At 52.8% G+C, this 56,592-nt stretch carries 59 protein-coding genes and 1 other RNA gene (2 of these 60 running past the window's edge); 38 read left to right on the top strand and 22 right to left on the bottom strand.

Annotated elements, in window-relative coordinates:
• From BMY09_RS16445 to BMY09_RS16430, 4 genes are all read right to left on the bottom strand, one after another.
• On the bottom strand, positions 1-480 hold the beginning of the coding sequence (locus BMY09_RS16445; protein ID WP_091360448.1) for a UbiH/UbiF/VisC/COQ6 family ubiquinone biosynthesis hydroxylase. 780 nt of this gene lie to the left of the window's left edge; only the first 480 of its 1,260 coding nucleotides appear in the window; it begins with the start codon at positions 478-480; its stop codon lies off the left edge, out of view.
• Positions 481-525: 45 nt separating this feature from the next.
• The gene (gene ubiH / locus BMY09_RS16440) at positions 526-1,800 is read right to left on the bottom strand and encodes a 2-octaprenyl-6-methoxyphenyl hydroxylase (protein ID WP_091360446.1); all 1,275 of its coding nucleotides are present in this window, start codon (positions 1,798-1,800) and stop codon (positions 526-528) included.
• Between the two features lie 67 nt (positions 1,801-1,867).
• Positions 1,868-3,181 carry a Xaa-Pro aminopeptidase gene (gene pepP / locus BMY09_RS16435; protein WP_091360445.1) on the bottom strand — a complete coding sequence of 438 codons (1,314 nt, stop codon included), beginning with the start codon at positions 3,179-3,181 and terminating at the stop codon, positions 1,868-1,870.
• A gap of 17 nt (positions 3,182-3,198) precedes the next feature.
• Entirely contained in the window at positions 3,199-3,891 is a 693-nt protein-coding gene (locus BMY09_RS16430) for a UPF0149 family protein (RefSeq protein WP_091360443.1), read from the bottom strand.
• 43 nt (positions 3,892-3,934) lie between these two features.
• Between BMY09_RS16430 and BMY09_RS16425 the strand changes: the two genes are divergently transcribed.
• The 4 genes from BMY09_RS16425 to BMY09_RS16410 all read left to right on the top strand — a co-directional run bounded on the left by BMY09_RS16425 (position 3,935) and on the right by BMY09_RS16410 (position 5,381).
• Positions 3,935-4,144 (top strand): hypothetical protein, encoded by a 210-nt coding sequence (locus tag BMY09_RS16425; RefSeq protein ID WP_091360442.1) that lies wholly within the window; start codon positions 3,935-3,937, stop codon positions 4,142-4,144.
• Positions 4,141-4,434 (top strand): cell division protein ZapA, encoded by a 294-nt coding sequence (locus BMY09_RS16420; RefSeq protein WP_091360440.1) that lies wholly within the window; start codon positions 4,141-4,143, stop codon positions 4,432-4,434. Before BMY09_RS16425 ends, BMY09_RS16420 begins: the two co-directional genes overlap by 4 nt.
• A gap of 136 nt (positions 4,435-4,570) precedes the next feature.
• Positions 4,571-4,750: non-coding RNA, 6S RNA (ssrS, locus tag BMY09_RS16415), on the top strand.
• A gap of 25 nt (positions 4,751-4,775) precedes the next feature.
• On the top strand, positions 4,776-5,381 hold the full coding sequence (locus tag BMY09_RS16410) for a 5-formyltetrahydrofolate cyclo-ligase (RefSeq protein ID WP_091360439.1): 606 nt from the start codon (positions 4,776-4,778) through the stop codon (positions 5,379-5,381).
• Between the two features lie 6 nt (positions 5,382-5,387).
• Here BMY09_RS16410 and BMY09_RS22455 read toward each other — a convergent pair whose 3' ends face one another.
• Together BMY09_RS22455 and BMY09_RS16405 are read right to left on the bottom strand one after the other, a co-directional pair.
• A complete protein-coding gene (locus BMY09_RS22455; protein ID WP_261832957.1) occupies positions 5,388-5,513 on the bottom strand; it encodes a hypothetical protein in 126 nt (41 codons plus the stop codon).
• A gap of 187 nt (positions 5,514-5,700) precedes the next feature.
• Positions 5,701-6,621, bottom strand: a complete 921-nt coding sequence (locus tag BMY09_RS16405) for an AEC family transporter (RefSeq protein ID WP_091360437.1) — start codon at positions 6,619-6,621, stop codon at positions 5,701-5,703.
• A gap of 299 nt (positions 6,622-6,920) precedes the next feature.
• Here BMY09_RS16405 and BMY09_RS16400 point away from each other — a divergent pair, with 299 nt between their 5' ends.
• Entirely contained in the window at positions 6,921-7,433 is a 513-nt protein-coding gene (locus BMY09_RS16400; protein WP_091360436.1) for a glycine cleavage system transcriptional repressor, read from the top strand.
• 72 nt (positions 7,434-7,505) lie between these two features.
• On the opposite strand, the gene BMY09_RS16395 is transcribed toward BMY09_RS16400, so the two are convergent.
• The 3 genes from BMY09_RS16395 to argH form a co-directional block, all read right to left on the bottom strand.
• Entirely contained in the window at positions 7,506-9,488 is a 1,983-nt protein-coding gene (locus BMY09_RS16395) for a HAMP domain-containing methyl-accepting chemotaxis protein (RefSeq protein ID WP_091360434.1), read from the bottom strand.
• A gap of 186 nt (positions 9,489-9,674) precedes the next feature.
• On the bottom strand, positions 9,675-11,654 hold the full coding sequence (locus BMY09_RS16390) for a HAMP domain-containing methyl-accepting chemotaxis protein (protein ID WP_091360432.1): 1,980 nt from the start codon (positions 11,652-11,654) through the stop codon (positions 9,675-9,677).
• A 208-nt stretch (positions 11,655-11,862) separates the two neighbouring features.
• Positions 11,863-13,260, bottom strand: coding sequence for an argininosuccinate lyase (argH, locus tag BMY09_RS16385; protein WP_091360430.1), 1,398 nt, complete (start codon positions 13,258-13,260; stop codon positions 11,863-11,865).
• A gap of 185 nt (positions 13,261-13,445) precedes the next feature.
• Between argH and hemC the strand changes: the two genes are divergently transcribed.
• The 4 genes from hemC to BMY09_RS16365 are packed head-to-tail and all read left to right on the top strand — an operon-like array spanning position 13,446 to position 17,710.
• Positions 13,446-14,387 carry a hydroxymethylbilane synthase gene (gene hemC, locus BMY09_RS16380; RefSeq protein WP_091360428.1) on the top strand — a complete coding sequence of 314 codons (942 nt, stop codon included), beginning with the start codon at positions 13,446-13,448 and terminating at the stop codon, positions 14,385-14,387.
• A complete protein-coding gene (locus BMY09_RS16375) occupies positions 14,380-15,162 on the top strand; it encodes a uroporphyrinogen-III synthase (RefSeq protein WP_091360426.1) in 783 nt (260 codons plus the stop codon). The genes hemC and BMY09_RS16375 overlap by 8 nt, the downstream gene beginning before the upstream one ends.
• Positions 15,159-16,454: a uroporphyrinogen-III C-methyltransferase gene (locus BMY09_RS16370; RefSeq protein ID WP_091360424.1), complete on the top strand. Its 1,296-nt coding sequence runs from the start codon at positions 15,159-15,161 to the stop codon at positions 16,452-16,454. The genes BMY09_RS16375 and BMY09_RS16370 overlap by 4 nt, the downstream gene beginning before the upstream one ends.
• Positions 16,454-17,710 (top strand): heme biosynthesis HemY N-terminal domain-containing protein, encoded by a 1,257-nt coding sequence (locus tag BMY09_RS16365; RefSeq protein ID WP_091360422.1) that lies wholly within the window; start codon positions 16,454-16,456, stop codon positions 17,708-17,710. The genes BMY09_RS16370 and BMY09_RS16365 overlap by 1 nt, the downstream gene beginning before the upstream one ends.
• Positions 17,711-18,071: 361 nt before the next feature.
• Here the strand turns inward: BMY09_RS16365 and BMY09_RS16360 are convergent, their stop codons facing one another.
• Positions 18,072-18,680 carry a uracil-DNA glycosylase family protein gene (locus tag BMY09_RS16360; RefSeq protein WP_245756615.1) on the bottom strand — a complete coding sequence of 203 codons (609 nt, stop codon included), beginning with the start codon at positions 18,678-18,680 and terminating at the stop codon, positions 18,072-18,074.
• Positions 18,658-19,881, bottom strand: a complete 1,224-nt coding sequence (locus BMY09_RS16355; RefSeq protein ID WP_091360419.1) for a methyltransferase — start codon at positions 19,879-19,881, stop codon at positions 18,658-18,660. The genes BMY09_RS16360 and BMY09_RS16355 overlap by 23 nt, the downstream gene beginning before the upstream one ends.
• Positions 19,882-20,029: 148 nt before the next feature.
• Between BMY09_RS16355 and BMY09_RS16350 the strand changes: the two genes are divergently transcribed.
• Entirely contained in the window at positions 20,030-20,821 is a 792-nt protein-coding gene (locus BMY09_RS16350; protein ID WP_245756614.1) for a UDP-2,3-diacylglucosamine diphosphatase, read from the top strand.
• Between the two features lie 202 nt (positions 20,822-21,023).
• On the top strand, positions 21,024-21,263 hold the full coding sequence (locus BMY09_RS16345; protein ID WP_091360415.1) for a Rho-binding antiterminator: 240 nt from the start codon (positions 21,024-21,026) through the stop codon (positions 21,261-21,263).
• Here the strand turns inward: BMY09_RS16345 and BMY09_RS16340 are convergent.
• Positions 21,260-22,138: a LysR family transcriptional regulator gene (locus BMY09_RS16340; protein WP_091360413.1), complete on the bottom strand. Its 879-nt coding sequence runs from the start codon at positions 22,136-22,138 to the stop codon at positions 21,260-21,262. The two genes, BMY09_RS16345 and BMY09_RS16340, sit on opposite strands and share 4 nt — an antisense overlap.
• A gap of 238 nt (positions 22,139-22,376) precedes the next feature.
• On the opposite strand from BMY09_RS16340, the gene BMY09_RS16335 reads away from it, so the two are divergent.
• A complete protein-coding gene (locus BMY09_RS16335) occupies positions 22,377-22,826 on the top strand; it encodes an acyl-CoA thioesterase (RefSeq protein WP_175483574.1) in 450 nt (149 codons plus the stop codon).
• A gap of 109 nt (positions 22,827-22,935) precedes the next feature.
• On the opposite strand, the gene BMY09_RS16330 is transcribed toward BMY09_RS16335, so the two are convergent.
• Positions 22,936-23,799, bottom strand: a complete 864-nt coding sequence (locus BMY09_RS16330) for a LysR substrate-binding domain-containing protein (RefSeq protein ID WP_091360410.1) — start codon at positions 23,797-23,799, stop codon at positions 22,936-22,938.
• Positions 23,800-23,922: 123 nt separating this feature from the next.
• On the opposite strand from BMY09_RS16330, the gene BMY09_RS16325 reads away from it, so the two are divergent.
• The 3 genes from BMY09_RS16325 to BMY09_RS16315 all read left to right on the top strand — a co-directional run bounded on the left by BMY09_RS16325 (position 23,923) and on the right by BMY09_RS16315 (position 27,277).
• Positions 23,923-24,564 carry a glutathione S-transferase family protein gene (locus BMY09_RS16325; RefSeq protein WP_091360408.1) on the top strand — a complete coding sequence of 214 codons (642 nt, stop codon included), beginning with the start codon at positions 23,923-23,925 and terminating at the stop codon, positions 24,562-24,564.
• A 115-nt stretch (positions 24,565-24,679) separates the two neighbouring features.
• On the top strand, positions 24,680-26,959 hold the full coding sequence (locus BMY09_RS16320; RefSeq protein ID WP_091360407.1) for a hypothetical protein: 2,280 nt from the start codon (positions 24,680-24,682) through the stop codon (positions 26,957-26,959).
• Between the two features lie 18 nt (positions 26,960-26,977).
• The gene (locus BMY09_RS16315; protein WP_091360405.1) at positions 26,978-27,277 is read left to right on the top strand and encodes a hypothetical protein; all 300 of its coding nucleotides are present in this window, start codon (positions 26,978-26,980) and stop codon (positions 27,275-27,277) included.
• Positions 27,278-27,304: 27 nt separating this feature from the next.
• Here BMY09_RS16315 and BMY09_RS16310 read toward each other — a convergent pair whose 3' ends face one another.
• Positions 27,305-28,351: a formylglycine-generating enzyme family protein gene (locus BMY09_RS16310; protein ID WP_175483573.1), complete on the bottom strand. Its 1,047-nt coding sequence runs from the start codon at positions 28,349-28,351 to the stop codon at positions 27,305-27,307.
• Positions 28,352-28,552: 201 nt separating this feature from the next.
• Complete coding sequence (locus BMY09_RS16305; protein WP_175483572.1) at positions 28,553-29,599, bottom strand: formylglycine-generating enzyme family protein; 1,047 nt, start codon at positions 29,597-29,599, stop codon at positions 28,553-28,555.
• 466 nt (positions 29,600-30,065) lie between these two features.
• Between BMY09_RS16305 and BMY09_RS16300 the strand changes: the two genes are divergently transcribed.
• The 3 genes from BMY09_RS16300 to BMY09_RS16295 are packed head-to-tail and all read left to right on the top strand — an operon-like array spanning position 30,066 to position 32,009.
• Positions 30,066-30,848 (top strand): hypothetical protein, encoded by a 783-nt coding sequence (locus tag BMY09_RS16300; protein WP_091360398.1) that lies wholly within the window; start codon positions 30,066-30,068, stop codon positions 30,846-30,848.
• 18 nt (positions 30,849-30,866) lie between these two features.
• Positions 30,867-31,031 carry a hypothetical protein gene (locus BMY09_RS22230; RefSeq protein WP_175483571.1) on the top strand — a complete coding sequence of 55 codons (165 nt, stop codon included), beginning with the start codon at positions 30,867-30,869 and terminating at the stop codon, positions 31,029-31,031.
• A 27-nt stretch (positions 31,032-31,058) separates the two neighbouring features.
• Complete coding sequence (locus BMY09_RS16295) at positions 31,059-32,009, top strand: TAXI family TRAP transporter solute-binding subunit (RefSeq protein WP_091360397.1); 951 nt, start codon at positions 31,059-31,061, stop codon at positions 32,007-32,009.
• A 63-nt stretch (positions 32,010-32,072) separates the two neighbouring features.
• On the opposite strand, the gene fba is transcribed toward BMY09_RS16295, so the two are convergent.
• The 5 genes from fba to BMY09_RS16270 form a co-directional block, all read right to left on the bottom strand.
• Positions 32,073-33,113: a class II fructose-bisphosphate aldolase gene (fba, locus tag BMY09_RS16290; protein WP_091360395.1), complete on the bottom strand. Its 1,041-nt coding sequence runs from the start codon at positions 33,111-33,113 to the stop codon at positions 32,073-32,075.
• Positions 33,114-33,417: 304 nt separating this feature from the next.
• On the bottom strand, positions 33,418-34,578 hold the full coding sequence (locus BMY09_RS16285) for a phosphoglycerate kinase (RefSeq protein ID WP_091360394.1): 1,161 nt from the start codon (positions 34,576-34,578) through the stop codon (positions 33,418-33,420).
• Positions 34,579-34,654: 76 nt separating this feature from the next.
• Positions 34,655-35,677, bottom strand: a complete 1,023-nt coding sequence (locus tag BMY09_RS16280; protein WP_091360393.1) for a type I glyceraldehyde-3-phosphate dehydrogenase — start codon at positions 35,675-35,677, stop codon at positions 34,655-34,657.
• Between the two features lie 59 nt (positions 35,678-35,736).
• The gene (gene tkt / locus BMY09_RS16275) at positions 35,737-37,731 is read right to left on the bottom strand and encodes a transketolase (protein WP_091360391.1); all 1,995 of its coding nucleotides are present in this window, start codon (positions 37,729-37,731) and stop codon (positions 35,737-35,739) included.
• A 61-nt stretch (positions 37,732-37,792) separates the two neighbouring features.
• Positions 37,793-37,993, bottom strand: coding sequence for a hypothetical protein (locus BMY09_RS16270; RefSeq protein WP_091360389.1), 201 nt, complete (start codon positions 37,991-37,993; stop codon positions 37,793-37,795).
• 65 nt (positions 37,994-38,058) lie between these two features.
• Here BMY09_RS16270 and metK point away from each other — a divergent pair, with 65 nt between their 5' ends.
• The 9 genes from metK to BMY09_RS16225 all read left to right on the top strand — a co-directional run bounded on the left by metK (position 38,059) and on the right by BMY09_RS16225 (position 46,160).
• Entirely contained in the window at positions 38,059-39,249 is a 1,191-nt protein-coding gene (gene metK / locus BMY09_RS16265) for a methionine adenosyltransferase (protein ID WP_091360387.1), read from the top strand.
• Positions 39,250-39,410: 161 nt separating this feature from the next.
• On the top strand, positions 39,411-40,139 hold the full coding sequence (locus BMY09_RS16260) for a 16S rRNA (uracil(1498)-N(3))-methyltransferase (protein ID WP_091360386.1): 729 nt from the start codon (positions 39,411-39,413) through the stop codon (positions 40,137-40,139).
• 94 nt (positions 40,140-40,233) lie between these two features.
• Entirely contained in the window at positions 40,234-41,196 is a 963-nt protein-coding gene (gshB, locus tag BMY09_RS16255) for a glutathione synthase (protein WP_091360384.1), read from the top strand.
• Between the two features lie 36 nt (positions 41,197-41,232).
• On the top strand, positions 41,233-42,183 hold the full coding sequence (locus tag BMY09_RS16250) for an energy transducer TonB (RefSeq protein ID WP_091360383.1): 951 nt from the start codon (positions 41,233-41,235) through the stop codon (positions 42,181-42,183).
• Positions 42,184-42,262: 79 nt separating this feature from the next.
• Positions 42,263-42,844: a YqgE/AlgH family protein gene (locus tag BMY09_RS16245; RefSeq protein ID WP_091360381.1), complete on the top strand. Its 582-nt coding sequence runs from the start codon at positions 42,263-42,265 to the stop codon at positions 42,842-42,844.
• Between the two features lie 37 nt (positions 42,845-42,881).
• Positions 42,882-43,358 carry a Holliday junction resolvase RuvX gene (gene ruvX / locus BMY09_RS16240; protein WP_091360379.1) on the top strand — a complete coding sequence of 159 codons (477 nt, stop codon included), beginning with the start codon at positions 42,882-42,884 and terminating at the stop codon, positions 43,356-43,358.
• On the top strand, positions 43,339-43,854 hold the full coding sequence (gene pyrR, locus BMY09_RS16235) for a bifunctional pyr operon transcriptional regulator/uracil phosphoribosyltransferase PyrR (RefSeq protein ID WP_091360378.1): 516 nt from the start codon (positions 43,339-43,341) through the stop codon (positions 43,852-43,854). The genes ruvX and pyrR overlap by 20 nt, the downstream gene beginning before the upstream one ends.
• 19 nt (positions 43,855-43,873) lie before the next feature.
• Positions 43,874-44,875, top strand: a complete 1,002-nt coding sequence (locus BMY09_RS16230; protein WP_091360376.1) for an aspartate carbamoyltransferase catalytic subunit — start codon at positions 43,874-43,876, stop codon at positions 44,873-44,875.
• Positions 44,876-44,885: 10 nt separating this feature from the next.
• The gene (locus BMY09_RS16225; RefSeq protein ID WP_091360374.1) at positions 44,886-46,160 is read left to right on the top strand and encodes a dihydroorotase; all 1,275 of its coding nucleotides are present in this window, start codon (positions 44,886-44,888) and stop codon (positions 46,158-46,160) included.
• Positions 46,161-46,264: 104 nt separating this feature from the next.
• Here the strand turns inward: BMY09_RS16225 and BMY09_RS16220 are convergent, their stop codons facing one another.
• Together BMY09_RS16220 and BMY09_RS16215 are read right to left on the bottom strand one after the other, a co-directional pair.
• Positions 46,265-47,431 (bottom strand): PilT/PilU family type 4a pilus ATPase, encoded by a 1,167-nt coding sequence (locus tag BMY09_RS16220; RefSeq protein ID WP_091360372.1) that lies wholly within the window; start codon positions 47,429-47,431, stop codon positions 46,265-46,267.
• 14 nt (positions 47,432-47,445) lie between these two features.
• Entirely contained in the window at positions 47,446-48,480 is a 1,035-nt protein-coding gene (locus tag BMY09_RS16215) for a type IV pilus twitching motility protein PilT (RefSeq protein ID WP_091360370.1), read from the bottom strand.
• 336 nt (positions 48,481-48,816) lie between these two features.
• Between BMY09_RS16215 and BMY09_RS16210 the strand changes: the two genes are divergently transcribed.
• The 11 genes from BMY09_RS16210 to BMY09_RS16160 form a co-directional block, all read left to right on the top strand.
• Entirely contained in the window at positions 48,817-49,527 is a 711-nt protein-coding gene (locus BMY09_RS16210) for a YggS family pyridoxal phosphate-dependent enzyme (RefSeq protein WP_091360369.1), read from the top strand.
• 42 nt (positions 49,528-49,569) lie between these two features.
• Positions 49,570-50,394, top strand: a complete 825-nt coding sequence (proC, locus tag BMY09_RS16205) for a pyrroline-5-carboxylate reductase (protein ID WP_091360367.1) — start codon at positions 49,570-49,572, stop codon at positions 50,392-50,394.
• 145 nt (positions 50,395-50,539) lie between these two features.
• Positions 50,540-51,097 (top strand): YggT family protein, encoded by a 558-nt coding sequence (locus BMY09_RS16200; RefSeq protein WP_091360365.1) that lies wholly within the window; start codon positions 50,540-50,542, stop codon positions 51,095-51,097.
• Positions 51,098-51,105: 8 nt separating this feature from the next.
• Positions 51,106-51,399, top strand: coding sequence for a DUF167 family protein (locus BMY09_RS16195; protein ID WP_091360362.1), 294 nt, complete (start codon positions 51,106-51,108; stop codon positions 51,397-51,399).
• A gap of 141 nt (positions 51,400-51,540) precedes the next feature.
• The gene (metX, locus tag BMY09_RS16190) at positions 51,541-52,707 is read left to right on the top strand and encodes a homoserine O-succinyltransferase MetX (protein ID WP_091360361.1); all 1,167 of its coding nucleotides are present in this window, start codon (positions 51,541-51,543) and stop codon (positions 52,705-52,707) included.
• The gene (metW, locus tag BMY09_RS16185; RefSeq protein ID WP_091360359.1) at positions 52,707-53,297 is read left to right on the top strand and encodes a methionine biosynthesis protein MetW; all 591 of its coding nucleotides are present in this window, start codon (positions 52,707-52,709) and stop codon (positions 53,295-53,297) included. The genes metX and metW overlap by 1 nt, the downstream gene beginning before the upstream one ends.
• An 11-nt stretch (positions 53,298-53,308) precedes the next feature.
• Positions 53,309-53,791, top strand: coding sequence for a DUF4426 domain-containing protein (locus BMY09_RS16180; RefSeq protein WP_091360357.1), 483 nt, complete (start codon positions 53,309-53,311; stop codon positions 53,789-53,791).
• Between the two features lie 37 nt (positions 53,792-53,828).
• Positions 53,829-54,428, top strand: coding sequence for an RdgB/HAM1 family non-canonical purine NTP pyrophosphatase (gene rdgB / locus BMY09_RS16175; RefSeq protein WP_091360355.1), 600 nt, complete (start codon positions 53,829-53,831; stop codon positions 54,426-54,428).
• A gap of 11 nt (positions 54,429-54,439) precedes the next feature.
• Complete coding sequence (gene hemW / locus BMY09_RS16170) at positions 54,440-55,582, top strand: radical SAM family heme chaperone HemW (protein WP_091360493.1); 1,143 nt, start codon at positions 54,440-54,442, stop codon at positions 55,580-55,582.
• Between the two features lie 113 nt (positions 55,583-55,695).
• Positions 55,696-56,589, top strand: a complete 894-nt coding sequence (locus BMY09_RS16165; RefSeq protein ID WP_091360353.1) for a DMT family transporter — start codon at positions 55,696-55,698, stop codon at positions 56,587-56,589.
• Positions 56,582-56,592 carry the beginning of a methylated-DNA--[protein]-cysteine S-methyltransferase gene (locus tag BMY09_RS16160; protein WP_091360352.1) on the top strand. Its footprint extends 841 nt past the window's final position, so 11 of the gene's 852 nt are visible here — the first part of the coding sequence; the start codon lies at positions 56,582-56,584; its stop codon lies off the right edge, out of view. The genes BMY09_RS16165 and BMY09_RS16160 overlap by 8 nt, the downstream gene beginning before the upstream one ends.

Raw genomic sequence — 56,592 nt, 5'->3', positions numbered from 1 at the left:
CAGGGTACGCACGGCATCTGCGTCGGGTTCAGAGAGTTCCAGCAACCGTACAGCCACAGACAGTTCACAGTTTTCCTGATCCTGCACCCGATTCAGCAGTGCGGTCTGGGTCACCCGGTTTTCCACGATATGTCCGAGACAGGGTTCGTGCAGCTCAGCACAATCAAAGCGGATCGCCCCGCTACCCTCGCCATCCCAGACATCCATTGCCCGATAGGGCATCAAGCGCATCTGTTCGATCTGCTGCCAGGCACCGGCCACTGTTAATACCTGCTGCGAGGCTACCGTCAACGCGCTCACCCTGGGATCATAGCCGTTTGCCCGCTGACTTTGCTCCCACGCCAGCGCACTCACCGGATCGATCTCCCGGCTTTCAAGAATACGGATACGCAGACCGCTGTCTGCCAGTAAAGCCGCGAGTGTCAGCCCCACCATACCGGCACCGACAATCACCAGATCTGTTTCGTTATTGTGTGTCATTCGAGTCCTCTCACACCGCTATGCAGCAGGCAGATGCAGGGTAAATTAGCGCAGATCCGGGGTGGGCTGATCAAGTCCCATGGCACTGCGGGCAAACACTGTTTTCGCCAGCGGGCAGATATCCAGCAACTGTAAACCGGCACTGCGTCCCAGCGCCAGCAGAGGGTTACTGTTGGAGAAAAGTTTCATGGTTTTGTCACTGAAACCGATGGTTTTTTGCTGATCCTGACGCACCTGCCGGGCAAACCGGGTCAGATGGTTGACATCCCCCAGACCGATACCCGCCTCCCGGGCCCGGATCAGCTCAGCCGCCAGAGACACCACGCCCCGTAGCGCCAGATTATAGCCCTGACCGGCGATAGGGTGCAGCGCATGGGCGGCATTGCCAAGCACGATCAACCCCTGCCGCACCTGCTCATCGGCGACACTGAGCTTCAGCGGGTAACTGTAGCGTTCCCCCACTTTAACAAACACGCCGGCCCGGTAACCAAACCGCTCATGCACCCGCTCAATAAACGCCCGGTCGTTCAGCGCCATCAGTTCCTCTATCTGGTCATCGGGCACGGTCCACACCAGCCCCATCCGGTGACGAACTCCGGTTTGTCCGCTAGCGGAATCTGCGGGCAGATCTTCAAGGGGCAGAAGCGCCATCGGCCCGGTATCGGTGAAGCGTTCATAGGCGATATGGTGATGGCTGGTTTCCGGGCTGATATTGGTGACCAGTGCATGCTGATGATAGCCCTGCTGTTGATAACCGATCCCCAGCTGCTCGCGCAACCCTGAACGGCCGCCATCGGCCATCACCACTAATTCAGCTGTCAGCGAGTGTTCAGATCCCCCGGCACTCAGTGTCACCGCCATATTCTGCTGCTGGTAGCTTACTGCGGTTACCTCAGCAGGGCAGAGCAGATCAATATGCGCCGCATCCGGCTGAGCTAAGCGATTCATCAGTACCCGGCCCAGCCAGTGATTTTCTACCACATACCCCAGCGCAGCGACGTTTTCCTCCCCGGCATTGAGTCGGGACACACCAAATCGCCCCTTATCTGACACATGGATATCAGTGATGGGAGAGAGATGTTCACACAGCTGCTCCCAGATACCGATCTGTTCGTAGATCAGACGGCTGCCATAGGCCAGCGCCGTCGCCCGGGCATCATAACTGGGCTGGTATTCAACACTGCCGGCATCAGTCATCGGAAACGCTTCAACCACCGCGATAGACAGCCCCAGCCGTTTCCCGGCAGGGATCAGCGACGCAGCAAGACTGGCCCCTACCATACCACCACCAATGATCAAAATATCGTAATGCTGCTTCATAGTCGTCCGGGTTATTAACACGTAAGGCCGCCTGCAACAGGCGTGAAAAGATACTTGTACATAAGGCTTAGCGAGCCATTAACTGCTCGATCTCAGCCACACTTTTTGGTACACCGGCACTGAGAATCTCATAGCCATTTTCGGTCACCAGTACATCATCTTCAATACGGATGCCGATACCTCGCCATCTCTTATCCACATGTTCGTTCTGTGGTGAAATATAGATGCCCGGTTCCACGGTCATTACCATACCCGGCTCCAGAGGCCGCCAGTCGCCATTCACTTTGTAATCACCAACATCATGCACATCCATACCCAGCCAGTGGCCGATGCGGTGCATATAAAACGCTTTATAGGCGCCACTTTCAATCAAGCCTTCCAGATCACCTTTGAGCAGCCCAAGATCAATCAGTCCCTGGGTTAATATCTCAACCGACAGATCATGAATACGGATCCAGGGCACCCCGGGGCGAATCGCTTCGATACACGCCAACTGAGACTTCAACACCAGCTCGTAAACCGCCTGCTGTTCCGGACTGAACTTCCCGGAGACAGGAAAGGTGCGGGTAATATCACCGGCATAGTAGTCCAGCTCACAGCCCGCATCGATCAGCACCAGATCACCGTTTTTCAGCTCATCCCGATTCTCGGTATAGTGCAGCACACAGGCATTATCACCGCCACCGACAATGGAGGAGTAAGCAGGCAGGCGGCAGCCGTTCATCGCAAAATGATGCGTAATCTCCGCCTCCAGCTGATACTCAAGCAATCCCGGCTGACACGCCTTCATCGCCCGGACATGGGCTTCTGCTGAGATCCGTCCCGCAGCCCGCATCACCTCAATCTCTTCCGCTGATTTAAACAGCCGCATCTCATGCAGAAGGTGATCAAGCATAACAATTTCAGATGGCGCAACCGCTCCCAGACGGGCTTTCTTACGGATACTGTTGAGCCAGTCACGCACCTGGCCATCGAGCGCTTCACTGCTTCCCATGGAGTAATAGAGCCGTGCCCTGCCCTCCAGCAGCTCAGCCATCCGCTCATCCATTTCGGCAACGGGGTAGGCCTGATCGGCACCATACTGTTTACACACCCCTTCAGGTCCGGCGCGATAACCGTTCCAGATCTCCATCTCAGGGTCCCGGTCACGACAAAAAATCACCACCTGCCCCTCACTGCGCCCCGGTATCAGCAGCAGCAGTGCGTCCGGCTCATTAAAACCGGTCAGATAATAAAAATCGCTATCCTGACGGAAGGGATACTCAACATCCCGGTTACGTGGCACATCTGCCGCTGCCGGAATAATCGCAACACTGCCCGGTGCCATCTGATCCATCAACTGCTGACGACGGGCGGCAAAACCTGACTGACTGATTCGCATCTCGGTAGTCACTCCTGTTAGTGAAGGGTTGCACCCGGTGCAACCTCCTCCGGTGACGGCGGAGCATTAAACTCGCCAAAGATCATCATCGATGAGATACGGACATATTCCTGCAGCTCCATCAGATCCGCCTCACTCTCTTCGTCTGCTTCAGGTTCCAGCTCAATCTGAGCGATCTGCTCCATATCGGCAAGCGCTTCTTTCAGCTCATCCGAGAGCGATTCATTGGTATGTCCACCCTGCAGACCAAAACCAGTCAGATAACCCTGACACCAGCATCCCAGAGCTTCGGCCCGTTCAGCCATGGACAGATCATCATCGGGTAGCAGCAGCTGAAAGCCGAAATCGCCCTGCTCCAACTGCGCTACCACGCCGTCATAGAGGTCGGTAAATGCGAGCTTAGAGGACTCATGGCGAAATTCTGTAATATCGGTCAGCTCAGCGGCCAGCTTCAGCCAGGCTTCGTGACTGAAGCGGGCACCAGCGGACAGATAGCCGCACAACAAACCGTGCAACTCAGCAGCGCTACTGGTCATACTGTCTTCGGCGACCAGCACATCGCACATTTCATAATATTCGGGGAGGTAATCTTCGGGGGACTGCGTTTCGGGCATGGCGGAGCTACTCTGTATCGACTTAACTTTTCTGGATTCATATCCTAGCACTTCAACTACGGTGGCACCACGAAACAGCACTCGATTACCAACCATTTTCCGCTTATCATACTGTCTCTGATAACTGAGTCTTATACCTATGTCTGCGCAAGCGTTCGATAAACTGGAACAACAGATCAATGAGCTGATCCGGCACTGCCAGCAACTTGAGCAGTCAAACCGGGATCTGCACCTGCAAATCGCAGCACTGAAAGAGGAGCGCAACCAGCGCCTTCAGATCACCGGGCAGACAGAGCAGAAAATCGAAGCGATGATCAGTCGCCTTAAAACACTGGAGCAGCAGGCATGAGCAGTTCCCCGCGAAATATCTCCGTCACGCTGCTGGGCAAAGAGTATGTAGTCGCCTGTCCGGCGGAAGCTGAGGGGGAGCTACTGAAAGCAGCCGCTTATCTGGATAAAAAGATGCAGGAGATACGAGCCGGAGGACGCATCATCGGCTCCGAAAAGGTTGCCGTAATGGCGGCACTGAATATCACCTATGAGCTGCAAACAAACCAGGCGGCAGAACGCAACGAGACCCACTCCCGACTCAATCAGCTGAGCCAACTGATTGAGCAGACACTGCCGGATACCCCCTGATCCTGCCATGAATATTTTTCATCTTTAATTAATAGACTTGCTTTTCATAAGGTTACTGACCAGCCAATTTATCTGTTAGCACAGTTAAGTTTTATTTCAAGGCTGACATTCCGTTTCGGAGCGGTATAATGGAGCCAGCTCCCTGAGGTTATTGGTAGTCTGATTTAGTCCCTTGAGCCGATAATCACACTTTTGGAAGCTTCCTGGTTAACTGATGTGCATGTCCGCCAGACGGAAAGCCTAATGTTCTCCGGAGGCTGCCACCTTGAACCTTCGGGTTCAGGGCCGATATCAGCGCCGCAACCCTGGGGAGTCTTTTCTTTTTCTTCTGCACCCAACCTATGAATAAAGCCACAGATTTTAAACAGAATCTGCGTCGTCAGATGCGCAAAGCGCGGCGAAGCCTGACTCCCGCACAGCAACGTCAGCACGCGCACGGATTACTCGCAACCTTACGACGGCTAACTCAGTTCCGCCGCAGTCGCACCATCGCGCTCTATCTTGCCAGCGATGGTGAGATCAGTGCCGAACAGGTAATCGATTACTGCCGCAAACGGGGTAAACAGTGCTTCCTTCCCGTGCTCCATCCGGTTCGTCATAACCGCCTTTGGTTTATTGAATACAAAAAAGAGACGGTGTTAACGAAAAACATCTACGGTATCAAAGAGCCCTCAGTTATACGGGCGCCACGCCGCCCGGCCTGGGCACTGGACCTGGTGCTTTTGCCGCTGGTGGCATTTGATGATGAGGGCGGTCGGCTGGGTATGGGTGGGGGTTACTACGACCGTACCTTTGCATTTAAACAGAGTTGGCGTAAAGACAGGGGAACCCGCCTGATCGGACTGGCTCATGACCTGCAGAAAGTGGACCAGCTGACAACCGAAAGCTGGGATATACCACTGGAAGGAGTGGCCACCGAGCAGCGCTTCTATAACGCTGCCCAATAACCGGATTTAGTTATTAAACACCTGCCCGACTATCGAGGCAAACTCGATATCGGCATGACTGACACCTGTAAAAACGGTTCCCAGTACAAACACAGCGATTAACACGACAACCAGATCGGGTCCTTTTTTCATTTTTTTACTGCTCGGAAAGTTTATTTCACTAAGTCAAAAGCGCGCACATTCTTCCATAAAAACGAAAAAACACAAGCATTTTTACCATGTATTTTTAAGACGTTACATACGCTTTATCGACAAATGCTTTAAAAGCTTAAGAGAAGACAGCAATTCCATGACATAAGTTCCATCTTTTCCCAGAAATTCACAGAAAAAGTGGGAAAATCGACAAAACCACCGGCATTATCAGCATAGAAAGCAGTGTTTGGCCGGTTATGATTGCAGACATCAGTACTGCATCGCCCCCCAGTTGCCGGGCCAGAACATATGCAGAAGGCGCTGTTGGCAACGCACTGAAGAGTATCAACACCTGAGCGACCTCGGGAGAAACAACAAACAATCGACAGATCAGCAACATCAGACAGGGAAACACCACCAGTTTAATGATGCTGCTATAGATAACGGCGCCACCCGCCTTACGCAGAGCAGTAAGATTCAGTCCGGCACCGACCGCCAACAGTGCCAGGGGCAAAGCGATACCGCTCAATAAGCCCGCCACCGAAGCCACCATCCACGGCAGACCAATGCCCGACAGATTGAGAAAAATACCCACAAAGCAGGCAACTATCAGCGGGTTTTTCACCACCGCCAGCAAAGCGCTGAGGTATCCGGCGTCCTTACGGGTGTAAAGACTAAAAATCAACACACAGAGAAGATTTAACAGCGGCACCATCACCGCAATAATCACCGCCGCAACCGCCACCCCGGTATCCCCAAACAGAGCGGCTCCCGAGGCCAGCCCCACATAGGTATTGAAACGCATCCCTCCCTGATAAACCGAGGTAAAGCTGCTGTTCGCCATCGGTCTGAAGCGTTGAACACCGAGCAGAATCAGCGTGCCAGTAAACAGTAGCAGAATCACCGCCAGGGCAACCTCTGCAACCGGAACAGCCCCCACATCCGCAAGGCTCAGCTTGTAAACCAGCAGTGTCGGGAACAGCAGAAAATAGATCAGCTTTTCTGCAGGCTCCCAGAAACCATCGCCGGGAAAACCAGTCCGGCGAATAATATGTCCAATACATAACAATGCAAAAACCGGCCATAAAGCCGTGAGAATCCCGCTCATCTGTGTATATAATCCAATAGATCTTTGCCCTACAGCTGCGGTTAGATGGCAGGCAATAAGAGCAACCGATACGAAAGTAATCAATAATCTGTGGAATTATGGGATGATCAACCCTGGTTGTCAGCACTTTTTGCACGCGGCAGCTATTCTTCTGAAGAGAGATCAGGAGTGTAAATCCGGTAATATCCCGATCAGCTCTACTCGCAAAGTTTGATACGCCTGTACATCACAGGCAGGAATGACGGCCGATATCAACGGGGACAGTGATCCGGCCTGGCTATATAAAAGGAGTAACTATAATGACATCCCTCGTACTGACCGTGATCGCCCCGGACAAACCCGGACTGGTAGAACTGCTGTCCCAGACCATCGCCAGCAATGAAGGTAACTGGCTGGAAAGCAGCATGTCCCGTCTGGCGGGTAAATTTGCCGGCATACTGATTGTATCCGTTCCGGAAAACCACGCAGACTCGCTGATTGAGGCGCTGCAGCAGTTGCAATCTCAGGGTTTGAAGGTGATCGCTGAGCGCAGCACTGAAGCAGACGCCTCCAGTGAGAGTAATAATATTACGCTGGAACTGATCGGCCACGACAAGCCCGGTATTGTCCGGGAGATCTCGCAGGCGCTTAATCGTTACAGCATCAATGTTGAACGGTTATCCACAGAGCTGGTCAGTGGTTCAATGTCCGCTGAGCTGCTGTTCAAGGCAGACGCTGAGCTGACTGTTCCTGTAGGCGTTGATCTGGAGGATCTACAACAATCACTTGAAGCGATTGCCAACGATCTGATGGTGGATATCACCCTGAACTGATACCGACTACAGTTACATAAAAAGCCCGCCAAAGTGCGACGGGCTTTTTTGTTGCTAAGGTAGTCCTGCTTCTCAACTGATCGAGAAGCGTGCCAGTAATGACTGCTGCTGCCTGGCAACATCCAGCAGTTCCTGACTGCTTTCAGAGGCGACCACAGCCCCCTGCGATGTCTCCGCTGCCGTGACATTGATCGACACCAGCGTCTGACTCACTTCTGCCACCGCCTGCGCCTGCTCAGTCGCTGCAGTTTCAATGAAGGCGTTCAAATCCCGGATATGCGACACCGCTTCATTCATCGCCTGCAACACCTGCTGCGACCGACCCGCTTGTTCAACACAGTTCTGGGTTTGCTCGAAGCTCTGGTTCATCACCTCGGACACCCGGGTGATGGCATTCTGCATGTTACCGACCATCTCCTGAATATCCTGAACCGAGTCACGGGTACGCCCGGCCAGCCCCCGGACCTCATCGGCTACCACAGCAAAACCTCTGCCCTGTTCCCCCGCACGGGCCGCCTCAATAGCAGCGTTCAATGCCAGCAGATTTGTTTTTTCAGCGATATCCTGAATCGTGGTCAGAATCATAACGATCTGGTTACCAAACGCTGCCATCTCATTACTCACCCCCATCGCCTGATCAATACCCTTAGCCTGGGTTTCGATACTGGCAACGGTATCCAGCATCTGCTGACTAACATCCTGACTCAGCGCTTCGAACTCATGCACCGCCTGCAGTGTTGTCTTACTATGACCAGCCACTTCAGAAACACTGTGCTCCATCTCCACCGCGGCCGAGGAGGTTTGCTCCAGCTTCATCCCCTGAGTACTCATCGCTTCAGTCGTTTGCTGGCTAATCGAGGCATTGCGGTTAGCCACACTGGATAAACGGTCAGCCCCCGAAGCGACTTTCTGCAGGATATCCCTCAGCTCCTCAACGACAGAGTTCAGGTAACGGCTCAGATCACCAAACTCATCTTCGCGCTTAACCTCAAATACGACACTCAGATCGCCCTTGCGGAATGCACTCAGCCCCGAATGAATATGCGCCAGTGGTACCCGGATAGTCTGCATCAGTATGATCGCCACGATCAGGCCAGACACGACGGAGCCCACAGAGAGCGCTAATATGCCCACCTGACTGAAATTAACCAGTTGCTGTGCCTCGTTCCGGGCATTCCCGGCCAGTTCATGATTGGCTGCGATAAACGCACTGACCGCCGCGCGCGCCTGAGAAATCAGGTTATCGGTTTTTTTCAGGCTTTGCGCAAGCACAGCCTCAGCCTCAGCCTTCTGTTTGTAATAGTCAACCAACCCTCCCTCTTGATAGAGATGATTATTGACTGAATTAATGGTGCGTTTTAACAGATAGAAATTGGGAACGTCAGAGTCGATCGCCGCCAGCGCCTGCTTCAGCTTTCCCTTATTGTCTTTCAGCTCTTTTTCCAGTTTGGCCATATCATTAGTGCGCTGAAAATCCACCAGATGAAAACGGTGCATACTGAACGCCACCATCAGGTCATCCGCTTTGTCCAGCACACTCTGATCCACCTGATTCTCGTACAGGGATTTTACCCACAGGTTGAGAGTATTCCCCAGCCCCTGAAAATCAATCTCTGCCTGTCGGGTCTGAAACTCCAGAATCAGCGACTGCTTCCGGTCAGCCATCACTTTTTCGGTCACGGCAAAAAACTCTTTGCTAACCGTCTGAACCTTATCGATACTGGCTTTCAACTCTGGATCACCGGCCGCTTTTTCAGCCACAACAATCTGCGCATCATTAAACTGAACGATCCTCGCCTTTACAGCCTTCTTTTTCTCGTTGAGTTGCTTAATCCGGTCCTGTGACAATGCCGCAAACAGTTCAGAGTTAACCTCTTCCAGATAGACCAGTTGCTGAAAGCTACCCGATAGTGAAGGGATCACATTGTCAGAAACATTGAAGAAGTGATTCGAAATAGTTTTACTGCCAAACAAACCACCCGCTCCAACAACGATAATAAACAGCACCATTAAAGAGAAGCCTGCCGTTAGTTTGTGGGTAATATTCAGTCTCATACGCGCTCCAGCATCCAGCCTTTTATGCAGGCTAGTGATGATTATAGTTATAGTGAGGTATCGAATCAGTGTGGCAATTTACCCGGTTGTGTATCAGAGGTCTTTGCCGCTCTCCTCAGGTTGAGTAGTTAAATATAGCTAACCGCCCGGGAAAATCCGGGCGGTTATAGCGTCGCAGGAATCGTGTCATATAGAGAAACGAGCCAGTAACGATTGCTGTTGACGAGCAACATCAAGCAGCGTCTGACTGCTTTCAGCAGCACTCTCCGCCCCTCTCGTAGTTTCTGCCGCAGCGTTACTGATCGAAACCAGCGTCTGACTGACCTCCGCCACCGCATCCGTCTGCTCAGTGGCTGCGGTTTCAATGAAGGCATTAAGTGCACGGATATGCGCTACCGCTTCATTCATCGACTGCAGAACCCCCTGAGATCGCCCTGCATGCTCAACACAGGCCTGGGTCTGTTGATAACTCTGATCCATTACTTCTGTGACCCGCAGAATAGCACTCTGCATATTCCCCACCATGTCCTGAATATCCTGCACCGAGTCCCGGGTACGCCCGGCCAATCCCCTCACTTCATCGGCAACCACCGCAAACCCCCTGCCCTGTTCTCCCGCACGAGCCGCCTCAATCGCGGCATTGAGCGCCAGCAGATTAGTTTTTTCCGCAATATCCTTAATGGTTGTCAGAATCATCACGATCTGATTGCCAAACGTAGCCATCTCCTGACTGACCCCCATCGCCTGATCGATTCCCCGGGCCTGCTTTTCAATACTGTCGACGGTCTCCCGCATCTGCTGGCTGACATCATGACTGAGGTTTTCAAACTCATGCACCGCATTCAATGTTGTCTTACTGTGTCCGGCCACCTCAGAAACACTATGTTCCATCTCCACAGCAGCCGAGGAGGTTTGCTCCAGCTGCATACTCTGCAGGTTCATCGACTCCGTTGTCTGCTGGCTGATAGAGGCATTCTTATTGGCCACAGTAGACAACCGCTCAGCGCCATCTGCAACCTGTTGTAATATTGACTTCAGACTCGCAACCACCTCATTGAGATAGCCGCTCAGATCACCAAACTCATCCTGTCGGCTCACGTCAAAAGTGACATTCAAATTACCTTCGCGCACGGCACCCAGCGTCTTGCGGATATGCGCCAGTGGCAAGCGGATAGTCTGCACCAGCACAATCGCGACGATCAGGGCAAATATCACTGCGCCCAGCGACAAGCCGATGATCAGTAACCGACCGGTAAACACCTCCTGACTGGCCTGTTCCTGGGCATGATTAAGAATCTGATTATTCTTCGTTATAAAATCTTCAACGGCTGCGCGAGTCTCATCGATCAGTTGATAAGTCTGCTCCAGACGGGCACCCTGCGCCTTTTGCGCCGCATTCATCACGCGCAGATAAGCGACCAGCCCATCCTCCCCGTAAAACTGTTGCTCAAAGACATTAAGATCATCCTGCGCTGAGCGGAACGGCCCACCTAAGCGGATAATTTTCTCATAATCCTTGCGAATATCCCCTTTTCTGGTGGCCAGCACTTTTTCCAACCGTCCCATCGCCTGGGTACGGCTGAAGTTCATCAGACGGGAACGGAAAATACCTATGGTCTTGGCCAGATCCTTACCCGCTGCGGCAATCGGCGTCCCACTATAATCAACCTGAAGCCTGCTCAATGAAGTGGAAAGCGCATTGTCGGCCTTACGCAACTTTATATCAGCATCAATAATATGCCGCTCATTGTCCAGAATACTCCTCTGTTCAAGCAGTACGGTATCGGCCAGGGAGAAGTACTGATCAACCCGCGCAGCAACCTGATTTAATGACTCACTCAGCACCTCATCATGAGCCACCCGCTCAGCTAATGCCTGCTGATCGACCCTGAACTGTTCCAGTTGCTGCTTAAATGATTCACGCTGCAGATTAAGCTCTCTGACGCGCTTTTCCGACAGCGCGGCAAACAGCTCATTGTTCGCTTCCTCAAGCCGTACCAGTTGCCGTAAACCCTCTGTCAGCGAAGGCACTACATTCTGTGTGACATTCTCAAACTTCTGCGAGATCAGCTGTATCGCGCCTACACCTCCGGCCCCCACAACGATGATAAAAACGACCATCAGGACAAAGCCTACAATCATTTTATGGGTGATATTCAGTCTCATGTGAACTCCGCCAGCCCGTTAATATTCCATTATTTATTATTTGCCTGTTAACGCGTGAAAATATAGTTCAGGGTCAACCCGATACCCGACTAATCTACCGTGTTATACAACTAAAGGCCTATCTCTATATCCCACGCTGGGTAATAAAGCTACAAAAAAACCCGCCAGGGCTCACCTTAGCGGGTTCGATAATGCGGTATTATTACTATTAGCTACGTTGTGACAGCATCTGTTCAGCCCGGTCGCAGGCCAGGCGTACCTGATTTGGAGCGGTACCGCCAATATGATCACGGGCACTGACAGAGCCGTCCAGTGTCAGCACATCGAAGACATCTTCGCCGATCTGACCGGAGAACTGTTGCAGCTCTTCCAGGCTCATTTCACCCAGATCCTTGTTCTGCTGAATCCCGTAAGCCACCGCTTTGCCGACAATCTCATGGGCATCACGGAAGGGAATCCCCTTGCGCACCACGTAGTCTGCCAGATCGGTCGCGGTGGAGAATCCCCGCAACGCCGCTTCACGCATATTGTCCCGTTTCGCTTCAATCGCCGGCACCATATCGGCAAAAGCCCGCAAACAGCCTTTGACCGTATCGATCGCATCGAACAGCGGCTCTTTATCTTCCTGATTATCCTTGTTGTAAGCCAGTGGCTGAGACTTCATCAGCGTTAACAGTGACATCAGATGGCCATACACCCGGCCGCTCTTACCCCGCACCAGCTCGGGCACATCCGGGTTTTTCTTTTGCGGCATAATAGAGGAGCCGGTGCAGAAGCGATCCGGCAGATTGATAAAGTTAAACTGCGCAGACGCCCACATCACCAGCTCTTCAGAGTAACGGGTCATATGCATCATCAGCACACTGGAAGCCGCACAAAACTCGATAGCAAAGTCACGATCAGAAACAGAATCCAGGGAGTTCTCTGTCGGAGCGGTAAAACCCAGCAACTCAGTAGTCATATGACGGTCAATCGGATAGGTCGTCCCGGCTAGCGCCGCCGCGCCGAGTGGTAGAATATTAACCCGCTTACGGCAATCGACAAACCGCTCATAATCCCGACTAAGCATTTCAAACCAGGCCATCAGGTGGTGCCCGAAGGTCACCGGCTGGGCAGTCTGCAGATGGGTAAAACCTGGCATCACAGTATCCGCTTCCTGACGGGCAAGGCCCACAATCCCCTGCTGCAAACGACTGATCTCAGCCAGCACATTATCGATCTCATCACGCACATAGAGGCGGATATCGGTGGCAACCTGATCATTACGGGAGCGCCCTGTATGCAACTTCTTACCGGTAATACCGATCTTCTTCGTCAGCGCCGCTTCGATATTCATATGCACGTCTTCCAGTTCGATCGACCACTCGAAGTTGCCACTTTCAATATCAGCTTCAATCTCACTGAGCCCCTGAAGAATATCGGCACATTCAGCTTCGGTCAGCACCCCCACCTTAGTGAGCATTTTTGCATGGGCGACTGAACCCTGGATATCCTGCTTGTACATCCGCTGATCAAACTGCACCGACGCCGTAAAACGGGCAACAAAGGCATCCGTTGGCTCATTAAAACGGCCACCCCATTGCTGGTTGGTTTTTTCTTCACTCATGCTGAAACCTCAAATCTGTCATCCGTGCCGAAGGCAAGCGGATCTTGTCCTGAATCAATGGCGGGCATTATACAGCAACCTGCCCCCCTCCCGCATGCCCGATCAGCTGTTACCTGTCCGCTTATCTGTTAAAATCGGTAATTATTTTGCGTAGTTGACCGGGCAAACGCCCTCCAGGATTCTGTATGACCGATAAAGTAGTCCGTATCGCCACCCGTCAAAGCCCCCTCGCCCTGTGGCAGGCAGAGTATGTTAAAGCTGAGTTAGAGAAGTTTCATCCCGGCATCAAAGTAGAACTCATGGGATTTACCACCAAAGGGGATGTACTGCTGGACTCGCCTCTGTCAAAGATTGGCGGCAAGGGACTTTTTGTTAAAGAGCTGGAAGTCGCAATGCTGGCCAATGAAGCCGATATCGCCGTACATTCAATGAAAGATGTACCTATGGAGTTTCCCGAAGGCCTCGGGCTGGCAGTCATCTGCCCACGGGAAAAGCCCACCGATGCGTTTGTTTCTAACCATTACAAATCAGTTGATGAACTGCCTCAGGGGGCAGTCGTCGGCACCTCCTCGCTGCGCCGGGAAGCACAGCTGAAAGCTGCCCGCCCCGATCTGCAGATCAAAACCCTGCGGGGCAACGTCAACACCCGTCTGCGCAAGCTGGATGAAGGCCAGTACGACGCGATTATCCTGGCAACTGCCGGTTTGCTGCGCCTTGAAATGGCTGACCGGATCGCCAGCGAGATCACCCCGGAAGAGAGTCTTCCGGCCGGTGGTCAGGGCGCCGTAGGCATCGAGTGTCGTAGCGATGATGCAACCACTATCGAACTGCTCAAACCGCTGCATGATCAGCAAACCGCCTACCGCGTTACCGCCGAGCGGGCCATGAACCGTCGGCTGGAAGGCGGCTGTCAGGTACCTATCGCCTGTTATGCCACCCTCAATGAAGCCAGTGATGAACTATACCTGCGCGGTCTGGTAGCCAGCACCGATGGTACCCAGGTCCTGCGGGATGAGTTACGCAATAGCCCGGATAATGCTGAAGCGATGGGTATCGAATTGGCAGAACGCCTGCTGGCGGCCGGTGCCGATAAGATTCTGGCAGACGTTTATCAGCAGAATGGCTAACCCCCGGATACTGGTCACCCGCCCCGCGCATCAGGCAGAGGGGCAGGCTGAATTGCTCGCCGGTCTTGGGCTTGACCCAGTTCAGCTGCCGCTGCTGGAGATCACCCCGGTCAGTGAATCTGATCCGGGCTTTGCTCTTTTAAAAAGCCGGATTATGGATCTGGACCTTTACCACTCGGTGATCTTCATCAGCGCCAATGCGGTCACCGCCGGGATGGATCTGATCGACCAGTACTGGCCGCAGCTACCGGTAGGCATCCAGTGGCTGGCTATCGGCCGTCAAACAGCAATTCAGCTGGAAGCCTATGGTATTACCGCCCTTCAGTCAGCCGCAGGCTATGACTCCGAGGCACTGCTCTCTCTGCCCCAGCTGCAGCAGGTTGGCGAACAACGGATATTAATTATGCGTGGCGCAGGGGGACGGGAAACCCTGGCGCAACAGCTCAGCCAGCGCGGTGCCCGGGTTGATTATGCTGATCTCTACCGGCGCAGTCTCCCCCCCTATACCTCCGGACAGATCAGCAGTACTATCGGAGACAAACCCTTTGCTGCGGTGTTACTGACCAGCGGAGAAGCACTCAACAACCTGACAAAACTCATATCTGAGCACGGTCTCAAAACGCTGCAGCGTACAACATTGGTGGTACCCAGTGAGCGAGTTGCCCGAATTGCAAACGAGTTAGGCTATACTCGGGTTATTACCGCCAGCGGGCCGGATAATCAGGCCATGGCAGAAACAGTTTTATCGACTATCGATATGGATGACAGAACATGAAAAAAAGCGGGAATAACAATCCAGCCACTTCAGAAAAGCCAGAAGAAGTGATTGAGGGAGAGCTGATCGAAAAGGAGAACGCCCCCGCCAATAAGCCTGATACTGCAGAGTCGCAAGCTGAAGAGACATCAGAGACAAACAAAACTGCTGCAGAGAAGCCAGAAAAACCGACTGTGGGTAAGCCAAAACAGGAAGCGCCACACGCAACTGAAGCACCGGCGAAAGAACCTCCGGTAAAAGAGCAGCCAAAACAGAAAGCCAGTTGGGCCGGCCGCATCGCGCTGTTGCTGGCACTGATCGCCCTGGCCGGGGTCGGCTATCTCTACTGGCTGCAACTGCAGGAAAAAAACCAGCTGCAGCAGACCCGGCAAGATGCCGCCGCTGAACTGAGCGGTACTCTGGAGAAAAGCCAGCAGCAGTTTAATCAGCAACTCGGGGCACTCAATCAGAAATTGTCAGCCCTGCAGAGTAAATCAACCCAGGATCAGGCCAATATCAATGAGCTTCAGAACCGCCTGACCCGCAGTATTCAACAGGTCACCGCAGCACAAAAGAATGACCGGGCTGACTGGCTGCTGGCCGAAGTCGAATATCTGTTGCGACTGGCCAACCAGCGGGTGCTGATGGAGCAAACCCCGAACGGGGCACTGCAACTGTTGCGCTCTGCCGATAAGATTCTCAGCGAAACCGACGATGTCACCATCTACGATATTCGCAAAGCAGTCGCCGCCGATATTGCCGCACTGGAAGCGGTGCCTCAACTGGATACCGAAGGCGTGTTCCTGCGCCTGGGCGCGCTCAGCGCACAGGTGGATCAGCTGCAGGTGATCCCGCTGACCGAACAACACAAACTGCCGGAGCTGCTGGATCAGGTGAACAGCGAGGAGTTTGCCGCCAGCTGGAGTGCCGATATCAAGCAGGCCTGGGCAACACTGTCCGATAAAGCCAGCAAACTGATCGTTATTCAGGATCGCAGCGAGCCAGTCGAACCGCTGCTGTCACCCCAGCAGAGTTACTATCTGCAACAAAACCTGCACCTGATGCTGGAGCAGGCTCAACTTTCGCTGCTGCAACGGAAGCCGAAAAGCTACCTCAACAGCCTGACTAAGGCGCAACAGTGGGTGGGGACTTACTTTGAACAGAACCACAGTAATACCCAGGCCCTGCTGAAAGCCCTGAAAGACCTGGAACAGGTTGAAGTGGCTCCGCAGATGCCGGATATCTCCGGATCACTGAAAGCCCTGAAGAGTTACCTCAAAGAGATGCGCAAGCTGAAAGAGGGGGCTGCCTGATGAAACGCATATTTATCCTGCTGCTGGCATTTATGTTTGCCGGCACCTGGATCGGTCAGAAGATGATCCAGGATTCCGGCTATACCCTGTTTGCCTACGGCCAGACCACCGTTGAGATGAGCCTGTGGGTCTTTCTGGTACTGATTGTCGCGCTGTTTTTCGCCCTGCACTGGGGCATCAACCTGTTCAAGCGCTCTCTCAAATCAGGTACACATCTGCGTCTCTGGAGCGGCAGTCGTAAAAGCCGCATCGCCCATGACAAAACCCTTAAAGGCCTGATTGCCCTCTCTGAAGGAAACTGGTGGAAAGCCCAGCGTCTGTTATCCATCTCTGCAGATAACGCCGACCTGCCGCTGATCAACTATCTGGCGGCTGCCCATGCAGCTCAGGAACAGGGCGATGAAAAAGCCTGTGACGAACTGCTGCAAAAAGCCAGAGCCTCCACACCGGAAGCAGAGATCACGGTCGGTATCAATCAGGCGCAGACCCAGTTAGCCCGGGGACAACTGGAGCCCAGTCTGGCTACTCTGCTCAGCCTGCGTAAAAAAGCGCCGAAAAACACCTACGTGATGAAGCTGCTGCGCAAGGTTTACATTCAACTGAACGACTGGCAGTCACTGCAGGCACTGATCCCAGAACTGCGCAAAAACAAAGCGCTGAAACCTGAAAAGCTGCTGCAAACCGAACAGCTGTGCTACCAGAAGCTGCTGGAACTGAGTATTGTCTTGCCGGACAGCGCGTCCTCCGACGAGAAGCGCAAAGCCCTGGCCGAAACCTGGCATAACATGCCCGGTCAACTGACCCAGGATGATCAACTGGCCCGCCACTACACCCGTCTGCTGGTGAGCATCGGCGCAGAATCTAAAGCGGAACCGGTGATCCGTGAGCTGATCAAACGCAACTGGGACAACGAGCTGGTCAACCTGTACGGCCGCATCGAAGGAGAAAACCCGAAGAAGCAGCTGGATACTGCCCGCAGCTGGCTCAAAGATGACCCGCTCAACCCCGACTTGCTGCTCACCCTGGGCCGCCTGTCACAACGCAACCAGCACTGGGGCAAAGCGATCACCTACTTCGAACAAAGCCTGGAGCTAAGCCCCAGAGCCGAAACCCTGAGCGAACTGGCCAGACTGCTGAAAAACCTCGGCGAAACGGACAAAATGCGCCAGTTGATGGATAAGCATCTGGGAGTTATCGGCGGCGGACTACCAGCCCTGCCGCTACCGCAGAAAGGGACGAAGCTGACGGCGTTATGAGTCGCTAGAACGCAGCAAAAAAGCGCTGTTTAAAAGCAGTAGCTAGACGTCGCTTCGCGACTTGCTAGTTGTTAGTGGCTAGAAAAAGCGGAAAGAAAAAAGCATAAAGAGAAGAGAGCCATTGGCTCTCTTTTTATTTGTGTACTACGGGCGCTACCGCCTTCTACCAACGCTATTCAACTTAAATAAGTCATAGCGCTAATCGCCGCAAGGTACCCAGAAGGCATGCTAGCGCGCCGCCCTCAATAGCAAAGATAAAACCAATAGACCTGTTTGCTCGATGCTTTTTCTAGCAAGGGCGCAGCCCGTCTAGCGAGTCGCGCAGCGACGTTCTAGCGAGCAACGTGCTTTTCGTTGCGGTCTAACCACTTACAACTATTTCCCTCACCCGCTTCTGCAGCTCTGGCACCAGCTCCGCCTCAAACCATGGGTTGCGTTTCAGCCAGATGTTATTGCGTGGGCTGGGATGGGGCATGGGGAACACTGCCGGGGACTGGCCCTGACAACAATAATCCCGCCAGCGGGAAACAATCTCTGTGACTGAACCCTTCTCTTGCAGATGCCAGGCCTGGGCATACTGGCCAATCACCAGTATCAGTTGCAAGTTTGGCAGGCGATCCAGCAGTTGCTGGCGCCACTGGGGGGCGCACTCTTTGCGTGGCGGCAGGTCACCGGACTTCCCTGTGCCGGGAAAACAGAACCCCATCGGCAGGATCGCCAGCTGTTTCGGGTCGTAGAAGATTTCAGCACCGATCCCCATCCACTCCCGTAAACGCTCACCGCTGGGGTCGTTAAAGGGGATGCCGGTTTCATGGACCCGCCGGCCGGGGGCCTGAGCTGCGACTAAAACCCTTGCGCGGGGATCAAACTGGAACACCGGACGCACGCCATCCGGCAGATGGGGCAGACAGAGATCGCAGGCCTTGATACGGGCAATCAGTTGCGCATCAGTCAGTGCTTCTGATTTCACTTCTGGCCTCCATTTTTCGGGCTGAAAGCATAATATTACGCGGTGTGACGGAGCGATCACAGAAGGTACCCAGCTCGACATGATAACCATAGGACTCAAGATCGCAGGCCAGATCCAACACCAGCCAGAGCTCAATCGCCCGGCGAAAACAGTTGCGCAGCAGTGATAAACGCATCACGACATCATAGCGCTGCCAGCCAAGTGCTTCCGCTGCTTCCCATTGGGTTTCTAGAGGCAGTTGTAACTGTTCGCGCTCAGCGAGTTTATGACAAAATTCGCTATAACTGAGCTGTAGCCAGGGTTTTGATACCGGTTTCATGGGGCGATACTGGTCACTGCCCAGCACCCGGTTACATAGTTCAATATAGCCCAGTTTCCAGGCCATCTCCCGATCGCGGCTGACCACTTCCCGCTGTCCGGCGGTGACGGTTTCGGTAACCGCCAGACGCAGGTCATCCCGGCTCAGCTGCAGTGATAAGCCCGCGGTTCTCGGCTGGTATCGATGTTCAACGCCAAACGCATAACAGCAGGGCACCAGATCCAGCGCATCCAGATGCTGATCAATCGCGAACCGTTCCAGTGTGCGATGCAGCTCACCGCATGCATGCAGAGCGATAGCGTGATGGCCCGCAGCGTTCAGCTGAAGATCCGGCTGTAACAGATCGATCACCCTGAACTGTTGAGGAATATTCAGGCGCCGGGCCTGCTGTTCACCCATACGACAGAGTTCAGTGTTCCATTCCAGGGTGGTCACCAGTTGTTGCCAGCTCCGCCCCAGCAGGCGACCCAGATGCCCTTTGCCGCCGCACCATTCGAGCAGTGGTGAGTGCACCGGCCCGATTCCCCGGGCAAACGCTTCGATCTGCGTCCGTTTGCGTCCGGGCATCCCATCAAAAAAGCGGTTCTCCGGGAGGCAGTATTCAGCTGACGAACGCTCAGGTAAGCGGCATAACTGCCGCAGGGATGCGATCTGCGGCAGGTAGTGGCCGATCCAGTCCTGCAGCGCTTCGGAGTCATGATTAAAGCCGGCCAACTGCCGTTCATCCAGTGCCAGCAACGCTTCTGTCAGTTCGGGATAGTGAGTACACCACTCAGGCCGGTGCAGTTTGAACGGCTGCGGCCGCCACAGGTGTGCCGTGGCAACAAGCTGCTGATCGAGTTGCTGTAATCGCTGCTGGCTGTATGTGAGTGATGTTGTCATGGCGCTATTCTAATCGTCAGCAGTGTTCCGACCTAGCGCTTTGAACTGATTTATCCACAGCCTTGTGTAACGATCTGTTCATCTTTTTTAAAGGCCCCTGTCATTTACAACCGCCATACTGCCCACAAACTGATTGATGGACGGTGATATGCAGAATATCCACACCATGTTTATCTCAGATGTACATCTGGGCACCCCGGATTGCCAGGCAAAACTCCTGAGCGAAGCCCTGACCCAACTGGCACCGAAAAAGCTTTATCTGGTGGGCGATATTATCGACCTGGCGGCGATGCGCAAAAAAGCGGTTCTGCCCCAGGATCAGCAGTTGCTGATCGGCCAGTTCTGGCAGATGGCAAAAGATGGCTGTGAGATTATCTATATTCCCGGCAACCATGATGCGCCAATGCGTAAAATCTGTGGTTTGAAACTGGGCAAGCTACAGATTCGACGTAAGGCGATCCACAAAACCCGTGATGGTCGCCGCTTTCTGGTGTCCCATGGTGATGAGTTCGATGGCCATGTGCGCATCCATCCACTCATGCTGTTACTGGGAGATCAGGGCCATCAGTTGCTGCTCTGGCTGAATCGCAGTTATAACAAACTGCGTCAATGGCTGAATATGCCCTATCGCTCGCTGGCAGCGATGATAAAGCAGCGTTTCAGTACTGCTCAGCGCTATATTGAACACTTTCAGCAAGCCGCCTGCACCGAAGCCAGCCGCCAGTCTCTGGATGGCTATATCGGCGGTCATATACATCAGGCGGGCTTTACCCACCTGAAAGGCACCCTTTACTGCAACGACGGCGACTGGGTCGAGCACTGTACCGCACTGGTAGAAACCGACAACGGCACGCTTCAATTATTGGAGTGGCCGACCATGAAAGTTATCAGCGAACCTGCAGCACTGATGCAAATCACTGCCGATCTGGTTCACACCTGAGTCGAGACCAGATCTCGCCGGCAGCGTCGCCCCCCATAAACATGTTTGTCGGCAGACGTTTAGAATCTGTTCAATGACCTTCGCTCAGCACCATCTGCGGTTTCTGATATGAAACAGTACAGCCTCTGCCAGATGAGCTAAACTGGAACAACAATTACCTCCTCCCTCTAGGACACAACAGAACACAGGCGATGCCCGGCTGATGAAAGACTATATCCCTATCCAGTGCGCCCTGCATGACAGTTATGAACTGGCCTGTATGCGCAACCTTATTGATCTGGTGATCTGGCAGGACAGTGAAGGTCATACCCTGCGGCAAAAGCTGCGCTATCAGACCATCGATATCCGCAACGGAGAAGAGTTTCTGATCGCCGTCGATGAGCACGGCACACAACAACGCATCCGTCTGGATATGATTCAATCGCAACCGCCGGGAAGCTAGCCGACGTTAAGCCCGCCGCGCCAGCTGTCACGCGCGGCGAACACCGTAAACAGTTGCACCATCTCCTGATCAGAATGTTCCCGCCAGACACAGGCGACGGTGCGTGTCAGGCCAAAATCGGAGATCGGAATACTCACCGTTCCCGGTTCGATCACGGTCTCCGCGAGAATCGCTGCGGCCAGGTTGTTGCGCACCATGGTCAGTGCCCATGAGTCATTATCGGTGCGGCAGGTAATGCGGGGCTGTGCCTGTTCGGCAAGAAAAACCCGTTTGCCTTCGTGCAGCACTTCGCAGTTTTTACGCAAGACCATCGGCAAACCATGCAGATCGGCCAGGCGTATGCTGGCACGATTAGCCAGATCATGCTGCCGGGACACCATCAGTTGAAAGCGCTCCTGATAAAGCGGCAACTGGGTTCGGGAAAAGTCATCGCCGCCCATCGAGGTCAGCAACATATCTACCTTTCCCTGCCCCAGTTTATTTGCCAGTTCAACTTTGTTGCCGGTATGCAGATGCAGTTCCGTTTCCGGGTAGGTGGTATGAAACTCATGCAGCAGGTTATTGATCGGCGGGGTGTTCAGGGTATCCAGCATACCGATTCTTAACTGCCGTGGCCGGGGCGCATTCATCAGCTCACTTTTAGCGGCACTGCACTCTGCCAGAATCGAGAAGGCCCGGTCTCTGAAGCGTGACCCGGCGGGGGTCAGAGTAACCTGTTTATGCCTTCGGTGCAGCAGTTCGACCCCCAGTTCCTCCTCCAGTGTCTTGATCGCTGCAGACAGGGCTGGCTGGGTAACAAACATCTTCTCCGCCGCTTTGGTAAAGCTGCCGGTTTCCTGAACCGCGAGAAAATAACGAATCTGCCTAATCTCCATTAACTGGTTGCTCCTCTGGTAATCACTCCAGCGACCCTGCCAGACCAGGCTGAGCGCCGCTGAAACATTCTAACGTCTCACCAACACCTATAATTCTAATTTATAGATCGAATAATAATTAAAGATTTTACTTATTTGCCAGATTAAACCTAAATAGACCTGTCGCACTAGTATCAACACAACATTATTAATCATTACACCGGCACTTCGCCGGATGGACAGACAGGTATACCCTAAGATGAGCAGTGAGATTCTGGAACGTTTTCCAACAACCATGGAGATTCCGATCGCCTGGGGCGATATGGATGCCTTCCAACATGTCAATAATCTGGTTTATCTGCGCTGGTTTGAAAGTGCCCGGATCGACTATTTTCGCAGCTGTGACTTTACCACCGTGATGCAGGAAACCGATGTCGGCCCGATTCTGCGTGACAGCCGCATCCGTTACCGGATTCCCCTGACATTTCCCGGCAACGTCATCTCGGCCTGTCGGGTCACCCGGCTGAAGCATGACCGCTTTACCATGGAACATCTGATCTGGAGTCCGGAACATAACGCAGTGGCCGCAGAGGGGGAAGGCACTATCGTTTGCGTTAACTACCGTAAAAATAGTAAAGCTGAGGTTCCGCCGCTCTATCGCCAGCGGATAATTGAGCTGGAACCCATCACCCCGGAGATTTTTGACTAACGGGCAAACGCACCCGTTATACCGTTCAGCCCATGAAGCAACGCCTGCTGTTGCTTCATCACTTTCGCTGGCCCTTCCGGGGGCCAGATTTTTTATCTTTCGATAGCCATTACCCGGCAGCTTGTAGTTGCTCTGCGGTACGTTGTGCCAATCTTGCGATCCGGTCTGAACCTATGTCCGGGTGATGCCGGGCAGAGGACTGTAGCACAATCTCAACAGTTGGCAGGTCAGGCAGACCAAGGCTCGCAGGTACCCGGTACAGATCCGCAGGTACGCAACAGGATGACAGTGTGGTAACCGCCTCGCCCCGCCGCACCAGCTCAATCAGCAGCGCACAGTTACCACTGATACAACTCACCTCAAAAGAACGCCCCTGTTTGATCAGACCATCCACCGCGGTACTGTGAAATTTACAATCAGGCTCGACCAGCGCCAGCCGGATGGTCCGGTCTGGCGCAACAAAATCGGCTGTCGGGGCAACCCAGACGCCCTTGTCCTGCAATAACAGATACCCTTCTTCCCGGTCCGGGCGGCGGGTGAGAATAGTCAGATCCAGTTCGCCCTTATCGATCAGCTCCCGCAGTTGCGCCGATGACCCGGTTCGCACCTGCACCTGCAGCCCGGGTAGCTGTGTTTGAAGCTCGGATAGCAGTTGCGGCAACACCCCGGTGACATAGTCATCCGGACAACCCAGCAACAGCGGCCGGGATTCACCATCGGCGCCCAGCACCCCCAGCGCTTCATCATGCAGCTTCATTATCCGACGGGCATAGCTCACCAGCTTCAGTCCTTCATCGGTCAGTTGCAGCTCTCGCCCCTCTTTCAGAAACAGTCTTTTATTGAGCTGCTCTTCCAGCCGCTTCATCTGCATACTCACCGCCGACTGGGTACGAAACACCTGTGCCGCCGCCCGGGTAAAGCTTCCGGTATCCACGGCCGCAATAAAAGTACGGAGCAATTCATGATCAAGCATCAGCAGTATTCATACCTGTTATCAGATTTATTCGTTTGTCGAACAACCAATTAAGCGCCAGACTCAGGTCTAAATCAATCGACGTAACAAACTTATTAAACAACACAATAAAAGGATTTTGCTATGCAACTGGTTATCGGTAATCACAACTATTCCAGCTGGTCCCTGCGGGCCTGGCTGCTGCTGCGACAGTTCGGGCTGGACTTTGAAACGGTACGTATCGCCCTGTTTACCCCCGGCGCAGCGGAACAGATAAAAAGCTATAACCCGGCGGGGAAAGTCCCGGTGCTGCTGGATAACGGCCTGACCATCTGGGACTCGCTGTCGATCTGCGAATATATCAGTGAACAGCACCTTGACGGTAAAGGCTGGCCCGCTGACTCTGCACTGCGCGCCCACGCCCGTAGCAGTTGCGCCGAGATGCACACCAGCTTTATGGCGCTGCGCCATGCAATGCCGATGAACTGCCGCCGTACTGTGGAAAACGTTGTTATCTCATCCGAAGTACAACAGGATATCGACCGTATCCTGCAGCTGTGGAGCGGTGCGCTCAACCTGAGTGCATCAGAACAATTCCTTTATGGAGAGTTCTCCATCGCCGATGCCTTCTATGCCCCGGTGGTGTACCGTCTGACCGGCTATGGCGTCAGCCTGCCTGAGCAACTACAAGCCTACTGCGACCGGGTACTGGCACTGCCCGCCTGTCAGGAATGGCTGAAGCTGGCACAACAGGAAAACGAAGTGATCGAAGAGGAAGAGGTGTAATCGCCTCTGATTGTGCCTGACAGCACTGGTATTTCTGCCCTGAAAATGGCACATTATCAACCGGAGAGCGGGAAACTCTCCGGTTTCTTTTCAAGTGACTCAACAGGGATGAATAATGAGTACAACGCCAACCAATGGTTCCTGTCTGCCTAAAAAGACCCAGACGGGCAATTCAGACACCAATAGCAGCAATACTGGACAAGATAGCTGTACTCCTCCTCTGTTTGAAATAGTTCATATTACCGGCACACGTAATCAACTCTATTTTCTGACTAAAGCGGCCTCTGAAACACTGCATACGGAATGTGCTGCAGTAGCAGACATGATGCAGACGTTTGCTGAAATAGTCAGTGCAGAAGCGGATAGCTTCCCCTCGCAAAAAGAGCGGGATGCTATGCTGAAAAAACGTATCGCCTGGATTAAAGATGCAACGAAGATGGGGCTTGTCGATCCACGGCCAAACGTGGCTGATAAAACCGCAACATATGGTGAACACTATCACCCACCTGAAAAATCGACAACATCGAAAAGCTGCAAAGCCCAGCTCGCTCAACTGGAATCAGAAGAGCTTAAAGTCAATCAGGCACTGGAAAATATTCGGGGACGCAGCGCGGTATCTGTTAAACGGAGTCCGATTAATAAGCTACGTATGGCCCATCTTCAGGTCATAAAGCCAAAGCTATTAGAGCTAAGAGAACTTGAAAGTCGGGGGCTCTGTAAGCCGACCTCGGTAGTGGAGCCCACAAATAATGTCGATACATTAGTTCCTTCCGGAACAACGGGCGGAATAGAGGGCGGCATCACCGTTACCGAACTACAGCGATTCAGTGCGCCAGATAAGCTATTTTATCTTTCCAATAAGAAACTAAGAGAACTCAAAGAGAATAGTGAAAACGGTTGGATTCCTATAAAGCTTTCGCAAGAAACCCAAAAGTTAATGGAATCCCTTAATACCGCAACTGAAAAGAGTCATAAAACCTCCGCAAAACCTCAAACAGAATCCCAACAGAATAAAACTGAACTCAGCGACATTGTTGACGCGATGATTGAGGACTTTAAGCAACAGCTCAAACCGAAATACGATACCGCAAATCTGGGTAGCCTCCCCTGGTTCAAGGAGGCAGGCAACTTGGAGTGGGAGAGCACCGAATGTCACCCCTTTAACGCATTATATCAGGACGTGTTTCCCAAAAAAGTTGTCAAAGGTCAGTTAGGGAAGGACGGTCCTGTCTTTGCAGCATCAGCAGAGGCTCAGGCCTTCCGTTTTGCCGCTGGCGCTAATATAGGCGAAGCTAAATGGAACCCGATGGATGGCGAAGTCAACCTGGCGGCCAAAGCTGAAGCGAAATTCAGCTTATTTGAGGGCAAAATAGAGGGTAGTGCTATTTTCCCCAATGAGAAAGGGCAACTGATCTACGTTAGCTTTCGCGGGGCCGACAAGAAAGAACGCTCCATAGAGATGGGTTATATGCGCTTTCATGGCAAAGTGCTTATGAGTGTTTTCGCTGGCGTGGAAGGAACCCTGGAGAGCTCTCTGGGAGGTAAGCTATATAAAACCTCCAAGCGCAAGCAACATAACAATACTACCGATATGGAAAAAGACAGCCGTCAACTGGAACAGGAAGTGGGTGCCGGGTTATTACTCATACCTAAGTTTGAGGTTGAATCACAACCAGCCTCTCGATGGAAAGGAGAGCGGGCGGTTTCCAATGGTCCTGAACCTGAAGGCAATGTCTATGCAAACCTGAAAGGCGAAGTGTTTGCGGGGGCAAAAGCGGGCGCAGCGGTCAGTCTGGCGGCCCAATGGCAGGCACCACCTAAGCCCATTAAAGATGGAGCTAAGGACGCCCCAAAAGCCAATGAATTTCTTGACCTCGCCAAAACGGGTGTTAAAGCCGGCGCATCAGTCGGCGTCGCTGCAGGCAGCCATCTAAAAATCGCCTGGGAATACGGCAAAGTTATTGTCTACTTTCGCGCCTCGGCAGCCTGGGGCCTCGGCATCTCCGGCGGATTTGAAACCGAAGTAGACCTTAACAATCTGCTGACACTATTTGAGTTTATTCTGAAAGCACTGCAGCGGAGTGATTATCGGCACCTGACATTTGTTGATGAACAAACATTTTTGATTATGTCAAAGTGGCTCTATAAAGTTTATGTTTTTAAAGAAGAGATGCAGCTTGAAGCAATAAAAGCACTGTTTTCATCGCTTAATAGCGTACGTAAAGAAATTACTGATTGGTGGGATGAAAGAGCAAGAATAGAGGATGAAGCTAAAGCCATCGCGGAGAATATCAAAAATGGGCATCTCGCTATAAATTTAGAAACACTGCCTCCAGAAACAGTTGGTCCAATGCTCTACTGCTTGAGTTCTACCTTCGTTTTCAGCTTTGAATAATCACAGGAAACCGCCATTATGATGATATTGAATAATGTACATTCATGGCGTCACTTTATGCAGATACTGGAGCGGATGAGTAAAAAAGGTGAGCCGGTTGATATGTATCTGAGTATGCAACGATTAACCTCCATACTGGACGGCACACAATATCTGGAGTTTATTAACTGGATAAAGTCTCTACAGGTAATAGAACCAGAACAAACCGCTTATAATCAACTAACTCCCTTTACCCCCAGAAAATATCCGGTCGATAAACGTCAAGATAAGCAGGTGGTGGCCAGTATTGAGGAGGTCTGGGGAGTAACCATCAGCTAATCCCCACCAACTAATATCGCTATCAGATTAAAAAAGTTTTTCTGTAGACTGAGTCGCACAACGAAAGCCCGCCATAGGGCTATATGTTGGTTTCCCGTTCGTTTCACTTTCACGACGAATCAAAATGTTGGAATTAACTTCAAAGGCCCAGTTACCACGAAGCACCCGATAGGTCTGAAGAGGCTGGTACTGTTTCTTCACTTGCACCGCTTTTTCAGGTCCCTGGGGATTTTTGACCGGGCTATAACTGTAATACTCCGGGTCATACCAGTCATTTACCCATTCAGCGGCATTATTCTGCAGTCCATAAATCCCTAACGGATTTGGTGGCAACATATCCACCGGATAGGTATGCCCTAACTTACCTGAGTCCTTATCATACGGCCTTGTATTTCTTTTGTTCTCTAAAAAGCCATTATCCGTTGCATAGTAAATCTTTTTCCCGCGGTTTCGGGCTGCAAATTCCCATTGAGCTTCAGTGGGCAGATCAAACGCATACCCCGTTAACTGACCCAGCCAGGTACAGTAATCTTTAGCATCCTGCCATCCCCGTGTACTGGCAGGATTATCGGGTTGAAACTGAAAGTTTTCTGGCTCTACCTCTCTTAACTCTGGCTTAGGTAGAGGCTCATTATGAGCCAGAAGATAGCGATCCATATCCTTCACCCGGGTCTCATACTTTGACAGCGAGTAGCTATCCAGCTCCACCGGATGGGACGGGCTGGTATCCATCGAACGCGTTGCATTGCACATATTCTCGGTCTCGCGCCAGACGGGCCGTTCAGGGTCAGCATCACAGGGCATACCAAAATCCCCCATCATAAATTTACCCCCCTCAATAAATACCATATCCTCAACTGCCCGCACCGCCGTATCCAGCACTTTAGCCTGCAGTTGACTATCGGCATCGGGATGTAGTGTTTGGATATTGGCGCGGATCTCAGCAATCTTTTCTGCAGACACAACATCACTGGTAACAACGATATCAGCTTCGCTTTTACAGCCACTGAGAATCAAAGCACAGGAAAGAGAGATAACAGATACTGACTGGAACAGTCGGGTCAGAGTGGGCATAGATTCATCCTTGTTGCCGGGGTCCATAACGCCCAAAATCATACCTGAATGGACCTCAGGACTCCAGTCGCAACGAACTCAAACCCTTTTTCCCCAAAATATCCCAAGGGAAACATTCAGGATAAGCAGGTGGTAGCCAATATGGATGAGGTTTGGGGATTATCCATCGGGTACCCCCCATCAACTAATACCACTCTCAGATTAAAAAAGCTTTTTTCTAGACTGAGTTGCACAACGAAACCCCGCCCAAGGACTATATATTGGCTCTTCGTTTGTTTCAATTTCACGACGAATCAAAATGTTGGAATTAACTTCAAAGGCCCAGTTACCACGAAGCACCCGATAGGCCTGAAGAGGCTGGTACTGTTTCTTCACTTGCACCGATTTTTCAGGCCCCTGGGGATTTTTGACTGGACTATAACTGTAATAATCCGGGTCATACCAATCATTTACCCATTCAGCGGCATTATTCTGCAGTCCATAAATTCCCAGTGGATTAGGCGGCAACATATCCACCGGATAGGTATCTCCTAACTTACCTGAGTCCTTATCATACGGCCTTGTATTCCTCTTGTTCTCTAAAAAACCATTATCCGTTGCATAGTAAATCTTTTTTCCGCGGTTTCGGGCAGCAAACTCCCACTGGGCTTCAGTGGGCAGATCAAATGCATACCCCGTTAACTGCCCCAGCCAGGTGCAGTAATCTTTAGCATCCTGCCATCCCCGTGTACTGGCGGGATTATCCGGTTGAAATTGAAAACTATCCGGCCTGCGTTCCCGGACTTCAGGTTTCGGTAGAGGCTCATTATGAGCCAGAAGATAGCGATCCATATCCTTCACCCGGGTCTCATATTTCGACAGTGAGTAACTATCCAGCTCCACCGGATGGGCTGGGCTGGTATCCGCCCAGTGGCTGGCATTACACATATTCTCTGTCTCGCGCCAGACGGGCCGTTCAGGGGCAGCATCACAGGGCATACCAAAATCCCCCATCATAAACTGACCGCCCTCAATAAATACCATATCCTCGATTGCCCGCACCACGGTATCCAGCACCTGAGCCTGCAGTTGACTATCAGCATCGGGATGTAGTGTTTGGATATTGGCCCGTATCTCAGCAATCTTGTCTGCAGACACAACATCACTGGTAACAACGATATCAGCTTCGCTGTTACAGCCACTGAGAATCAGAACACAGGAAAGAGAGATAACAGAAACTAGCTGAAACAGTCGGGTCAGAGTGGGCATAGATTCATCCTTGTTGCCGGGGTCCATATAACACGACAAAAATCATACACCAACAGTGATGTCTCAGCCCAGTTGGGAATCAATCCTCCGGCTTTTACTGCCACTGGCGTTTCAGATGAAAGTAGAAATCACTCTGAACCTGCAGAACTGAGGCCCTGCCCTATTACCTCGGTCAAAGAACCTGCCGGCATCAGTGCAAATAGAAGCTGCATCTAAGGTATAGCCTTTGATTGATTAATAGGTTAGGATTTGCCCCGAAAAAGGAATTTCAGATAGGCCCACACTGGTGGCTGTATTGTGCTGAAGGAGTAGCACTGTTTCGATCAGAGCTGTAATACTCTGCATACTTTTCTCCTCTTCTTCACCCTCTGATTTTTCCTTTCTCTGTACCGCCCAGGCGGAATGAGCTGATGCGATCCAGGTGATGCTGCATCAACCCCCATAGTGAGAAATAAAGGGATGTTCTATGAACTCTGAAATCGCTGTAACAGGGATAGCGACGAGCGGCTTTGCTGAAGTCCTGCAACAGAATAAAACTGAATTAGCAAAGATTGAGCAGTTTAGGAAATCTGCTATCTCGGTTCTTCCGCGCAATCTTATATTTGCCGGTATGACGCTGGGTGTTTTTTTTCTGATAGGGATGTTTGCCCTGCAAATCATCACCGGAGTGTTTGCGCTGATTCTGTCCGTTAGCGCTGCAGTCGGTGGCTTCTACGGGTTGCGCTTTCTTAAGGCGATGGACCCGGTTATCCGTCAGAAAACGAAAAATTTCAGAATAAAGAAGATGATGGAGGAAGCCCGCCGTAATGCCACAGAACAACTTGATAATCAGGTACTGGTTAACGCTCAACGATTAGAACAGGCCCGTGCCGCCCGGGACCAGATGGGTTCAGCGATTCGGAAAATGGAAAGTCAGATTGATGAACGAAACCAGGGCAAACCGATTTATGAACGCAAAAAAAAGTTATTGGCACAGGTCACTGAAGCCTATCAACAGATACTTGAAAAGCTGGATCGAGCGGCAGCCGTCAACCGTCAATTTGAGCAGAAAGTTAAAGAGTATAAAGACATGGAAGCCTTTGCTGCCCAGGCAAGTCAGGCGATGTCATTTATAAAACATACCGGTAATGATCAGTTAGAAGAGATGCTCTCACTGGAAGCATTCAGCCAGATCGAAACAGACTTTAATACCGCCTTAGTCGAGATTGAAAACAGTGCCCGGGATATGGCAGTAGATATGGCCGACTAGGCAGAAAAGGAGATAAAAATGAGCGAACAGGAAACCACCTCCACCCGAATTATGAGATGGACACTAACCGGACTTCTGGGACTGGCTGTCATTATTGGTCTGCTAACCTTTTTTATCGACAATCCAGACACACAGAGTAGGGATGCAGAACCCGTCTCTCAGGAATCAAACCCCTTTCAATAACCTATTAATCAAAACAAGGATGTAGATATGAATCTATTTAAAGCGCTTGGCTGCTTAACTCTGCTGGGACTGACCACGATGGCCTCGGCTACGGACGTAAAAGTCGGCACCGGTTCTGAGAGCGGTAACTACTACTCCATGGTGAAAGATATTAAAGCGTATTGTGATGACGCGCTGGAAAATGATGCGCATCTTTTACCAGTGAAGTCAGACGGGTCTGTAGAGAACCTGCTGGGCATGAATAGCAAACAGTTCTCTATGGGCGTGGTTCAGGAAGATGTATTGCAATATTTCGCCAAAACAGAGCCCCGCAAGGTTAACGGCAATCGCATGAAGGTTATCGACGGGATGCATATGGAATCCCTTCACCTTCTGATACCAAAAGGCTATCAGCCAGAGGGTGATGACGCCGGCTGGAAAGCGATGTGGAGCGGGCTGATTAAAGATGAAAAGCCAAAACCAATCTCGCTTAATCTGTTAAAAGGCCAGACCGTCGGTTCCTGGGGCGGTAGCGTTATCAGCGCCAAAGCGTTGAGCTACTTTATGGGTTTAAATCTGAATGTTGTTGAGATTCCGGCAGATAAACGCAGCAATCCAAACATGCCATTAGTGCTGGTTGGCGGACACCCTTACAAACCGGTAGAGCAGTATCTTGCCAGTGGTAAATACCACCTGGTCGCAATAGACTTTGCACAACTGGCAGGAAAGGCTCCATTTTACATTCAATCCAGCGTCAGCTATCGGGTAGACGGAAAAATTCAATCGGTGCCGACTTTCGGCGTTCGCGCACTCCTGATTGGCAAATCTTTCCGTAAGGAAGAGCGAAATGCCAACATGGTCAATCTGGCTAACTGCATTACTGACAGCCTGATTGATCTGGCCGATGATCCCGACACTAACCCCAACTGGGCTTCAGTGTATGAGCTGGAAGAGGCTGGCGAACAAACCAACTGGAACTATTTCTCTCTGAGTAAATAACCCAACAAAAAAAACGCCCCTCTCTAAAAGACAGGGGCGTTTTTTTATACCTGAAGACCGGTATTACAAACCGTACTTATCTGCCATGCCTTCCAGAGAGACCGGTACGATCTTATCCGCATGACCGGCAGTACCGAACGCTTCGTAACGGGCGACACAGATCTCGCTCATTGCATCCATGGTGACTTTAAGGAATTTACGCGGATCGAACTCCGATGGGTTTTGCGCCATGAAGCGACGTACCGCACCGGTAGATGCCAGACGCAAATCGGTATCGATATTAACCTTACGCACACCATGCTTGATGCCCTCAACGATCTGCTCAACCGGCACACCGTAGGTCTCAGGAATCTCACCACCAAACTCGTTGATGATCGCCAGCCACTCCTGTGGAACAGAGGAGGAACCGTGCATCACCAGGTGGGTGTTCGGGATGCGGTCGTGGATCGCTTTAATGCGGTCAATCGCCAGAATATCGCCGGTTGGCGGACGGGTGAACTTGTAAGCACCGTGGGAGGTACCACAGGCAATCGCCAGCGCATCGACACCGGTTTTAGCCACGAAGTCAGATGCTTCTTCCGGATCGGTCAGCATCTGGTCATGGGACAGTGTGCCTTCAGCGCCAACACCATCCTCTTCGCCAGCCTGTCCGGTTTCCAGCGACCCCAGACAACCCAGTTCCCCCTCAACAGAAACACCACACGCATGGGCCATCTCTACGGTACGACGGGTAACATCAACGTTGTATTCATAATCAGAGGGGGTTTTACCATCCTCTTTCAGGGAGCCGTCCATCATGACGGAAGAGAAGCCCATCGCGATGGAACGCTGACAGATCGCTGGTGAGGTGCCGTGATCCTGGTGCATACATACCGGAATATGCGGAAACTCAGCAATCGCCGCCAGAATCATATGCCGCAGGAAGTTAGAGCCCGCATATTTACGGGCACCGGCAGACGCCTGCACAATTACCGGCGAGTTGGTCTTGTCAGCCGCTTCCATGATGGCGCGCATCTGTTCCAGGTTATTAACGTTAAACGCTGGGATACCGTAGCTATTCTCTGCGGCATGATCCAGCAGCTGACGCATACTGATAAGAGCCATATCTTCACCTTTTAAAAAATTAAGCCGGGTTGCGGCTGTAAATTCTAACGTAAGCAGCTGAATAGATCAGCTGCTCTACTTTATATTGCAAATATTAAAGCTGGAAGTGCACTGAAAATCAGTGTTTGCACAGCCATTTTAGCGCCATTATTAAGCTCTACTATTAAGCTCTATTATATAAGCTTAAAGCGTTATGAGCGCAGAAAGTGCGTGGCAAAAGCTGACGAGAAAGCGGAGTTTACAGTTGTAAATGAGCATTTCTCGGCAACTTTTAACAAAGCAGTTTCAAGCGCAATAGCTTTAATTATGCCCGGGATTCAAGCATCGCTACCGCGGGCAACACCTTGCCTTCCACAAACTCCAGGAAAGCCCCACCGCCGGTCGAGATGTAAGACACCTGATCAGCGATACCGTACTTATCCACCGCCGCCAGGGTGTCACCGCCACCCGCAATCGAGAAACCTTTGTTCTCAGCAATCGCCAGCGACAGTGCTTTAGTGCCTTCACCAAACTGATCAAACTCAAACACACCGACCGGACCGTTCCAGATAATAGTACCGGCTTCTTTCAGCAGCGCGGCCAGGTTCGCAGCAGACTGCGGACCGATATCCAGAATCATATCATCTTCAGCAACTTCATCGACCAGCTTAACGGTCGCAGCAGCGGTTTCAGCAAACTCAGTTGCAACCACAACATCTACCGGCAGGGGAATATTCACCTTATCCATCAGCGCTTTTGCGGTAGGAATCAGATCATGTTCGCACAGGGACTTACCGACCGGCTTACCCGCAGCAGCCAGGAAGGTATTGGCAATACCGCCCCCCACAATCAGTTGATCAACCTTATCAGATAACGATTCCAGTACCGTCAGTTTGGTTGACACTTTAGAGCCACCGACAATCGCCGCCATTGGCCGGGCCGGCTTATCCAGCGCCTTTTCCAGCGCGTCCAGCTCACCGGCCAGCAGAGGGCCGGCACAGGCAACCGGTGCAAACTTAGCCACACCATGAGTCGACGCCTGAGCGCGGTGCGCGGTACCAAACGCATCCATTACATAGATATCGCAAAGGGCTGCCATCTGCTTAGACAACGCCTCATCATCTTTCTTCTCACCAACATTGAAGCGCACGTTTTCCAGCAGTACGACACCGCCTTCAGCGACATCAAAGCCCCCCGCCAGCCAGTCGCTGATCAGCGGAACTTCACGTCCCAGCAGGCCTGCCAGATGGGCAGCCACCGGTGCCAGTGAGCTGGCTGCATCATATTCACCCTCAGTTGGGCGGCCCAGGTGAGACATCAGCATCACCTTAGCACCTGCTTCCAGAGCGTGCTTAATGGTTGGCAGTGATGCACGAATACGGGCATCGCTGGTGACCTTGCCATCCCTGACCGGCACATTGAGGTCTTCACGGATCAGGACGCGTTTGCCCTTGAGATCCAGTTCGGTCATTTTCAATACGCTCATAATATTTCCTGCTTTCTAATCTAAAAAAGTAGAGTACCGTCTTCGCAGACCATACCTTAAAATTACGTCAGCTCTATTAGTCAGACCGGCAGTTAAGCCATGCCTGAGCAACATCCAGCATCCGGTTGGCAAAGCCCCACTCATTATCAAACCAACACATCAGCTTTATCATCTTGCCGCCACTGACACGGGTCTGAGTACCATCGACAACGCCGGAACGGGAATCCCGATTGAAGTCTACCGAAGCGTGTGCTTCTTCGGTATAACCTAAAAGTCCTTTTAACGGACCTTCCGCTGCACGACGGATGATCTGATTAACATGCACTGCACTGGTCTCCTCTGAGACATTCAGAGAGATATCCAGCAGAGATACGTTAATGGTAGGCACCCGCACATGCAGCGACTCAAAGCGGCCCGCCAGTTCAGGCAATAAACGGTCGATACCGCGATGCAGCCCGGTATTCACCGGGATAATAGACTGCATAGCACTGCGGGTGAGCCGCAGATCGGTCTGATGATAGCTGTCGATCACCGGCTGATCATTCATGGCCGAGTGAATGGTGGTGGTTAAGCCGCTGATAATTCCCAACTCCCGGTGTAACAGATCCAGAATCGGCACAATGCAGTTGGTCGAGCAGGACCCAGCGGCAACAATGGTCTGCTCTGCGGCCAGCAACTGCTGATTAAATCCATAGATAACCGTGGCATCAACATCACTGCCGGCAGGTTGGGAGAAAAGGAGTTTTCTGGCGCCACTGTCAAGATGCTGTTGGGCGGTCGGGCGGTCACTGAATGAACCGGAACACTCCAGCACCAGATCAATATCCAGCGTTTGCCAGGGCATCGCAGAAGGGGAGGCTTCGTTAAGCACCCGGATCCTGTCGCCATTGATCAGCAACTCAGTTCCATTATGCGACACAGGCAGCGGAAAGCGCCCATGGGTGGTGTCATAGCGGGTCAGATAGGTGACCGTCTCAATGTCAGACAGCTCATTGATCGCCACCACCTGCAGCTGTTCGCGGTAGCCACACTCATAGATAGCTCGCAGGACACTTTGTCCGATGCGGCCATAACCATTTATTGCAACCCGGTACGCCATACCACCTCGTTAAACAAAAAAGCCAACTGAATCAGCTGGCCTTTTTTCTTAGCCTGCACTCAGAGAACAGACTTCACTTTTTCAACTACGTTTTCGACCGTAAAGCCGAACAGTTTGAACAGATCCCCTGCTGGCGCAGACTCACCAAAGGTAGTCATCCCCACAATAGCACCGTTCAGACCAACATACTTGTACCAGAAATCAGCCTGCGCCGCTTCAACAGCAACCCGGGCAGTCACAGCAGACGGCAGCACCGCTTCACGGTATTCAGCATCCTGCTTATCAAACAGATCAGTGGATGGCATAGACACCACACGTACCTGCTTACCTTCCGCCTCAAGCGCTGCCGCAGAATCCATTGCCAGACCCACTTCAGATCCGGTAGCGATAAGGATGGCATCCGGAGTGCCTGCTGTATCACGCAGAATGTATCCACCGCGGGCGATATTCGCCAGCTGCTCATCGGTACGCGCCTGGTGTGGCAGGTTCTGACGGGAGAAGATCATCGCGGTCGGGCCATCGGCACGCTCCAGTGCAGACTTCCATGCGACAGCAGATTCAACCGCATCCGCCGGACGCCAGCAGCTCATGTTCGGCGTATGACGCAGGTTAGCGATCTGCTCAATCGGTTGATGGGTCGGGCCATCTTCACCCAGACCGATAGAATCGTGGGTGTAAACATGGATCGCACGCAGCTTCATCAGTGCCGCCATCCGCAGTGCGTTACGGGCATATTCCATAAACACCAGGAAGGTCGCACCGTAGGGCACAAAGCCACCATGCAGAGCGATACCATTCATGATGGCGGACATACCAAACTCACGCACACCGTAGAACAGGTAGTTGCCGGACGCATCATCTTTCGTCACGCCCTTGCAGCCTGACCATAGCGTCAGGTTAGAACCGGCCAGGTCAGCAGAGCCACCCATCAGTTCAGGCAGCAGCGGGCCATAGGCGTTCAGGGCATTCTGAGAGGCTTTACGGGAAGCGATGGTTTCGCCTTTATCCTGCAGCTCTTTGATGTAAGCATCAGCTTTATCGGAGAAGTCCGTTGGCAGCTCACCGCTATAACGGCGGATCAGCTCACGGGCTTCAGCAGGGTAAGCTTTGCTGTATTCGGCAAAACGCTCTTCCCACTCACTTTCCAGCACCGCACCGGACTCCAGCGCATTCCACTGGGCAGCGATATCTTCAGGGATAACGAAGGCTTCATGTTCCCAGCCCAGCTGTTTGCGGGCCAGTGCAATCTCTTCGTCGCCCAGAGGTGCGCCGTGGCAATCCTCTTTACCCTGTTTATTAGGCGAACCAAAACCGATAATGGTTTTGCAGCAGATCAGGGTTGGCTGATCTTCATTGTCCTGCGCCGCTTCGATGGCCGCTTTAATCTGCTCAGCGTCGTGACCATCTACGGCCGGAATCACCTGCCAACCGTAGGCTTCAAAGCGTTTAGGAGTATCGTCGGTAAACCAGCCCTCGACTTCACCGTCGATTGAGATGCCGTTATCGTCGTAGAATGCGATCAACTTGCCCAGTCCCAGGGTGCCCGCCAGAGAGCAGGCTTCGTGGGAGATACCCTCCATCAGGCAGCCATCGCCCAGAAAGGCATAGGTGTGGTGATCAATAATCTCATGACCTTCGCGGTTAAACTGCGCTGCCAGGGATTTCTCAGCGATGGCAAAGCCGACCGCGTTTGTGATCCCCTGACCCAGTGGGCCGGTGGTGGTTTCAACACCCGGCGCATAACCGTATTCCGGGTGACCGGCGGTTTTGGAGTGCAGCTGACGGAAGTTTTTCAGATCATCGATGGAAAGATCATAACCGGTCAGGTGCAGCAGACTGTAGATCAGCATTGAACCATGGCCGTTCGACAGCACGAAACGGTCGCGATCAAGCCAATGTGGATTCGCCGGATTATGTTTCAGAAAATCATTCCATAATACTTCAGCGATATCCGCCATACCCATCGGTGCACCAGGGTGACCGGATTTAGCCTTTTGGACAGCATCCATACTGAGGGCACGAATTGCATTGGCAAGTTCTCTACGCGAGGACATTCATTCACTCCAGGGCCGAACAAGCCCAAGTTGAGATTAAAAAGTGTTTGCGGCGGCTGTGTTATCTCTTGTGAAGATAACGAAGACCGGCACCGATAAAAAAATAGGCGGCTATTTTCTCGTAACCGCCCCCCAGCTTCAAACCTATTTCAGATAAATTTAATGAAAATGAGTGGTTTTCATCTAAAAAAGTAAAAAAATCATCCAAAACCGGAATACCGCCCATGCAATCAGGGCGCAAGACGATTAAAATAACTGACATTCTTATACCCGGGCCGACGGTCCGATACCATATTTATCTCCCTTACCTAGGATTGAAGACGCGTAATGAGCGAATACAGCCTGTTTACTTCGGAGTCAGTCTCCGAAGGCCATCCTGATAAGATCGCCGATCAGATCTCTGATGCGGTTCTTGATGCAATTATTGCTGAAGACAAATACGCCCGTGTAGCCTGTGAAACCATGGTTAAAACCGGTGTCGCGATTGTTTCCGGCGAGATCACTACCTCTGCATGGGTCGATCTGGAAGCGCTGGTTCGTGGCGTTATCTGTGATATCGGCTACACCTCTTCTGACGTCGGTTATGACGGTGCCACCTGTGGTGTACTGAACATCATCGGCAAGCAGTCGCCTGACATCAATCAGGGGGTTGACCGCGCGAAGCCTGAAGATCAGGGCGCCGGAGACCAGGGGCTGATGTTTGGTTATGCCAGCAATGAAACCGACGTACTGATGCCTGCGCCGATCTGCTACGCCCACCGTCTGGTTGAGCGTCAGGCGGAAGCGCGTAAGTCCGGTCTGTTGCCATGGCTGCGTCCAGATGCCAAGAGCCAGGTCACCTTCCGTTATGAAAACGGCCAGCCAGTGGGTATCGATGCGGTGGTTCTGTCGACTCAGCATAACCCGGAAGTCTCCATGGCGGACCTTCAAGAAGCGGTGATGGAGCTGATAATCAAGCACACCCTGCCTGCAGAGTGGATCGACAAGAGCACCAAGTTCCACATCAACCCAACCGGCAACTTCGTTATCGGCGGGCCTGTCGGTGACTGTGGTCTGACCGGCCGGAAGATTATCGTGGATACCTACGGCGGCATGGCCCGTCACGGTGGCGGTGCGTTCTCCGGTAAAGATCCATCCAAGGTGGACCGTTCTGCCGCTTATGCGGGCCGTTATGTAGCGAAAAACATCGTAGCTGCCGGCCTGGCCGATAAGTGTGAAATCCAGGTGTCTTATGCTATCGGTGTAGCGGAGCCAACCTCGGTTTCGATCAATACGTTTGGTACCGGCAAGGTCTCTGACGCGATGATCATCGAGCTGGTGCACAACCACTTCGACCTGCGCCCACATGCGATTACCCGGATGCTGGACCTGCTGCACCCGATGTATCGCCCAACAGCCGCCTACGGCCACTTCGGTAAAAACCCATTTGAGATGACCGTCGGTAACGATACCTTTACCGCCTACAGCTGGGAAAAAACCGATAAGGCTGACGAACTGCGGGCTGCCGCAGGCCTGTAAGCCGCGTTCAGGAACACAGATACAAAAAAGGCCGGATTCGCATCCGGCCTTTTTTATTGTCTCAGCAAACCTTAACCTGATTGTCTGACGATCCCGCTAACCGATCCCGTTATGCCATGGCATAATAACGCCTTAAACTTTAAACCTGATTGATAGATAGAATGAGAATCCCCCGTTTTTACGAACCTCAGTCCCTCTCTGAGGGCAGCGAAATCAACCTCAGCGACAACGTGGTTCAACATGTGTCCCGGGCCTTGAGAATGCGTCCGGGTGACGCGCTGGTCCTCTTTAATGGTGATGGGTTTGAGTATTCCGCTGAGCTGACAGAGGTAGCTAAACGCAATGCTACGGCACGGATTACCGGCGCGGATCAGCCCGCCCGGAAATCTCCCCTGAACCTCACTATTGGACAGGCGATCTCCCGCGGGGAACGGATGGATTACGCGGTGCAGAAAGCTACCGAACTGGGGATGAATCAACTGGTGCCGCTGTTTACCGAACGTTGTGAGGTGCGACTAAACAGTGAACGTCAGGACAAACGTCGCCAGCACTGGCAGCAGGTTGCCATCAGCGCCTGTGAACAGAGTCTGCGCTGTGACCTGCCTGAGATCAGCGAACCACAGTCGCTGAACGACTGGCTGGACAGTGTTGAAGCGGATCTGAAACTGGTGCTCCACCACCATACCGAACAGCCTTTGGGCAACTTTGACAAACCCGCATCGGTTGCCCTGCTGATCGGTCCTGAGGGCGGTCTGAGTGAAACTGAAGTGGAGCTGGCACTGTCAAAGGGGTTTAAGCCGGTTGCCTTTGGTCCGCGGGTGTTCCGCACCGAAACCGCACCTGTCGCGGCTCTTTCGGTTCTGCAATACCTCTGGGGGGACCTTGGATAAACAGGTTCGCAGACAGGGCTATAACAGTAACACTGGTGATGACCAGACCGGGCAGGTAGAATCCCCTTAATCAAAAGATTAACAAGGCAATTCGATGACAGTAAAAGTCGGTATTGTGATGGACCCGATCGAGTCCATCAGCTACAAAAAAGACAGCTCACTGGCGATGCTCTGGGCAGCTCAGCGTAAAGGCTGGGAGATCTGGTACATGGAGCAGAAAGATCTCTATCTGCGTGATGGCAGAGTCCTCGCCAAGATGGCTCCGATGACGGTCGAGATGAATCCCGAAAAGTGGTTCGAGCGGGGCGAATATCAGGTTGAGGAAGTAGGTTCTCTTGATGTCGTGCTGATGCGCAAAGATCCGCCTTTCGATAACGAATTCAGCTACACCACGCACCTGCTTGAGCTGGCCTCAGCACAGGGTAAAACCCTGATGGTTAACCGCCCTCAGGCGTTGCGGGACTACAACGAAAAGATCTTTGCCACCCACTTCCCACAGTGCTGCCCGCCGGTGCTGGTCACCCGTCGTGATGACCTGTTACGCGCGTTTCATGCCGAGTTTAAAGATGTCATTTTCAAACCCCTGGATGGTATGGGCGGTGCCTCAATCTTTCGCATTCAGGAGCAGGGGGTCAATCTCGGCGTTATCATTGAAACCCTGACCAAATTCGGCAGCGAAACCATTATGGCGCAGAAATACCTGCCGGAGATTGTCGACGGTGATAAACGTATCCTGATGATTGACGGAGAGCCGGTGCCTTATGGTCTGTCCCGCATTCCCACCAACGGTGAAACCCGGGGTAACCTGGCGGCCGGTGGCCGCGGCGAAGGTCGTCCACTCACGGAACGGGAACGCTGGATCGCGGCGCAGGTTGGCCCGACACTGAAAGCCCAGGGGATCCTGTTTGCCGGACTGGACGTGATCGGCGATTACCTCACCGAAGTCAACGTTACCAGCCCTACCTGCATCCGCGAACTGGACAATCAGTTTGGTCTGGATATCGGTATGCAACTGATGGATGTGATCGAAGCAAAGCTAAATCAGGGTAATGCATAAGCGCGATGTTATTCCCAGCCCTAGCAGGAACATACTATGAGTAAGGCTGCTGTCGCGGTTTCCGCAGCTGATCGGCTCGGCTTCACTCTGTTTCTGGCGGTAGCCGTGCATGCTGCGGCCATACTGGGGATCGGTTTTGCCGTGGCGCCGAAGACGCCGCCCGCGCAAACGCTGGAGATAACCCTGGCTCAGTTTAAGAGCGACAAGCCCCCGGAAGAGGCTGATTTTATCGCTCAGGCGGACCAACAGGGCAGTGGCCAGCTGGAAGAGAAAGCACTGCCGGCAACCCGGGAGAAAGCCGATTTTCAGCATCGGGATATACAGGAAACCGCACCGCGGCAACCGCTGACACCGCCGACTAATAGTGCCGCCACACCCACTCCGGCCACCACACCAGAGCCTGCACCCATTGCCGAGGTAGCCGACCAGCAAAACACCACCGCTGCGGAACAAGAGGTTGTTATTACCCAGGCCAAGCAGGAAAAGCGGGTAACCGACGCTCCGGAAAAACATCAGCAGTCCACTCCCCCGCCCCCCGCTCCGGGTAGCTCTCAGTCACTGCTGTCCCGTAGCCTTGAGATCGCCAGTCTGGAAGCTCAGCTGGAGTTTCAACGGCAGGAATATGCGAAGCGGCCTCGCATAAAACGGCTGACCTCTGCCGCCACCAAAAGCCACAGTGATGCGGTTTACCTGGCCAACTGGCGGCGTAAAATCGAATCGGTGGGAAATCTCAACTATCCTGAAGAGGCACAACAGAATCAGCTCTATGGCAGTTTGCGCATGATGGTCAGTGTTTTGCCCGACGGCAGTGTAAAGGAGATCAGCATTCTGCACTCTTCTGGCAACCCGATTCTCGACGATGCCGCAGTCCGCATTGTGCAGCTGGCGGCTCCCTTTCAGAAGTTCCCTGTAGAGATGCGTAAAAACACCGACGTACTGGAGATTATCCGCACCTGGAAGTTTGAGAAAAGCAGCCGGATATACTAATAGTAAGAATGCTACGCGCAAAATAAGGATATACAGTGCCGTATCTCGCTATTTCGCGTCACAAGGGCAGGTAATAATTATGACCTCAGACTCCCCCTCCATATACCTCCCTGGCAGCCTTCAGGGGCATTTCCTGATATCGATGCCCCATATGGATGACCCTAACTTTGCCCAAACCGTTATCTATATCTGTGAGCATAACGAATCTGGCGCGATGGGGATCGTTGTTAACCGTCCGATTGAGATGGACCTGGGGCAGCTACTGCAACACCTGGAGTTCAGCTATAACAGCGACCTCAACGATCTGATCTACGCCGGCGGTCCGGTACAGAATGACCGGGGCTTTATTCTTCACCGGCATACCGCCAATCAGTGGGAATCCTGTTACGATGTTACCGATGAGCTGACCCTGACAACCTCTCTGGATATTCTGCAGGCGATCAGTGAACACAGCGGGCCCGAGCAGTTTCTGGTGGCGCTGGGCTATGCGGGCTGGGGACCCGGACAGCTGGAGCAGGAACTGTCTGATAATGTATGGTTAAGTTGCCCGGCTAATTTAGATATAATGTTCCGCACCCCGGCTGAAGAGCGACTTCAGGCCGCTGCCGCGACGATGGGGATCAACCTTGATCTGCTGACGTCACAAAGCGGCCACGCCTGATCCGGCTCATCAGCCCTAACCCACGCAAAGAAGCGGAATGATCACACTTTCAGGTCAAATTATAGGCTTTGATTTTGGCACCACACGGATCGGGATCGCCGCAGGTCAGGCTATTACAGGCACGGCCACCCCATTACCTCCGGTCAGCGCCCGGGATGGCGTTCCCGACTGGTCGGTGATCGAAAAGGTGATTTCAGAGTGGCAACCTGCAGCCATTGTCGTTGGCATCCCCCTGAATATGGATGGCTCCATCAGCGACATGTCCCGCCGGGCGCGAAAATTTGCCAACCGTCTCAAAGAACGCTGCCAGTTGCCCTGCTATCTGATCGATGAACGCCTTTCCACCCGGGAAGCCAAGCAGATCAGTCTTGCCCGGGGCGGCAGCAGTAATTTTAAAGAAAACTCTGTTGACGGCATCGCCGCACAACTGATTCTGGAAAGCTGGTTTGCATCAGACCAGCTGATACCCAGTGAAACCCGACTGGAGGACCTCTATGGTATCGGGCGTAATTAAAGTGGATCACCTGCTCACCAAGATGGCGGAAGATCTGATCACACTGATAAAAGTAAGACAGCTGGACAACCCGATGGTCATTGGCATCCATACCGGTGGCGTCTGGCTGGCAGAACACCTGCATCAGCAGCTGGGTATCGAGAGCCCCCTGGGCACCCTGGATATCTCTTTCTACCGCGATGATTTCAGCCGCGCGGGCCTCAACCCTAAAGTTCAGCCCTCGGCGCTGCCCAGTGCTACCGAAGACCGCCATATTATTCTGGTGGATGATGTGATCATGAGCGGACGAACCATCCGGGCAGCGATGAACGAGCTGTTTGACTATGGTCGCCCGGCTTCCATTACCCTGGTCACACTGCTGGATCTGAACCGTCGCGAGCTACCGATTCAGGCGGATGTTACCGGTGATACGCTGCAACTCGCCGATGACGAGCAGGTCAAACTGACCGGACCGGTGCCTCTGGCACTGGAGATCCGTAAAAAAGACAACCCCTAACTTACCGCCGGAATCTGACATGTTTGAACAACAAGATCCCAACCTGATCCAGCTCAACAGCGCCGGTCAGCTGAAACACTTCCTGACCACCGAAGGGCTGAGCCGGGAGATGCTGACAGAGATCCTCGATACGGCTGATTCATTTGTCGATATGAGTGCACAGCAGGTAAAAAAGGTACCGCTGTTACGGGGTAAAACGGTGGTTAACCTGTTTTTTGAGGCCAGCACCCGCACCGCCAGCACCTTTGAACTGGCGGCAAAGCGACTGTCCGCGGATGTCCTCAACCTGAATATCAAAACCTCATCAACCTCTAAGGGCGAAACCCTTAAAGACACCCTGATGACCATGGAAGCGATGCACTCTGATATGTTTATCGTGCGTCACTCAGACAGCGGCGCGGCACACTATATCGCCAGCAATGTCACGCCCCATGTAGCCGTCATCAATGCCGGTGATGGACGCCATGCTCACCCCACCCAGGCGATGCTGGATATGCTCACCATCCGCCAGCACAAGGGGGGATTCGAACACCTCACGGTGGCGATTGTCGGCGATATCCTTCACTCCAGGGTGGCCCGGTCACAGATCCACGCCCTGCGCACTCTGGGTGCCAGAGAGATCCGGGTGATCGGCCCCACAACACTGTTGCCGCGTCATATAGAAGCGCTGGGCGTCACGGTTTACACCGACATGTGTCAGGGTCTGAAAGATGTCGATGTGGTGATGATGCTGCGACTACAGAAAGAGCGGATGCAAAGCGCCCTGCTGCCCAGCGAATCGGAGTTTTACAGTTTATACGGTCTTACCGAAGAAAAACTGAAGCTCACCCATCCTGACTCCATTGTGATGCATCCCGGACCAATTAACCGCGGCGTAGAGATAGAGACCTCGGTCGCCGATGGTCCGAAATCGATGATTCTGAAACAGGTGACCAACGGTATTGCCGTGCGCATGGCGGTGATGTCGATGGCGATGGGCGGCCAGATGACTGACCATCAGGCTGAGCGGGAGAGCGAATAAGGTGAATACGATGAATATTGCAATCAGGAACGGCCGTGTCATCGACCCCGCCAACCATCTGGACCAGATCACTGATCTGTTTATCTGCGCTGGCAAGATCGCTGCCATTGGCGAGCCACCAGCAGCGTTTAGTGCCGACCAGGAGATCGATGCCACGAACCTGGTAGTCAGCCCCGGTCTGATCGATCTGTGCGCTAACTTGCGTGAGCCCGGTTACAGTCGCAAGGGTACCATCGCCAGTGAAACCGCCGCCGCGGCGGCGGGTGGCATCACCACCCTGTGCATGCCACCACTGACCAGACCGATTGCCGATAACACCGCAGTGATCGATCTGATTGAAGACCTGGCAAAACAGGCTGGCAACGCCCGGGTCCTGCCGATGGGCGCCCTGACCCAGGAGCTGAAAGGTGAACAGCTGAGTCCGATGTATGGCCTGAGTAAAGCCGGCTGTATCGGCTTCACCAACGCCCGGGAACCGATCCATAGCTCGCTGACACTGGCGCGCTGCCTCGAGTATGCGGCGACCCACGACCTGCTGGTTATTTTCCAGCCACAGGATGCGGACCTGGCCGCTGGCGGCACCATGCACGACGATACCACCTGCACCCGTCTGGGACTCAGTGGGATTCCTGAAAGTGCTGAAACCATTGAAGTTGCCCGCTGCCTGCTGCTGATCGAACAGACCGGCGTGAGAGCCCACTTTGGTCAGCTGTCCTGCGAACGTTCCGTCAAAATGGTGATGGATGCCCGTGAAAGAGGGCTTCCGGTGACCGCTGATATCGCGATTCAGAATCTGCTATTAACCGATGAGAATGTCAGTGGCTTTGACCCTAACTTCCACCTGATTCCGCCACTACGCAGCCAGCTCGACCGGGCAGGTTTACGCCATGCGCTGGTTGCAGATGGCTTTCAGGCGATCTGTTCGGACCACCAGCCCCATGAACTGGCCGCCAAGCAGGCTCCTTTTGCCGCTACCGAGCCCGGGATGACGGGGCTGGAAACCCTGTTATCACTGTCTCTGATGCTGGTGCAGCAGGAACTGATCTCACTACCGCAGATGCTGGCGAAACTGACCACTGGCCCGGCCCGTGTCCTCAACGTCGATCTGGGTACACTCACCCCCGGCAGCAGTGCCGATATCTGTATCTTTGATCCAGAGCAGGAGTGGGTACTGACCCAGGAAAACCGTCGTTCAGCCGGTGCGAATACACCGTTTATGGGCTTCCCGCTCAAAGGGGTGGTGCGCTATACCCTGTTCGAAGGCAATGTGGTGTTTCAGCAATAGCAACCCGATACCCCATCGCTGATCGGGTATTCAACATCTCGCCACCATCAGCAGAAACAAAAAACGGCGCATCAGATGCGCCGTTTTTTTTACTGTGACGAGACCTACATCCCTTTAACGTCCAGCGACCCTTCATTTTGCAGAAAATCATCGTCATCCTGCAGGAAGAAGCCGGAGTCGTCCGATGCATCATTGATATCCGGATTGGTTTCCGAATTAAGTTTAATCATCAGACGCAGGTCGTTCGGTGAATCCGCATGGGCGATCGCCACATCATAGGTGATAGTCCCCTCTTTATACTCATTGTAAAGCGCCTGATCGAAGGTCTGCATCCCCAGGTTAGTGGACTTTTTGATTACCTCTTTCAGCTCATGCACTTCGCCTTTACGGATCAGGTCCTGCATCAGAGGGGTATTAATCAGCACTTCCACCACTGCCCGGCGACCTTTACCATCCTTTGTCGGCAGCAGTTGCTGCGCCACAATTGCTTTCAGGTTAAGCGACAGATCCATCCAGATCTGGGCATGGTGTTCAGGGGGGAAGAAACTGATGATCCGGTCCAGAGCCTGGTTGGCGTTGTTGGCGTGCAGTGTTGCCATACAGAGGTGGCCAGTCTCAGCAAAGGTCAGACCATAGCCCATCGTATCGGCACTGCGAATCTCCCCCATCAGAATCACATCCGGGGCCTGACGCAGGGTATTTTTCAGAGCCACCTCAAAGGAATCGGTATCCAGACCCACTTCCCGCTGGGTGATCACACTCTGCTTATGCTCATGGATATATTCGATCGGATCCTCAATGGTAATGATATGCCCGGCAGTATTGGCATTGCGGTAATCGATCATCGACGCCAGTGACGTTGATTTACCGGTACTGGTACCGCCGACAAACAGGATAAGCCCCCGCTTGGTCATCGCCAGATCCTTGAGCACCGGCGGCAGGTTCAGCTCCTCCATCGTTGGGATATAGGTGTTGATGCGCCGCAGTACCATACCCGGTGAGTTACGCTGAAAAAATGCACTCACCCGGAAACGACCGATCCCCGGAGCACTGATAGCAAAGTTACACTCGCGGGTGCCCTCAAACTCGGCCAGTTGCTTATCGTTCATGGTGCTATAGGTCAGCGAACGTGCCTGAGCGGGTTTCAGAGCTTCTTTGGTTAATGGCTTAATCGTACCATCAACCTTGATGCTGGGACGGGCTCCGGCGGTGATAAACAGATCGGATGCTTGTCGGTCAGTCATAACCTTAAGTAGCTGGGTAATATCCAAAATTCCGCTCCGTCTTAGAAATTCTTAGGATTCAGTGCCTTAGCACGGGCTGATTCACGGGTAATCAAACCTTTCTGCATCAGGTCGGTGAGCGACTGATCCAGAGTCACCATCCCAAATGCCGCACCGGTCTGAATGGCAGAGTACATCTGCGCTACCTTATCTTCACGTATCAGGTTACGAATTGCTGGCGTACCCACCATAATCTCATGGGCCGCCACCCGTCCGCCTTTCGGCTTCTTCAGCAGAGTCTGGGAGATAACCCCCTGGAGAGATTCTGACAGCATCGAACGCACCATCGATTTTTCTGCTGCCGGGAACACGTCGATGATACGGTCAATCGTTTTTGCCGCTGAGGTGGTGTGCAGTGTACCAAACACCAGGTGACCGGTTTCTGCAGCGGTCAGCGCCAGACGGATAGTTTCCAGATCCCGCATCTCACCCACCAGAATAATATCCGGGTCCTCACGCAGGGCGGAACGCAACGCCTCCTCAAACCCGAGCGTATCCCGGTGCACCTCCCGCTGGTTAACCAGACACTTCTTGCTCTGATGGACAAATTCTATCGGGTCCTCAATCGTGAGGATGTGCTCGTTGCGGGTCTCATTGATGTAATCCACCATCGCCGCCAGGGTGGTACTCTTACCCGAGCCGGTCGGTCCGGTTACCAGCACCAGGCCACGGGCATTATTGGAAAGATTGCGGAACACCTGTCCCATGCCCAGATCATCCATCGTCAGAACTTTGCTGGGGATGGTCCGGAATACCGCTGCCGCACCACGGTTCTGGTTATAGGCGTTAACACGGAAACGGGCCAGACCGGGCACCTCGAAGGAGAAGTCAGTTTCAAACCGCTCCTCGTAGTCCTTACGCTGCTTATCATTCATGATATCGTAAATCAGCGTGTGAACCTGCTTATGCTCCAGAGAGGGCAGCTTAATTCTGCGGACCTCGCCATCAACCCGGATAACCGGTGGCATACCGGCGGTTATATGGAGGTCGGACGCTCCCTGCTGAACGGTAAACGATAAGAGTTCTGTAATATCCATGGCTTCTCAGGTGTATAGGGAATCTGCAAGCAGTTCCATTGATTATCTGTAAGCGACAAAGCCTTCGACTGAAGACTTTGCATACCGTATAACTGGCCCTTCAATGATAATAAAAGCTGCAACCGGGGATATAAAGTCTTTATAAGCCTATTTTGGGCAGCATTGGCTATGATTTACCATAAAAACAGCTCTGAGCGTTGCGAAACACCCAGGCCCGGGGCAAATATTCGCGGGTTAGCCGGTGTTCTCTGGTATTATAGTCGCCACCCCTTATGGGTTGCACTATATCAGTTTTATCAGAATCGCCCATCATAGCCAATCGCTAGTTATTACACTATGACACAGATTACAGATCGATTAAAAAACGTTCACTGCCAGATAGACGCAGCAGCCATCGCCGCGCAACGTCAGCCGCAAGCGATCAAACTACTGGCGGTCAGCAAAACTCGTCCGGCTGAAGAACTGCGCCAGGCCTGGGCTTGCGGGCAACAGGCATTTGGCGAGAACTATCTTCAGGAAGCGCTGGATAAGATTGAGGCGCTACAAGATCTGAATATCATCTGGCACTTTATCGGTCCGATACAGTCCAATAAAACCCGGGCAATAGCAGAAAACTTCAGCTGGGTTCACAGCGTAGACCGGTTTAAGATCGCGCAACGCCTCAGCGATCAGCGTCCCGTAAACTTGCCACCACTGAATATCTGTCTGCAGGTAAACATCAGCGGGGAAAATAGCAAGTCAGGAGTTCTGCCGGCTGATTTGCCCGCACTGGCCGCCGCAGTGGCGACGCTGAGCAATATCCGTCTGCGGGGATTAATGGCCATTCCCGCCAGTAGCGACGATCCCGAACAGCAACGCAAACCCTTTGCACAGATGAATCATCTGCTGCAATCGTTGCAACGGCAGTTGCCGGACCAGCCACTGGACACCCTGTCTATGGGGATGTCCGGTGATATGGAGGCCGCCATTCTGGAAGGTGCTACCATTGTACGTATCGGCACTGCCTTGTTTGGCCCCCGCGACTACAGCAGCCATCATCAGTCATAGTAAGCATCAATCTATAACCATATTTAACATCGGGTATTACACGTGAGCACACAACCTACATTAGCATTTATCGGCGCAGGCAACATGGCCCGGGCCATCATGGGCGGACTGATCAGTAACGGTTATCCGGCGGCAAGCATCTGGGCCTGTGATACCGGGCAAGACAAGATGGCCGACCTGCAGCAGCAGGGGCTCAACACCACTACAGATAACAATGCCGCGGTGGCTGCAGCAGATATTGTGATTCTGGCAGTTAAACCTCAGGTGCTAAAAAGCGTCGCCATGGATATGGCGGCCAGCGTGCAGCAACACCGGCCGCTGCTGATCTCTGTCGCCGCCGGCATTCTGTGCAGCAGCCTGGAACAGTGGCTGGGGGGAGATCTCCCGGTGGTACGCTGCATGCCCAACACTCCGGCACTGGTTCAGCAGGGGGCCAGCGGTCTCTATGCCAACAATCGGGTTAGCGACCTGCAACGTAGTCAGACCGAGCAGATCATGACCGCTACCGGTATTGCGCTGTGGGTTGAAAGCGAAGCGCAACTGGATGCGGTCACAGCGGTTTCCGGTAGCGGCCCGGCCTACTATTTCCTGATAATGGAAGCGATGGTCGCGGCAGGAGAAAAACTGGGGCTGAGCCGTGAAGTAGCGCAGCAACTCACTATTCAAACCGCTCTCGGGGCTGCAGAGATGGCGCGCCAAAGCGATGTTGAGCCCGCTGAACTGCGCCGCCGCGTGACGTCTCCCAAAGGCACTACGGAACAGGCGATACTCACTTTTATCGATCAGGGACTGCCAGAGATCATTGCTAACGGCATGCAGGCCTGCAGCGACCGCTCTGCGGCACTGGCGGAAGAGCTGGGCAAATAAGCAAATGATATAAAAAGCCTTTCATCGGTTCATAGTCACCATGAAAGGCTCTATACTCAGGGCTATACGCTGATGCATTACTCACATTGTAATGCGTCAGACACGAACCAACCCCAAACAGATATCTGCAACAGGAACAGAGACAATGGGACAGGATCCTCTCAGTTCAATTATCCAGCTTTTCGGCCAGCTTTATGTTTTCATTGTCGTGCTGCGATTTTTGCTACAGATCGCTAAAGCTGACTATTACAACCCGATCTGTCAGGCGGTCGTTAAAATTACCGCCGTGCCGCTGGCACCATTACAGCGGGTAATGCCAAGACCCGCCAATATCGACCTTTCACCGCTGTTACTGGCGTTTTTAATCAATGTTGCGCTCTGGGCGATTATTCTGCTGCTCAAAGGCCAGAGCATGGGTGCAAACCTGTCTCCCGTGATGGTGCTTTCCGGCATCGGGGTACTGAATACCATTCTCGATATCTATTTTTATGCGGTTATCGGCGCGGTGATCATCAGTTGGGTAGCCCCCGGCAGCTATCATCCGGGACCACAGCTGATTGTACAGCTGACAGAGCCGCTGTTTGCCCTGGCACGCAGGGTAATTCCCTCTCTGGGAGGACTTGATCTGTCGCCGATACTGATCTTTTTCGTTATCCAGATCGCCCGCTCCCAGTTGGGTAGCCTGACCCACTTCCTGCTCTGAGGACGCTGATGGCAGACTTTTACTCCTGGCAGGACGACTGTCTGATTATCAGCTGTCGTCTGCAACCCAAAGCCAGCAATGATGCAATTGTTGGCTTACTGGATGATAGTGTTAAAATTCGTATCACTGCGCCTCCGATAGAGGGCAAGGCCAATGCCCATCTGATAAAATTTCTGGCGAAACAGTTTGGTGTGGCGAAAAGCTCAGTTACAATCCTGAGTGGCGAGCTGGGTCGACAAAAGCGGGTGAAGATTGCAGACCCGAAAAAATTTCCAGAACAACTGACGATTGAGCGCACCTGAAGTGATACTGAGATCCCTGCATAATTACCGACCCGCTGGCTATCTGATTCTGGATAGCCAGTCTCTGCTGTACGAAATGTGAAGCTCGACCCGATAGATCAGCAGCTCCATATTTCAAATTATCAGCGATAAGTGAGAACTATGCCTCAATCATTTCCCCAAGACTCTGTCGGTATCGTTACACCACAGATCATCCGTTTTGAACAGCCGCTGCCCCTGGCCTGCGGTCGTCAGCTCGACAGTTACGAGCTGATTGTAGAAACTTACGGCACCCTGAATGCCGATGCCTCCAATGCCGTTCTGGTGTGTCATGCGCTGTCAGGCAACCATCATCTGGCGGGCTTTCACAGTGAACAGGAAAGCAAGCCCGGCTGGTGGGATTCGGCTATCGGCCCGGGCAAACCGATCGATACCAATACTTTTTTTGTCATTGGCCTGAATAATCTCGGCGGTTGTCATGGCTCCACCGGACCACAGAGCATCAATCCCGAAACCGGCAAACCCTTTGGCCCTGATTTTCCCATCATGACGGTCCCCGACTGGGTTGAAAGTCAGGCTCGTCTGGCAGATCATTTTGGCATTCAACAGTGGGCAGCCGTTGTCGGGGGCAGTCTGGGGGGAATGCAGGCGCTGCAATGGGCGATCGATTATCCACAACGGCTGCGCCACTGCCTGATTATCGCAGCGGCCCCCAGACTCAGTGCCCAGAACATCGCATTTAATGAGGTTGCCCGGCAGGCGATCACCCGGGACCCAGATTTTAATAACGGCCATTTCTACGAGAACGGTAACGTCCCCAAAACCGGACTGATGCTGGCGCGGATGCTGGGGCATATTACCTACCTGTCCGATGACGGTATGCGGGAAAAATTTGGCCGGGAGTTGCGGGAGGGCAAGATCAGCTACGATTTCAACCCGCAGTTCGAGGTTGAATCCTATCTGCGTTATCAGGGAGAGCGTTTTTCCACCGCCTTCGATGCCAATACCTATCTGCTGATGACCAAAGCACTGGACTATTTCGACCCGGCAGCGGACTACGGTCACAACCTGGCCGAAGCGGTTCGCAATGCGCTGTGTAAGTTTATGGTGATCTCCTTTACCTCGGACTGGCGCTTCTCGCCTGAACGTTCCCGCGAGATTGTCGATGCACTGGTAGCCGCTGAGAAAAAAGTGAGCTATGCCGAAGTAGACTCCGATCATGGTCATGACGCATTTCTGATTCCGAACCCTCGCTATATGGATATCTATTCAGCCTATATGAAGCAGGTTGCCAGCGATATTCCCCCAACCGGTAAGGAGAACAACTGATGCGTGCGGATCTGGAAATTATTCAGGAGTGGATAGCGCCCAACAGTAAGGTGCTGGATCTGGGCTGTGGTAATGGCGAGCTGCTGGCCTTTCTGCAGCAGCAGAAACAGATCACCGGTTACGGCGTCGAGGTGGACCATGACAACATCACCGCCTGCCTCGAAAAAGGGGTCAATGTGATCGAAAAAAATATCGATGAGGGACTCGCCAGCATCGATGACAGCAGTTTCGACACCGTCATCATGACACAGGCACTGCAGGTGATGTATCGTCCGGATCAGATTGTTGATGAGATGCTGCGCATCGGCAAAGAGTGCATTGTCACTTTCCCCAACTTTGGTCACTGGCGGGCACGGGGCTATCTGGCGTTTCGCGGGAAAATGCCCGTATCTAAATTCCTGCCCTATACTTGGTACAATACACCCAATATCCACTTCTGTACCTTCAAGGATTTTGAACAACTATGCGTCGAACGCAACATTCACATCCTTGATCGCACGGTGGTGGACAATGAACACAAACATCACTGGTCGATCCGTTTGTGGCCCAATATGCTGGGCGAAATCGCAATCTACCGGATCACCCGATAGGGAGAGAGAAAATGAAAACGCCAACCAGGCACCATGGATTTCTTCAAACAACCGCGGCGGTTCTGTTGATGTTCGCGGGGTTGCTGAGTGCCACTTTCAGCAGCAGCGCCTCTGCCGAGCAGATGGTCTCCCATGGGGACTACATGATCCACTATAACGCCTTTAATAGTAGCTTTATTGAACCGGATATCGCTTCAGCCTATGGCATTGAGCGCAGCAAAACCAAAGGGTTGCTGAATATCTCAGTGCTAAAAAAGCAGGCTGATGGCACAACTAAACCGGTTTCTGCCATTGTTTCGGGTGATGTCACCAATCTGATCTCCCAGCGGCAGACGCTGAAGTTTATGAAGATCGAGGAGACCAATGCGCTTTACTATATCGGCGAATATGGTTTTACCGATGATCAGGTGCTGCGTTTCAATTTACAGGTTCAACCTGATCCAAACCAGCCTGCCTATACCATCAATTTTGAACAGCGCTTCTACGTCGACTGACTGCTGACGACCTGAACAAAAACATAAAGGCCCGTTAATGACCCGTCAAATAGTCCTTGCCAGCGGCAACAGAGGCAAACTGAAAGAGTTTAATCAGGTTTTAGGGGAGCTGGGGGTTGAGGTGATTCCTCAGTCACAGTTCAGCGTCCCCGATGCTGAAGAGACCGGCCTGAGTTTTGTTGAAAATGCTATTATTAAAGCCCGTCATGCATCGCAACTGACCGGTTTGCCGGCACTGGCAGACGATTCAGGGCTGGAGGTAGATCTCCTCAATGGCGCCCCGGGTATCTATTCCGCCCGTTTTGCAGGGGCTGGTGCCACCGATGCGGAAAATAATCAGAAGCTTTTAAAGCTGCTCGAAGGCACCTCTCCGGAACAGCGAACTGCGCGTTTCCGATGCGTTCTGGTATTTATGCGTCATGCAGAAGACCCTACTCCACTGATCTGTCAGGGCAGTTGGGAGGGACAGATTCTGCCCCTGCCCCAGGGCGATAACGGCTTTGGCTATGACCCGCTGTTTCTGGTTCCCGGGCTGGATATCGCGTCAGCTCAGCTGCCCCCCGAGCAGAAAAACAAAATCAGTCACCGGGGACAAGCGGTTCAGCAACTGATCAAGATGATCCCGGCTTATCTTTGAGCCGGTCGCTGATGCTCTCACTGCCTCCGCTATCCCTCTATATCCACATTCCCTGGTGTGTGCGTAAGTGCCCCTATTGCGACTTTAATTCCCATGCGGTTACCGGAGAGATTCCACAGCAGCGCTATATCGATGCACTGTTAAGAGATCTTGAGTCAGAGCTTCCCGCCGTACAGGGTAGAGTCATCGAAACCATTTTTATCGGTGGCGGAACCCCCAGCCTGTTTGATGCCAGCGGAATCCAACAGATTCTCCGGGGCATCGAAGCACTGACGCCCCTGTCCCAGTCGGCCGAGATCACCATGGAGGCCAACCCCGGCACCTTCGAACAGGAGCGTTTTGCGGGTTTTCGCCAGGCCGGCATCAACCGTCTTTCCATTGGGATTCAAAGCTTTGACAGTGGCCAGCTACAGCAATTGGGACGGATTCATAACCGTAACGATGCCCTGCTCGCTGCCAGCAAAGCCCGGGAAATCGGTTTCGATAATTTTAATCTCGATCTGATGCACGGATTACCAGGACAAACCCCGGATGCTGCCCTGGCCGACCTGCAACAGGCGATTGACCTGCAACCCACCCACCTGTCCTGGTATCAACTGACCATCGAACCCAATACTGAGTTTTTCAGCAAACCTCCTGAGCTACCAGAAGATGAAGCGCTATGGGCGATTCAGGAACAGGGGCAGGTCCTGCTGGAAACCCATGGGTATCATCAATACGAGATTTCAGCCTACAGTCTGCCCGGGCGTCAGTCGCAGCATAATCTTAACTATTGGCAGTTTGGCGATTATATCGGCATCGGTGCCGGCGCCCATGGGAAGATCAGCTGGCCGCAACAGAACCGCATCAGCCGACGCTGGAAACAGCGTCAGCCAAAAGCCTATATGGATGCCCTGAACCCTCTGTCCGGTGAGCAGGATATCACGCCTCAGGAACGCCCTTTTGAGTTCATGATGAACGCTTTACGACTGACCCATGGCGTCAAAAGCGACCTGTTCACCCAGCGCACCGGCGTACCACTGCCTTCAATCCAGGCTCTTCTGGAGCGGTGTCGCCAGTCCGGTCTGATGGAAACCGACGCCGCGATTCTCGGCCCCTCTCCACAGGGACGGCTGTTTCTTAACGATCTGCTGGAACAGTTTCTCGACGACTGAGTTTTTGCAGGCGGTCTGAACGAATATAATAGACAATCAGCGCAAGAATCGGGTGGCTCTGGCGACTTAAATCGTCAACACTAAACGGATGAACGCCTATTCGGAACAGCACAATGACGATTAAGAACCTGCTGCAATTACTGAGTCTTGCCGCGCTCTGGGGCGGATCATTCCTATTTATGCGGATAGCCGCTCCGGTCATTGGCCCCGCTATTCTGATTGAGTTACGACTGCTGCTGGCAGCTCTGTTCCTGCTGGTAGTTGCTGCGTTTCTCAAACGCCATTTACAGCTACGGCAGCACTGGAAACATTACTGCATACTGGGCTGGTTTAATTCAGCCCTTCCCTTTCTGCTGTTTGCCTACGCCGCACAAACACTTTCCGCATCGCTGCTATCGATACTCAATGCCACCGCACCGATCTGGGGGACAATCCTGGTGGCGTTGCGATATAAAAAACCGATTACCTTAAAAGTGTTTGCCGGACTCATAGCAGGCATCAGTGGAGTGGCTTTATTGGTAGGCTTTGACCCTGCTGTTTTAGCCGCAGACTCCTGGGTAGTCATTGGCGCGGCGCTCAGCGCGGCACTCAGTTATGGGATTGCAACCTGTTATGCACAGGGGAAAAGTGCGATAGAGCCCTTTGCCAATGCCCATGGGAGCATGTGGGCTGCCAGCCTGTTACTGCTACCGCTTCTGCCTTTCTTTCCAACAAAGGCGAGCAGCGATCCGGAGATTATCGGCTCAGTATTACTGCTGGGAATTGTCTGCACCGGTATCGCCTATCTATTTTACTTCAGACTGATCGCTGAGATTGGCGCCCCCTCAGCGCTTACCGTGGTTTATATCGTGCCGGTCTTCGGTGTGCTCTGGGGACACCTGCTGCTGGATGAACCGATAGGCTGGCATACCATCACAGGAGGGCTGACTATCCTTACCGGAGTAGTACTCGTGACCGGTTTCAACCCACTGAGTCTATGGCGAAACAGGGGAGCCTCATATGTCTGACCG

The organism is Amphritea atlantica, from assembly GCF_900111095.1.
Classification (GTDB): domain Bacteria; phylum Pseudomonadota; class Gammaproteobacteria; order Pseudomonadales; family Balneatricaceae; genus Amphritea; species Amphritea atlantica.
This window is presented reverse-complemented; position numbering and strand designations above follow the sequence as displayed.

Coding starts and splice junctions, on each gene's coding strand:
- ubiH (WP_091360446.1), bottom strand. CDS start 1,800: ATGAAGCAGCATTACGATATTTTGATCATTGGTGGTGGTATGGTAGGG.
- pepP (WP_091360445.1), bottom strand. CDS start 3,181: ATGCGAATCAGTCAGTCAGGTTTTGCCGCCCGTCGTCAGCAGTTGATG.
- BMY09_RS16430 (WP_091360443.1), bottom strand. CDS start 3,891: ATGGTTGGTAATCGAGTGCTGTTTCGTGGTGCCACCGTAGTTGAAGTG.
- BMY09_RS16425 (WP_091360442.1), top strand. CDS start 3,935: ATGTCTGCGCAAGCGTTCGATAAACTGGAACAACAGATCAATGAGCTG.
- BMY09_RS16420 (WP_091360440.1), top strand. CDS start 4,141: ATGAGCAGTTCCCCGCGAAATATCTCCGTCACGCTGCTGGGCAAAGAG.
- BMY09_RS16410 (WP_091360439.1), top strand. CDS start 4,776: ATGAATAAAGCCACAGATTTTAAACAGAATCTGCGTCGTCAGATGCGC.
- BMY09_RS22455 (WP_261832957.1), bottom strand. CDS start 5,513: ATGAAAAAAGGACCCGATCTGGTTGTCGTGTTAATCGCTGTGTTTGTA.
- BMY09_RS16405 (WP_091360437.1), bottom strand. CDS start 6,621: ATGAGCGGGATTCTCACGGCTTTATGGCCGGTTTTTGCATTGTTATGT.
- BMY09_RS16400 (WP_091360436.1), top strand. CDS start 6,921: ATGACATCCCTCGTACTGACCGTGATCGCCCCGGACAAACCCGGACTG.
- BMY09_RS16395 (WP_091360434.1), bottom strand. CDS start 9,488: ATGAGACTGAATATTACCCACAAACTAACGGCAGGCTTCTCTTTAATG.
- BMY09_RS16390 (WP_091360432.1), bottom strand. CDS start 11,654: ATGAGACTGAATATCACCCATAAAATGATTGTAGGCTTTGTCCTGATG.
- argH (WP_091360430.1), bottom strand. CDS start 13,260: ATGAGTGAAGAAAAAACCAACCAGCAATGGGGTGGCCGTTTTAATGAG.
- hemC (WP_091360428.1), top strand. CDS start 13,446: ATGACCGATAAAGTAGTCCGTATCGCCACCCGTCAAAGCCCCCTCGCC.
- BMY09_RS16375 (WP_091360426.1), top strand. CDS start 14,380: ATGGCTAACCCCCGGATACTGGTCACCCGCCCCGCGCATCAGGCAGAG.
- BMY09_RS16370 (WP_091360424.1), top strand. CDS start 15,159: ATGAAAAAAAGCGGGAATAACAATCCAGCCACTTCAGAAAAGCCAGAA.
- BMY09_RS16365 (WP_091360422.1), top strand. CDS start 16,454: ATGAAACGCATATTTATCCTGCTGCTGGCATTTATGTTTGCCGGCACC.
- BMY09_RS16355 (WP_091360419.1), bottom strand. CDS start 19,881: ATGACAACATCACTCACATACAGCCAGCAGCGATTACAGCAACTCGAT.
- BMY09_RS16350 (WP_245756614.1), top strand. CDS start 20,030: ATGCAGAATATCCACACCATGTTTATCTCAGATGTACATCTGGGCACC.
- BMY09_RS16345 (WP_091360415.1), top strand. CDS start 21,024: ATGAAAGACTATATCCCTATCCAGTGCGCCCTGCATGACAGTTATGAA.
- BMY09_RS16340 (WP_091360413.1), bottom strand. CDS start 22,138: ATGGAGATTAGGCAGATTCGTTATTTTCTCGCGGTTCAGGAAACCGGC.
- BMY09_RS16335 (WP_175483574.1), top strand. CDS start 22,377: ATGAGCAGTGAGATTCTGGAACGTTTTCCAACAACCATGGAGATTCCG.
- BMY09_RS16330 (WP_091360410.1), bottom strand. CDS start 23,799: ATGCTTGATCATGAATTGCTCCGTACTTTTATTGCGGCCGTGGATACC.
- BMY09_RS16325 (WP_091360408.1), top strand. CDS start 23,923: ATGCAACTGGTTATCGGTAATCACAACTATTCCAGCTGGTCCCTGCGG.
- BMY09_RS16320 (WP_091360407.1), top strand. CDS start 24,680: ATGAGTACAACGCCAACCAATGGTTCCTGTCTGCCTAAAAAGACCCAG.
- BMY09_RS16315 (WP_091360405.1), top strand. CDS start 26,978: ATGATGATATTGAATAATGTACATTCATGGCGTCACTTTATGCAGATA.
- BMY09_RS16310 (WP_175483573.1), bottom strand. CDS start 28,351: ATGCCCACTCTGACCCGACTGTTCCAGTCAGTATCTGTTATCTCTCTT.
- BMY09_RS16305 (WP_175483572.1), bottom strand. CDS start 29,599: ATGCCCACTCTGACCCGACTGTTTCAGCTAGTTTCTGTTATCTCTCTT.
- BMY09_RS16300 (WP_091360398.1), top strand. CDS start 30,066: ATGAACTCTGAAATCGCTGTAACAGGGATAGCGACGAGCGGCTTTGCT.
- BMY09_RS22230 (WP_175483571.1), top strand. CDS start 30,867: ATGAGCGAACAGGAAACCACCTCCACCCGAATTATGAGATGGACACTA.
- BMY09_RS16295 (WP_091360397.1), top strand. CDS start 31,059: ATGAATCTATTTAAAGCGCTTGGCTGCTTAACTCTGCTGGGACTGACC.
- fba (WP_091360395.1), bottom strand. CDS start 33,113: ATGGCTCTTATCAGTATGCGTCAGCTGCTGGATCATGCCGCAGAGAAT.
- BMY09_RS16285 (WP_091360394.1), bottom strand. CDS start 34,578: ATGAGCGTATTGAAAATGACCGAACTGGATCTCAAGGGCAAACGCGTC.
- BMY09_RS16280 (WP_091360393.1), bottom strand. CDS start 35,677: ATGGCGTACCGGGTTGCAATAAATGGTTATGGCCGCATCGGACAAAGT.
- tkt (WP_091360391.1), bottom strand. CDS start 37,731: ATGTCCTCGCGTAGAGAACTTGCCAATGCAATTCGTGCCCTCAGTATG.
- BMY09_RS16270 (WP_091360389.1), bottom strand. CDS start 37,993: ATGTCAGTTATTTTAATCGTCTTGCGCCCTGATTGCATGGGCGGTATT.
- metK (WP_091360387.1), top strand. CDS start 38,059: ATGAGCGAATACAGCCTGTTTACTTCGGAGTCAGTCTCCGAAGGCCAT.
- BMY09_RS16260 (WP_091360386.1), top strand. CDS start 39,411: ATGAGAATCCCCCGTTTTTACGAACCTCAGTCCCTCTCTGAGGGCAGC.
- gshB (WP_091360384.1), top strand. CDS start 40,234: ATGACAGTAAAAGTCGGTATTGTGATGGACCCGATCGAGTCCATCAGC.
- BMY09_RS16250 (WP_091360383.1), top strand. CDS start 41,233: ATGAGTAAGGCTGCTGTCGCGGTTTCCGCAGCTGATCGGCTCGGCTTC.
- BMY09_RS16245 (WP_091360381.1), top strand. CDS start 42,263: ATGACCTCAGACTCCCCCTCCATATACCTCCCTGGCAGCCTTCAGGGG.
- ruvX (WP_091360379.1), top strand. CDS start 42,882: ATGATCACACTTTCAGGTCAAATTATAGGCTTTGATTTTGGCACCACA.
- pyrR (WP_091360378.1), top strand. CDS start 43,339: ATGGTATCGGGCGTAATTAAAGTGGATCACCTGCTCACCAAGATGGCG.
- BMY09_RS16230 (WP_091360376.1), top strand. CDS start 43,874: ATGTTTGAACAACAAGATCCCAACCTGATCCAGCTCAACAGCGCCGGT.
- BMY09_RS16225 (WP_091360374.1), top strand. CDS start 44,886: ATGAATATTGCAATCAGGAACGGCCGTGTCATCGACCCCGCCAACCAT.
- BMY09_RS16215 (WP_091360370.1), bottom strand. CDS start 48,480: ATGGATATTACAGAACTCTTATCGTTTACCGTTCAGCAGGGAGCGTCC.
- BMY09_RS16210 (WP_091360369.1), top strand. CDS start 48,817: ATGACACAGATTACAGATCGATTAAAAAACGTTCACTGCCAGATAGAC.
- BMY09_RS16200 (WP_091360365.1), top strand. CDS start 50,540: ATGGGACAGGATCCTCTCAGTTCAATTATCCAGCTTTTCGGCCAGCTT.
- BMY09_RS16195 (WP_091360362.1), top strand. CDS start 51,106: ATGGCAGACTTTTACTCCTGGCAGGACGACTGTCTGATTATCAGCTGT.
- metX (WP_091360361.1), top strand. CDS start 51,541: ATGCCTCAATCATTTCCCCAAGACTCTGTCGGTATCGTTACACCACAG.
- metW (WP_091360359.1), top strand. CDS start 52,707: ATGCGTGCGGATCTGGAAATTATTCAGGAGTGGATAGCGCCCAACAGT.
- BMY09_RS16180 (WP_091360357.1), top strand. CDS start 53,309: ATGAAAACGCCAACCAGGCACCATGGATTTCTTCAAACAACCGCGGCG.
- rdgB (WP_091360355.1), top strand. CDS start 53,829: ATGACCCGTCAAATAGTCCTTGCCAGCGGCAACAGAGGCAAACTGAAA.
- hemW (WP_091360493.1), top strand. CDS start 54,440: ATGCTCTCACTGCCTCCGCTATCCCTCTATATCCACATTCCCTGGTGT.
- BMY09_RS16165 (WP_091360353.1), top strand. CDS start 55,696: ATGACGATTAAGAACCTGCTGCAATTACTGAGTCTTGCCGCGCTCTGG.